This is a genomic window from Streptomyces sp. NPDC048612, from assembly GCF_043199295.1.
Lineage (GTDB): Bacteria > Actinomycetota > Actinomycetes > Streptomycetales > Streptomycetaceae > Streptomyces.
Window position 1 is genome coordinate 1 of record NZ_JBICVV010000028.1, and the last position, 57,671, is coordinate 57,671.

Consider the following 57,671-nt stretch of genomic DNA (forward strand, 5'->3'; position numbering starts at 1 on the left):
TTTCCGGACGTAAAGCGAAGCAGTCCGGAAACCCTGCCCCGGAGGCCCGTCACCGCACCCGACACCCACCCGCCCGCCGCAGGCGCAACGGCGAGGAACGTACAAGCATCACCCGCACCCACGCCCCGCGCAGCGGACCCGAAACGACGCGAGCCACCACGGCGGGAAAGCCGAAAACGTGGGAAGAAAGCCAAGCGCAGCCGAAACGTGGGGCGGCTACTTAAGGCGGCACGCCGCCCCCGCCCCCAGCAGCGCCACGACGGCCATCGTCGCGAAGACGGCCACGAACGCCGCGGGCTGCCCCGCCCCGCCGGCCGCCGCACTCGCATGGGTCGCGATCGAACCGCCGCCGAAGGCGACGAAGAGCACACCGCCGACCCCGACGAACGTCACGTTCCCGAGCGCGTCCGCCATCTGCAGGGACGCCGAGTTGCTGCCCGCCTCCTCGGGGCGGGACAGCTTCAGCAGGAGGACGCCGCCGCTGGAGATGTTCAGGCCCATGCCGAAGCCGCCGACCGTCCAGGCCGCCGCGACGACCGCGGCCGGCACGCCGTCGACGAGGGCGAGCGGCACGAGCGCGATGGCCACCGCCAGAAGCACCAGGCCCAGGCCCATCAGCCGTTCCCGGTACGGCTCCAGGCGCGGGCGGCTCTGCACGTACGAACCGAGTGCCCAGGTCAGGCCGCCGCCGGTGAGGGAGAGCCCGGCGAGGGTGGCGGACAGCCCGCGCTGGGTGACCAGCATCAGCGGGATGAAGCTCTCGGCGGCGACCAGGGCTCCGGCGGAGAGTCCGCGCAGCAGCACCACGGTCGGCAGGCCGCGGGCCGCCCGGAACGTGCCGCGGGGCAGCAGTCGTACGAGGGTGGGCGCCAGCAGCGCCAGTCCGGCGGCCGCGGGCAACAGCGCGGCCCAGGACGGATGCTGGCCCGCGTACTGGACCAGGCAGGCGCCGACCGCGACGGCCAGCGCGAGCAGGCAGCGTCGGCTGCCCAGCACCTGCCGTACGCCGCCCGGCGAGCCCGCCCGGTCGCGTGGCAGGGCGCGCAGCGCGGGCAGCATCACCGCGAGCGGCAGGAGTATCAGGGCGGGGATGGCGAGGAACACCCAGCGCCAGCCGAGGTGTTCGGTGACGGTCCCGGCGACCAGCGGGCCGACGATCACCGGCACCACCCAGGCCGCGGAGAACGACGCCATGATCGAGGGGCGCAGCCGCTCGGGGTAGGCGCGCCCGACGACCACGTAGAGCGAGACCACCACCAGCCCGCCGCCGACGCCCTGCACCCCGCGGCCGGCGATGAACATCCCCATGCTCCCGGCGGCACCCGCGACCAGCAGCCCGGCCCCGAAGGCCGCGATCCCGGTGAACAGCGGCCCGAGCGGCCCGCGCCGGTCGCTCCACTCCCCCGCGAGCGCCATCGCGAACAGACTCGCCGTGAAGAACGCGGAGAAGCCGAAGGCGTACAGCCCGATGCCGTCCAGGGCGCGGGCGGCGACCGGCATCGCGGTGTTCACGGCGCTCGCCTCGAAGGCGACGAGCGAGACGACGGAGATGATGCCCAGGGTGAGCGCGCGGTGGGCCCGGCCGAGGATGCCGCCGCCCGGCCCGCCGCTGTCGTCGGCGGGCCGGCCGGCGGCGGTGGTGGTCTCCGCGCCGGGCGGGGCACTGTCGTCGGTGCCGATGCCGTGGTCGTGGGGGCGGTCAGCGGTCATCGGGCCAGCGTAAGGGCCGTACGGCGGCGGTGCCCCTGGCGGAGGGCGGAGATCGGCCCGGTCGCCGGTCCTACGCCGTGGGACCGTCTGCGTCCCGGCACCTCGGGGCAAGCTGGTTGTATGCCGCACTTCCGTACGTACGACGATGCCGAGCTCCACTACCGCGTGCTCGGCCCGGCCGACTCCCCCCTGCCGCCCCTGGTGTGCCTGGCCGGCGGGCCCGGGCGGGACGCCGCGTATCTGGGCGACCTCGGCGGGCTGTCCGCCCACCGGCAGCTGATCCTCCCCGACAGCCGCGGCACCGGCGACTCCCCGGCCGCCGCCGACCCGTCCCGCTATGCCTTCCCGCAGCTCGCCGAGGACCTGGAGGCGCTGCGCCACCATCTGGGCCTGGAGCGGTTCGCGCTGCTCGCGCACGACGCGGGGGCCGCGGTCGCGCAGGCCTACGCGGCGGGCCATCCGCAGCGGCTGACCCGGCTGGTGCTGGTCTGCCCCGGCTCCCGTCTGCAGGGCGAACTCCCCGACGACGCCAAGGAGATCTTCGACGCGCGCCGTCACGAGGAGTGGTGGCCCCAGGCCTCGGAGGCGCTGCGCCGGCTGACCGAGGCGGCCGACCTGAGCGAGGTGCGGGACCTGCTGTTCGCCGCCGCACCGCTGGCCTACGGACACTGGGACGAGCCGCAGCAGGCCCATGCGGCCACGGAGGGCGCCCAGTTGGGACCGGTGCCACGGGCCGGGTTCTGGCAGGGCGTGGACGAGCAGCTGCGCCTGACCCTGCTGGCGGGGCTGCGGGAGCTGGCCTGCCCCGTACTGGTGGTGACCGGGGACCGGGACGCCGTGACCGGCATGCGGGCGGGCGAGCTGGTGGCCGAGTCCTTCCCGGACGCCCGCGTACACCCGCTCCCCGGCGTGGGCCACTACCCGTGGGTCGACGAACCGGACACCTTCGCCCCGCTGGTGGAGGGCTTCCTGCACACGGCCTGAGGCACCGGCCGGGACGCCCCCGCGACACCCGGCCACCGGAAGCGCCGCAGGTTCCCTGACGACCGCGACCGGTCCGCCATGAACCCCGTATTGCCCCGTGTTTCCCCGCGTTGCGTCCTCATGGCAACCCGCCCCGCACCCTTGCCGCACGCCCCGCCCCGCGGCCTACAGTCGGAACAGCACCACACACCCGGCCGTGTGCCCGAGTGGTTCAGGGGCTCGCCTGCAAAGCGAGTGACGCGGGTTCGAATCCCGCCACGGCCTCCAGGTACCGCAGGTTCCCGCGTCGTCATGCGAGGACGGCGGACGTGCTCCGGAGGCGGCCCCAACTCTGTGGGGACCGCCTCCGGGTGTGCTCGGTGTCTATGGGGCCCGCTTCTTCCGGTGCCCCCTGGGTGCCCTTACTGCTGCACCACCTGTGCCACCGCCGCCTGGGGGCGGATCGGGAGGCGGCCGATGGGGCGGCCGGTGGCGGCGCGGACGGCGGAGGCCACGGCGGCGGGGGCGGTGACCACCGGGACCGCGCTGGCGGGCTTGGCGCCGAAGGGGGCGATCACGTCGCGCTCCTCGACCAGCTTGACGATCCGGATCTCCGGGGCGTCCAGGGCGGTCGGCAGCGCGTAGCCGGTCAGGTCGGGGTGGCGGACCTGGCCGCGGGTGGTGCGGAGGTTCTCCATCAGGGCGGCGCCCATGCCCTGGGTGACCCCGGCCTCGATACGGGCCCGCAGCTGGCGGGGGTTGAGCACCCGGCCCACGTCCTGGGCGACGGTCATCTCCACCACCCGGACGGTGCCGAGTTCGATGTCGACGTCGGCCACGCAGCGGATCGCGCAGAAGGCGAGGCCGACGAACGCGTCGCCCTGGCCGTACTCGTCCAGCGGCTCGGTCGGGTGCGGCCGGCACTGGGCGGTGGCCCACAGCTCCTTGCCGTCCAGCGCCTCGGCGACGGTGGTGCTGAGCACCCCGTCGTACGAGGTGATCTTGCCGTCGTTGATCTGGAGCAGCTCGGTGGACATCCCGAACTTGTGGGCCAGCGGCTGGAGAAGCTGGGTGCGGACCATCTTGGCGGCCCGCTCGACGGCACCGCCGGAGACCCAGGTGTGCCGCCCGTGGCAGGCCGCTCCGGCCGGCGGCTGGTCGGTGTCGACGCCCGCGACGTGCACCTCCTCGACACCGAGCGTCTCCTGCACGATCTGCCGCGCCAGGGTGGAGAACCCCGAACCGGTCTCGACGGCGGCGCAGATGACGGTGGCGACCGAGCCGCTGACCTTGACGGTCGCGGTGGAGACCTCGTCGGTGCCCTCCGCGCCGAGCATGTGCACCATGCCCAGCCCGTAGCCGACACCGCGGCGCACCGCGCCCGGCTCCCCCGCGCCCTCGGGTCCGCCCGGCAGCAGCCACTCCGCTTCGGGCGCGTCCTTGGGCAGCTCGGGCAGCGGCGCCTCCTTGACGGCGTCCAGGAGTTCGGCGACCGGGGCGGGGCAGGTCACGGTCTGCCCGGTGGGCAGCAGGTCGCCGGTGGCCATGACGTTGCGCAGCCGCAGCTCGTCGGGCTCCAGGCCCAGCCGGGCGGCCAGCTTGTCCATTTGGCCCTCGTAGGCGGCGCAGACCTGCATCGCGCCCTCGCCGCGTACGTGGCCGGACGGCGGGTTGTTGGTGCGCACCGCCCAGCCGTCGACGACCGCGTGCGGGACGACGTACGGGCCGCAGGAGAACGAGACGGCGGCGGCGAGCGCGTCGGCCGAGGTGTCGGCGTAGGCGCCGGCGTCCATGAGGATCTGCGCCTCGACCTTCACCAGCTTGCCGTCGGCGTCCGCGTGGTGGCGGTAGCGCAGCAGCGTGGGGTGGCGGTGGGCGTGCGAGAGGAAGGACTCCTCGCGGGTGGCGGCGAGCTTGACGGGGCAGCCCGTACGCAGCGCCAGCAGGCCCAGCGAGAGCTGGATGCCGGGGTCCTCGCGGTCGGCGGTGGCACCGGGCACGCCGGTCACCACGACCTTGACCTGCTCCGGCGCGAGGCCGAAGGAGGCGGCGGCCAGGTCGCGGTCGGTGTGCGGGTCCGTGGAGGCGGTGTAGATCTCCACCCCGCCGTCGGGGCGCGGCACCGCGAGCCCGGCCTCGGCCCCGATGGGCGCCGGGTCCTGCCGGCCGATCCGGTAGAGCCCCTCGACCATCACCTCGCCGAGGGCCTCGGCGTCGCCGAAGCGGAGCGGGATGTGCCGGATGAGGTTGCCGTCCGGGTGCAACGGCTCGGCCTCGAAGGCCAGTTGGGGGTCGGTGACCGCGTCGAGGATCTCGTACTCGACGGCGATGGCGGCGGCGGCCAGCCGTGCCGCGTCGGGGTGCTCGGCGGCCACCGCGGCGATCGGCTCGCCGTGGTGGCGGACCTCGTCCTTGGCGAAGACCGGGCGGTCGGCGGTGCCCCGGCCGTGCCCCGCGTCACCGGGCACGTCCTCGTGGGTGACGACGACGCGCACGCCCGGCATCTCCGCCGCCTGCTTGGTGTCGATGGACAGGATGCGCGCGCGGGGGTGCGGCGAGCGCAGCACCGCGGCCCACAACAGCCCCTCGGCCCACAGGTCGGCGGCGTACGGGAAGGTGCCCTCGGTCTTCGCCGACGCGTCGGCGGGCGGCAGCGAGACGCCCAGGCCGTGCGGCGGCGGCTCGTCCGGGACCGGGACGCCCGCCGCGGGGGTCGCGGTGGCGGTGGCGGTGCCTGCGCCGTCGGACGTACCACTCATGCCGAAACCTCGCTTCGCCCTGCCCCGCCTTCGCTCAGCGCGCACCGCTCCCCGGTGCCCCGCCGGCCTCCGGCCGGGGTGACCCCCGTGCTGCGCTTGCTCATGCGGAGCCTCCCGTGTGCCGGTCCTGGTCGTGCGGGGCGTGGCCCGTCTCGTCGGCGGGGCCCGCCTGGTGGGGAATGCGGGCGGTGTCCGCGGGCGCCGCACCGTCCGGCGCGTCCGCGGGCGCGCCGGACGCCTCAGCGGTGTCCGCACGGCCCTTGACGACCTCGTCGACGGCGTCGAGCACGGCCCGGTAGCCGGAGCAGCGGCAGAGGTTGCCGCACAGCGCCTTGCGGGTCTCCAGCTCACTGGGGGCGTGGTTGCCCTCCAGGAGGTCGTGGACGGTCATCGCCATCCCCGGTACGCAGAAGCCGCACTGCACCGCACCGGAGGCCGCGAGCGCGCGCTGCACGTCGGAGGGCACGCCGTTCTCGGCGAGCCCCTCGACGGTGCGGACCTCGCTGCCCGCCGTGGTGGCCGCGGGCACCAGGCAGGACGCCACCAGCCGGCCGTCCACCTGGACGGAACAGGCCCCGCACTCGCCCTGCGAGCAGCCGTCCTTGGCGCCGGCCAGGCCGAGCCGTTCGCGCAGCACGTAGAGCAGCGACTCGCCGATCCAGGCGTCGGTGACCGGCCGGTCGATGCCGTTGACGCGCAGCACGTAGGAGGCGGCGGGGTGTTCGTCGTGGTCGTCGGCGCCGGCGTCGGCCGCCAGGTCGGAGGTGCGCGCGGCGGCGGCGAGCCCGTCGACGAGGCCGGTGGGGTCCTCGGCGGCCGCTTCGGCCGCGTCGGCTCCCGTGGGGTCCGCAGTGGCGGGGTGCGTGCCGTCGGGGGAACCGGCGGAGCCGGTGGTGTCGTTGGCGGGGTCGTGCGGTTCGGGGGACTCGGGCCCGGCCGTGGCGTCCGCGGGTCCGGCCGGGGCGGTGGTGTCCGCGGGCTCGCCGGCTGCGGGGTGCGTGCCGGGCTCGGTGCGTACGGGCTCCGCGGGGGCCGTGGGCTCCGCGGGGTCCGTGGGAGCGTCCGCCGTTCCGTCGGCCTCCGGGGCGGCGGGCGAGACGGGCGCCGGGTGTCCGGCCGCGTCGGCGTGCGTGAACACGCCGGAGTGCTCCTGCTGTTCGCCCTCGGCCGCCGGGACGGTCCAGCCGTGCCCGCCGGTCGCGTCCGCCGCCGCGCCGGGACGGTCCGCCGCCTCCGGCCGGTGCGGCACCTCGTCGTGCGGCGGCTGCGCCGTCTCCGTGGCCGGCGGCCACTGGGCGAGCGCGTCGGCGGGCAGCGACCAGTGGCCGGTCGCGTCGCCGGCGCCGGTGTCCCGGCCGCCCGTGGCGTAGGGGTCACCGGCCGACGGGCCGCCGTCTGCGGGCAGTTCGCCGCCCGGCCCGGCGTGGTGGCCCGGCAGACCGCTCTCGTGCGCGTACGGGGCGCCCGCGGGGCCGCCGAAGGGGTCATGGGCCGCGCCGCCGTGTGCGGCCTCCTGCGGCTCTCCTGGGTGCGTCGCGGGCGCGGCGGCGGCGCTCGGTCCGGCGGTGAAGTTCCAGTGCCCGGTGTGGGCGGCCCCGCCGGCGTCCGCCGGGTTCCCGGCGTCGCCGTACGCACCGGCGTCCTGGTAGCCGCCGTGGTACTCGGCGGTGACGTCGTGCCCCGTAAGACCCTGATGATCCGTAAGGCCCTGATACCCCGGATGGCCGGAATGGCCGGGGAGGCCCGGGTGGCCGCCCGTAAGTCCCGTATGGCCCGTCAGACCGTCCTCGCCGACCAGGTACTCGCCGGATTCCTCCAGGCCGTCGTCCGCCGCGGCGGGGACCGACCAGGACCCGGCGGCGCCCGCCTCCGGGCTGCCCGCCACGGGCCAGTCCACGGCGGCGCCGCCCCAGTGCCGGCCGGCCTCGGGCGCGCCGCCCTGGTAGCCGGCGGACGGGTCGTGGTGCGGCGTGTGCTCCGTCCGGGCCGGGTAGGCCGCGGCCGGGTCCGCGTAACCGCCCGGGGAGTCCGCGAACGGCATCGTCCACTGGGCGGTGGACGCCGGGTCGGCGCCCGGGTCGTCCATCGGGGTGGCGGGGTGCGAACTGAACGAGGACGGCGGGGTGTAGCCGTGGCCGGGCGCGGCGAGCGGCTCGGGGCCCGGGGTGTTGTACCGGGGCGACCCACCGCCGTAGGCCCCGGTGGTGAAGCCCTCCGGGAGCTGGACGAAGGCGGTCGCCTCCGACTCGTACTCGCCGCCCTGCGGCAGCGGCTGCCAGCCCTGCTCGGGGTGCGGCTGGTACGGGTGGCGGTTGTCTGCGTCGCTCATGCCGAGCCCTCGCTTCGCTCGGCCTCGCAGTCGCGAGGCGCGCACCTTTCGCTGACGATCCCCCGGCCCGCGGCCGGGAGGACCCGCACGCTGCGCTCGCTCATGAGAGCGCCCTCCCCAGTGCGCGGCGGGCCAGGGCTGCCACCGTACGGCGCAGATGCAGGGCGGCCGGCGGCAGGGTGGCCGGTTCCGAACCGTCCTCGGGCGGGGCCGGGTCCGGGATGCAGGCGGCGGCGACATAGTCGCCGAAGGCCGTCAGCGCCTCGGGAACCAGGCCGCGTTCGCCGTCCCAGTCGATGAGCGAGGCCACCCACTGCTCGGCCTCCAGGGGGCGCAGCGGCATGGCGGCGACCGCGCCCACCGCGCAGCGCACGCCGCGCCTGGCCGGGTCCAGGACGAGCGCGACCGAGGCGGTGGCGCGGCCGGGGCCGGTGCGGCCGGTCGCCTTGAGGAAGGTCTGCGGGGCGTGCAGCAGCGGCACCCGTACGAAGCCGACGAGTTCGCCGGGGCTCAGCATCTCCCGGCCGGCCAGCAGGTGGCTGACCGGGATCTCGCGGCGGCCGCCCCCGGGGCCGGCGATGATCACCGTGGCTTCGAGGGCGGCGAGCACCGGGAGGGTGTCGCCCGTGGGCGCGGAGGTCACGATGTTGCCGCCGAGGGTGCCGGCGTTGCGGACCTGCGGCGGGCCGGCCGCGCGGGCGGCGGCGGCGAGACCCGGGATCAGGGCGGCGAAGTCGGGGCGTCCCATACGGGCGAGGGTGAGGCCGGCGCCGAGCAGCGCATGGCCGTCCAGGTACTGCCAGCCGCGGATCTCGCTGATCCGGTTGAGACCCACCAGGGCTGCGGGTCTGAGGTGTCCGGCGTTGACCGCCGCCATGAGATCGGTGCCACCCGCGACGGGCACGGCGGCGGGCATGGCGGTGAGCGCCGCCACCGCCTCGTCGAGCGAGGCCGGCAACGTCACCGTGTGCGACGCGTGCGGTGCGTGCGTGGTCAAGCCAGCTGCCCCTTCCCCGGTGTCCCGGCAGTTCCGCTCCGCCGTACGGTACGTGCTCACGGCCCGGACGTGGCAACTCTGGCACATCTTCCCGGACCCTCGGCGCGAGGGTCCGCGAAGCGGCGCTCCGCCCCGGACGGACCGCCGTCCGTTTCGTCCGGCACTGCGGTGCGGAGGGGGAACCGCCGTACCGCACCACGGTCCCAGGGTCCGGCCGGGCGGGCGCCGTCCTTGCCCCCGGGCTCACACGTTTGGGGGCGCCCCGTCGATCGGGCGTCCGAGCACCCCGGGGCGTTTCTGCCACGGGAGGGGGCCGCCGGGCGGGCGGTAGCCGACGCCGAGGGCGTCGAGCCGGGTGTAGTGGACGGCCATCCGCCGGGTGAAGTCCTGGTAGTCGCGCTCGGCGGGGGCGGGCAGCCGGGACCAGGCGACCTCGGCGAAGGCGGCCAGCCGCGGAAAGACCTGGTAGTCGAGGCGCTGCTGACTGTCCATGACCTCGGTCCAGACGTTCGCCTGGGTGCCCAGGACGTGCGCGGCCTGCTCGGGCGTGAGCTCCGTCGGTACCGGCTCGAAGCGGTAGACGTCCTCCAGGGTCCGTACGAAGCCGATCGGCACCGGCTCGTCCGGGGAGGGGTGTTGACGGTGGTCGAGGTACACCTGCTGTTCGGGACACATGACGACGTCATGGCCGGATTTCGCGGCTGCGACACCGCCCGCGCGGCCGCGCCAGGAGGCGACGGCGGCGCCCTCGGCCAGGCCGCCCTCCAGGATCTCGTCCCAGCCGATCAGGCGGCGGCCGCGGGCGGTGAGCCAGCGGTCGAAGTGCCGGATGAACCAGCTCTGCAGCCCGTCCTCGCCGGCCAGGGACAGCTCGGCGATCCGCGCCTGCGCGGTGGCGGAGGCGCGCCACTGGTCCTTGGGGCACTCGTCGCCGCCGATGTGCACGAACGGCGAGGGGAAGAGCGCGAGGACCTCGTCGAGGACGTGCTCGTAGAACCGCAGGGTGTTGTCGGTGGGCGCCAGTACGTTGGGGCTGACGCCCCAGGTGTCCCAGACCTTCAGGGAGGTGGTGTCGACGACGTCGGTGTTGCCGAGTGCGGGGTACGCGGCGATGGCGGCCTGCGAGTGTCCGGGGATGTCGATCTCGGGGACGACGGTGATGTGCCGCTGGGCGGCGTAGGCGACGATCTCGCGGATGTCGTCCTGGGTGTAGTAGCCGCCGTGCGGGCGTTCGTCCCACAACGGTGAGGCCCGGTGCCCGAGTTTGGTGCGCTCCCGCCAGGCGCCGGTCCCGGTCAGCTTCGGGTAGCGCCTGATCTCGATCCGCCAGCCCTGGTCGTCGGTGAGGTGGAGGTGCAGGACGTTGAGCTTGTGGGCGGCGAGCAGGTCGAGGCAGCGCAGCACCCCGTCCTTGGGCAGGAAGTGCCGGGCGACGTCGAGCAGCATGCCGCGCCAGCCGAAGCGGGGCGCGTCCTCGACGGTCAGCGGCGGCAGGACCGGCTCATGCCCCGGTGCGAGCGGCGCCCGGCGGAAGGCCTGCGGGCCGAGGAGCTGCCGCAGCGTCTGCGCTCCCCAGAAGACGCCGGCCGGACCGCCGCCGGCGATCCGTACGCCCCGGCGGGCGTCGGCCGCCAGCCGGTAGCCCTCCGGGGGCAGGGCCGGGTCCAGGCCGAGGGCGAGGGTGTGCGCCGCCGGGCCGGGGCCGGGCGGCAGCGGCAGGCCGAAGGCCTCGCCGAGGGTGGCCCGCAGCCAGCGCGCGGTGCCCTCGGCGCCGGGCCCGGCCGCCAACGCGGTGTCCTGGCCCAGGCGTACGGTGCCGCGCCCCGGCCCGTCGATGCTCAGCGGCGCCGGGATCAGGCCGCCGCCCGGTGCCGTGGGGGTGGGGTCCGTGTCGGGCATGCCGTCCGTCCTTCACCGAGCCGAAGGCCCGGCCGGCCCAGGGGCGTTCCGGCCGGTACGCGTACACAGCGGAGCGGACCGGCGCGGGGCCGGCCGTCACGGGCGATGCTGCCACGGTCCCGCGCCGTACGGGCCGGAACGGCGGGCGGAGGACGGCGGGGCGCGGGGCGGGACGGGGCGCCCTGGTGGTGCGGGCGGAGCGGACCGGCCCACGGAGCGGGCGGGGGCGGGGCGCCGCGTACGGCGCAATTCCGGCGGAGAGGCGGGACGTTGTGCGCCGGGTACGCGGACGGGCCCGGGCCGCGAGGGACCCGGGCCCGTACCCGAGGCGGGGCGCCGTCACCGCGGGACGACGCCGGTGTCCTGCGGCTCTCCGGCTTCGGGGGGCGTTCAGGGGCTGAGCGTGGGCGGGCGCCGCTGAGCAACTGCGGCGCGACCGGCCGCCGTGCCCGTGCACCGGCGGACCGGCAGGCCGTCCCGGCGGGGGACGGCCCGTGGCGGCTGCCGGCGGCTACTTCTTGCCGCTGTCCTTGCCGCCCTTGTCCTTGTCGCCACCGGCGCCCATGGACTCGAAGATCTCCTTGCACATGGGGCAGACCGGGTACTTCTTCGGGTCGCGCCCCGGTACCCAGACCTTGCCGCACAGCGCCACGACGGGGGTGCCGTCGAGCGCGCTCGCCATGATCTTGTCTTTCTGGACATAGTGGGCGAAGCGCTCGTGGTCGCCGTCGCCGTGCGACACCTGCGGTGTCGGCTCTACGAGGGTCCCCGTACCTGCCCCGCGCTCGGGCTCAACAGTGCTCATAACAGCCAAGGGTACTCACGCGCGCGACAACCCGGGAGCCTCGGCCCACCGCCGGGTGAAGCACCGGAGCCACCGCCGCCACCCGGCGGCCGCCCCGGGCAGCACGCACGGCTCCGGGTCCGCCCCGCGCCCCCGCGACCGCTACGAGGCCACCGCCATCCCGTCCCGCTCCCCGGCCGTCAGCCCCAGCTCCGTGGCGAAGGCCAGGGCGGCGTCCGGCCGGACCTCGTACCAGGCGTCCGGGCCGCAGACCGTGTCGAGCAGAGTGGCGACGTCCTGCGCGCGGACCGTGCGGGACTCGGCGGCGGCGAGGAAGGCGCGCACCGCGCCCACGGCGTCGACCTCGGTCTCCGTGAGCGCCACGAGGTCCTCGGCGATCTTCCTGATGGCGTCGTCACCGGGCGCCACCCAGCTCATGGCCGTCTCCAGGCCGTCGTCCGGCATCTTCTCGGGGTACGGGGCGCGGCCCCAGGCACCGTCCTGCCACCAGTAGACGAAGCCGAAGAGATTGCCGTCGGCGTCCTCCCGGAGGTCCGCCCAGGGCAGCCACTCGGGACCGTCGGCGAGGAAGTCGATGCGGCGGCCTCCGCTGTGCGTGTGACTGCCGTCGGAGTCCTGCCCGCACAGCAGGGCCCGGCCGTCCTCGAACATCTTCAGCCGCCACCAGTAGCTGCCGCCGACGTTCCAGCACTGCAAGCCCTGGTCGCTCCAGGAGAATTCGTCGGCGTCGTCCACGGCGGCCGCCACTACCGCCAGCGTCGCGGCGCGCGCCCACAGGCGCTCCGGGTGGTCCAGATCCTCGGGCACGCTCGGCCTGTGCATGGCCTCTCCCCGTGTGTCCAGCACGGCCCCGCCGACGCGGCCGCGCACCGTCCCCTGTCATCCCGCACCTTAGCGACGGGGTCTGACAATTCCCCATGACGAAGCCGTCACAATAATCAAGTCGTCAACAAAATTTGGCCGAGGGTGTACCTGCCACCCAGAGCCGAAGGAATCAGTTCCAGCCAGTCTTCCCGGCGGCCTCAGCCAGACCGCACGGCACCTCCGGTCGCCCCGCGGCCGCGCGCCCCGGCAACCGTCAGTTCAGCGACGGATCGTCCGGATACGTGGCCACCATCGCCAGTTCGTTGCGCTGCCGCCGCAGCACCGCGCGCCACAGCTGCTCCGGGTCGGGCGAGGAGACGTCGCCGGGCTCCGACTCGACCACGTACCAGGCGCCCTCGACCAGCTCGTCCTCCAGCTGGCCCGGCCCCCAGCCCGCGTAGCCGGCGAAGATCCGCAGGCTGCCGAGCACCGCCGCGAGCAGTTCCGGCGGGGCCTCCAGGTCGACCAGTCCGATCGCCCCGTGCACCCTGCGCCAGCCCAGCGGTTCGTCACCCGACTGCACGCCCGCCCGGTCCGCGGCCGGTGCCCCGGCCGGCGTCGCGCCGTCGCCGTGGGAGAGGGCGCCGCTGTCCACCGACGGGATGCCGCCCTCGCCGGACATCCCGCCCGGCACCACGGCCACCCCGAGCGCCGAGTCCAGCGACACCGGCCCGCCCTGGAAGACCACCCCCGGCTCGCCGGTCAGAGCGGCCCAGGGCGCGAGGATGTCCGCGACGCCCACCGGGGTGGGACGGTTCAGGACCACGCCGAGGGAGCCCTCCTCGTCATGGTCGAGGAGCAGCACCACCGCGCGGTCGAAGTTCGGATCGGCGAGCGCGGGTGTCGCGACGAGCAGCCGCCCTGTGAGCGAGGACACCTCGGTCATGGCCACATGATCCCGCACTTCTGCCCGGAGCGGGGAGTCGACGCCGGGACCCGTGCGAGAGCAGGGCAGGGCGTACGGCGGCAGCACCGGCGCACGACCTCGGCGCCGGACCGCCCATTGCGGACAATCTCCGGCAATTACCCCAAAGGGCGATTACGAATCAAAGGCGGATCGTAGCGGAGCGTGTTGTGACAAAGCCATTACACGTTCAAAGCCTGCACGGGCCTACGGACACACCCGCCGCCGCCCTTACCATTTCAGCTTGGCCCCTGCCCGTCTCCAGGAACGCGAGATCCATGACCGTCTCTACTGACGACGTACTGCTTGTCCACGGCGGCACCCCGCTCGAGGGCGAGATCCGGGTTCGCGGCGCGAAGAACCTTGTGCCCAAGGCCATGGTCGCCGCCCTCCTCGGGAGCGGCCCCAGCCGACTGCGCAACGTGCCCGACATCCGCGACGTACGCGTGGTGCGCGGGCTGCTGCAGCTGCACGGTGTCACGGTGCGCCCCGGTGACGAGCCGGGTGAGCTGATCCTCGACCCGTCGCGCGTGGAGAGCGCCAACGTCGCGGACATCGACGCGCACGCGGGCTCCTCCCGCATCCCGATCCTGTTCTGCGGCCCGCTGCTGCACCGCCTCGGCCACGCCTTCATCCCGGGCCTGGGCGGCTGCGACATCGGCGGCCGGCCCGTGGACTTCCACTTCGACGTGCTGCGCCAGTTCGGCGCGACGATCGAGAAGCGCGCCGACGGGCAGTATCTGGAGGCCCCGCAGCGACTGCGCGGCACCAAGATCCGGCTGCCCTACCCGTCGGTCGGCTCGACCGAGCAGGTGCTGCTGACCGCCGTGCTGGCCGAGGGCGTCACCGAGCTGTCGAACGCCGCCGTGGAGCCGGAGATCGAGGACCTCATCTGCGTGCTGCAGAAGATGGGCGCGATCATCTCCATGGACACCGACCGGACCATCCGGATCACCGGTGTCGACAAGCTCGACGGCTACACCCACCGCGCCCTCCCGGACCGCCTGGAGGCGGCCTCCTGGGCGTCCGCGGCGCTGGCCACCGAGGGCAACATCTACGTCCGCGGCGCGCAGCAGCGGTCGATGATGACCTTCCTCAACACCTTCCGCAAGGTCGGCGGCGCCTTCCAGATCGAGGACGAGGGCATCCGCTTCTGGCACCCGGGCGGGCTGCTCAACGCCATCGCCCTGGAGACCGACGTCCACCCCGGCTTCCAGACCGACTGGCAGCAGCCGCTGGTCGTCGCGCTGACCCAGGCGTCGGGCCTGTCGATCGTGCACGAGACGGTCTACGAGTCCCGGCTCGGCTTCACCTCCGCGCTCAACCAGATGGGCGCGCACATCCAGCTCTACCGGGAGTGCCTGGGCGGCAGCGCCTGCCGCTTCGGGCAGCGCAACTTCCTGCACTCCGCGGTCGTCTCCGGACCGACCAAGCTGCAGGGCTCCGACCTGGTCATCCCCGACCTGCGCGGCGGCTTCTCGTACCTGATCGCGGCGCTGGCGGCCCAGGGCACCTCCCGGGTGCACGGCATCGACCTGATCAACCGCGGCTACGAGAACTTCATGGAGAAACTCGTGGAGCTCGGCGCCGACGTCGAACTGCCGAACGGCGCACTGCCCAACTGAGCACGGACGGACCGGCTTTACGGCTCCGGCCCCGGCGGCCCCCGCGGCTGCCGGGGCCGCGTGCCGACAACGGGCTTACGGGCACCGTGCGGTGGAGAACCCCACCACACAACTGAGGCGGACCGCATGGTGTCTGCGGCTGCCCGCTCCTACCGTTGCGGCATGTCGATCACACCCCTGCGAAGGGCCCGCCGGACGGCGGCCGCCCTGTCCGTCGCCCTCCTCACCACGCTCCTCCCCGCGGGCACCGCGGCGGCAGCCGCCGTCCCCGCCTCCCGTATGCAGCGGGACGCCGACGCGTTGCGGGACGCCGGCGTCACCGGTGTATCGGCCAGACGGGACACACCCCGCGGGTTACGCACCGTCCGCAGCGGAGTCGGCGCTCTCGGCACCGGACGGCCGGTGCCCGCCGACGGGTACCTGCGGATCGGCAGCACCACCAAGACCTTCGTCGCGACCGTCCTGCTCCAGCTCGCCGGGGAGGGACGGCTGTCGCTGACCGACACCGTGGACACCTGGCTGCCCGGCGTGGTCCGGGGCCACGGGAACGACGGCCGCCGGATCACCCTCGGCCAACTGCTCCGGCACACCAGCGGACTACCCGACTACATCAAGGACGTCGTCCCGGAAGCGGGCGCCGCCGGATACCGCCACCACCGCTGGACCGTCCACACCTCCGGGCAGCGCGTCGCCCTGGCCCTGCGCCACCCGCCGACCTCCCGCCCCGGTGCGCGCTGGGAGTACTCCAACACCAATTACGTCCTCGCCGGCATGGTGATCAGGGCGGTCACGGGCCACTCCTGGGAGCAGGAGGTCCACAGCCGCATTCTGCGTCCGCTGCGCCTGACCCACACCCGCACGCCCGGTAACCAGCCGTTCCTGCCGCGCCCGCACGCCCGCAACTACCAGCAGTTCGCGCCGGACGGGCCGATGACCGACACCACGGTCGCGTACCTCCCCTTCGACGGGGACGCCGACGGTTCGATGATCAGTACGGCGGCGGACACCGGACGGTTCTTCGGCGCGCTGCTGCGGGGGAAGCTGCTGGCCCCCGCCCAGCTCGCTCAGATGCAGCGGACGGTCGACGTCCCCGACGAGCACGGCGATCCCCCGGGTACCCGCGCCGGGCTCGGTCTCGTCTGGACGCCGCTGTCCTGCGGCGGCGGGTACTGGGGACACGGCGGCGCCGGGTTCGGCTATCTGTTCTGGCCCGCCGTGACCCCGGACGGGCGGACCACCCTCACCGTCTCCGCGCACAGCCGCCCCGGGGACCAGGACACCGCCAAGCGCCAGATACGGGGCGTCACCGACCTGACCGACCACGCCCTGTGCGACGGGCGGGACGACGGCCCCCGGTGACCGGAATGCCGCCCGCCGCTGCCGTCTCCCGCATGCGGGAGCGGGCCGGGCCTCGTGCCCGCCCCGTCGTACGGCCGTGACGGCCCCTCAGGCGGCCGCGGACCGGACCGGCTTCCCGATCCACCCCCGCCGGCCGCCCCGGGCGCTACGGGCCGCCTGGCGGACGCGGGCCCGGGGGCCCGGGAAGAGCACGCGAGAAAGCACGCGAAAGGCGGCCACCCCTGGGAGGGATGGCCGCCCTGTCTGCTGTGCTGAGGGTCTTACTTACCCTTGGCGGCTTCCTTGAGCTTGGAGCCCGCGGAGACCTTCACGCTGTAGCCGGCCGGGATCTGGATCGGGTCGCCGGTCTGCGGGTTGCGCGCGGTGCGAGCGGCACGGTGGGTGCGCTCGAAGGTGAGGAAGCCGGGGATGGTGACCTTCTCGTCGCCCTTGGCGACGACCTCGCCGGTCACCTCGGCGAGGGCGGCCAGAACGGCGTCGGCGTCCTTACGGGTCACCTCGGCGCGATCGGCCAGAGCGGCCACCAGCTCACTGCGGTTCATGTTTGTACTCCCGTGTTCTTCTTGCCAATGAGGCGTGAGATCGAAGCCGATGCTGCCAGGGTCCTCGGACAGTCCCCGGACCCGGGTCTGGTGCCAGACCCTCGCGCCCGATTACGCATCCTGCCCCCACCTGCGGCGGTAAAGCCAATCCGGCACCCAGGAGGGTCACACGAAAAGCGCCACTGACTTGCCCGTGGTGACGCTCCGTGTCATTGCCGCTCCGGGCCGGCCCCACAGGGCGGCGGTCGCTTACTGCCCGCCTACCCTATGGGGGCCTCAACGACGGCGTGTCCAGCGACGCGCCGTGCTCAGACCCCCGTGGTGGCCGTCACAGCCTGGTCACCGCTCTTCGCGGCCTCCCGGACCGCACCCGCCACCGCGCCCGCGACCTTCTCGTTGAAGACGCTGGGGATGATGTAGTTCGGGTTGACCTCGTCCTCCAGGACGACGTCCGCGAGGGCGCCGGCCGCGGCCAGCATCATCTCGGTGTTCACCGTACGGGAGTGGGCGTCCAGGAGCCCGCGGAAGACGCCGGGGAACACCAGGACGTTGTTGATCTGGTTGGGGAAGTCGGAGCGGCCGGTGGCCACGACGGCGGCGGTCTGCCGGGCGACGGCCGGGTCGACCTCCGGGTCGGGGTTGGCGAGGGCGAACACGATCGCGCCGTCGGCCATCCGCGCGACATCGTCGCCGTCCAGGACGTTGGGCGCGGAGACGCCGATGAAGACGTCCGCGCCGACCACGGCCTCCTTGAGGGTGCCGGTGACGCCCTCGGGGTTGGTGTTGTCGGCGATCCAGCGCAGCGGCGAGTCCGGGTCGGCGTCGACCAGGTCGGTGCGGCCGGCGTGCACCACACCGTGGATGTCGGCGACGACGGCGTGCCGGACACCGGCCGCGATCAGCAGCTTGAGGATGGCGGTACCGGCCGCGCCGGCGCCGGACATCACGACCCGGACCTCCTCGGTCTTCTTGCCGACGACACGCAGCGCGTTGGTGAGCGCGGCGAGCACCACGATGGCGGTGCCGTGCTGGTCGTCGTGGAAGACCGGGATGTCCAGGGCCTCGCGCAGCCGCGCCTCGATCTCGAAGCAGCGGGGGGCGGAGATGTCCTCCAGGTTGATGCCGGCGAAGCCGGGGGCGATGGCCTTGACGATCTCCACGATGGCGTCGGTGTCCTGGGTGTCCAGGCACAGCGGCCAGGCGTCGATGCCGGCGAAGCGCTTGAAGAGGGCCGCCTTGCCCTCCATGACGGGCAGGGCGGCCTTGGGGCCGATGTTGCCGAGGCCGAGGACGGCGGAGCCGTCGGTGACCACCGCGACGCTGTTGCGCTTGATGGTCAGGCGGCGGGCGTCCTCGGGGTTGTCGGCGATGGCCTGGCAGACGCGGGCGACGCCGGGCGTGTAGATCATCGAGAGGTCGTCACGGTTGCGGATGGGGTGTTTCGACGACATCTCGATCTTGCCGCCGAGGTGCATCAGGAACGTACGGTCGGAGACCTTGCCCAGCGAGACGCCCTCGATGGTGCGCAGCTGCTGGACGATCTCGTCGGCGTGGGCCGTGGAGGTCGCCGCGATGGTGACGTCGATGCGGAGCTTCTCGTGTCCGGACGCAGTGACGTCGAGGCCGGTCACCGAGCCTCCGTGGGACTCGACGGCCGTGGTGAGCTGGGAGACCGCGGTTCCGCTCGCGGGCACCTCCAGCCGGACCGTCATCGAGTAGGAGACGCTGGGCGCCGTTGCCATGGCCGACTTCCTCTGCTTTCACTGTGTCGCTGGATTGCCGTCCGATCGTCGCACCTACCGTGGAGTACGCGGTAGCCAGCCGGAATTGCGAACTTTTTGTTCGCGGACGCCGAGGCGACTTCGGAAAGTGAATTCCACCATACGAGAAGCTGCAGGCACAGAAAAGAGGTCCACGTCACCGGGGTGACGTGGACCTCTTCCACTTCTAGCGGCACCGACCCGCCATGCTCGCCTCGCGGCAAGTGGTCGCTCGTAGCGACGATGGTTGGGCCCGGGGGCTTGGATCGAGCCGGTGCCGTCACCCAGGCTAACAAACCCTCCCCGGAAGCGAATCCCGTCCCGCGGGCCGGATTTCAAGACCCCCCGTACGGCGGCGCGGCCGCCCGGCGCGGGCCGCCGTACGGGTGCCGGCGGGCGCTCAGTCCCGCAGCAGGTCGGGCACTCCGGCCGCGTCCGGCTCGTCCCGGGCGGCGGACAGCACGGTCAGCTGCTGGGTGGCCCGGGTCAGCGCCACGTACAGCACCCGCAGTCCGGCCGGGGACTCGTCGGCGATCTCGGCGGGTGACACCACCAGCGTCGCGTCGTACTCCAGGCCCTTGGCCTCCAGGGAGCCCAGCGCCACCACCCGGTCGCCGAGCGGGGCCAGCCAACGGCGGGCCTGCGCACGGCGGTTCATGGCCACCACTACGCCGACCGTGCCGTCCACCTCGCCCAGCAGCCGTTCGGCCTCGGCGACCGTGGCCCGCTCCAGGGCGCCGTCGCCGGCGGGCCGGGCCCCGCCGTCCCCGGCCCCGTCCGCGAGCGCGAAGCGGGGTTCCAGGCCCGTGGAGCGGACCGCCCTCGGGGACGGCATGCCGGGCATCGCCAGTGCCAGTACCCGGGCGGCCAGTTCGGCGATCTCCGCGGGGTTGCGGTAGTTCACGGTGAGCGTGAAGCGGCGGCGCGGGCGGGTGCCGAGCGCCTCGTCGCGGGCCTCGGCGGCCTCGTCGGGGTCGGACCAGGAGGACTGCGCGGGGTCGCCGACGACGGTCCAGGTCGCGTGCCGGCCGCGGCGGCCGACCATCCGCCACTGCATCGGCGTCAGGTCCTGGGCCTCGTCGACGATGACATGGGCGTAGTCGGTGCGCTCCTCCTCCAGCCGTTCGCGGCGGCCGCGGCCGCCGCCGTTGCGGTCGCTGTAGGTGGTCAGCTCCTCCAGGCCGGTCAGGTGGTCCAGCGGATCGGCCTCGCGCGGGCGGGCCGGGCGCATCGGGGCGCCGAGGACCGTCTGCAGCTCGTCCAGCAGGGCGACGTCGTGCACCGACAGCGGGCCGTGCCCGGCGGGGTCCAGCCGCTGGAGCGAGCGGGCCAGTTGGCGTACCTCGCGCGGGTTGAGGAGGCGGCGCGCCCAGCGGCCGAGCAGGCGCTCGTCGGCCATGGCGGCCAGCACCCCGCGCGGGGTCAGCTCCGGCCACCAGGCGTCCAGGAACTCCTGGAAGTCGGTCTCGGTGGTGATGTCCTCGTCGAAGCCCTGGCGCGCCTCGGCGGCGAGTTCGGGGTCGGTGTAGCGGCGGGCGACGCCCGACTTGGTCCACAGGGCGTCCAGGATCAGCCGGCGGGCCCGGGGGCGCAGCAGGTTGACCGGTGCGGTGCCGCCGAGCGCGGACTGCCGGATGGCGCGCAGCTCGTCGGCGTCCAGCTCGATCCGGCCACCGAAGGCGACGACCCGCAGGTGGGCGGGCCGGGCGGCGGGCGCGGTCCGGGTGCGTCTGCGGCGGCCGCCGTTGGCGGGGGCCTCCCGGCCGGTGCCGTCCCCGGCGGCTTCGAAGAGGCCGTCCAGGGACAGCTGGGCGTCGCCGTCGCCGTTCCCGTTCGCCGTGGTGGCGGTCCGGCCGGTGTGCTCGGTACCGGGCGCCGCCAGTTCCAGCGCGCCGCGGGCCGCCTTGCGCAGCAGCTTCTGCATCCGCGACGAGCCCTTGACGCGGGCCACCGCAGGAGTGTCGTAGGCCCCCCCGTCACCCGGCCGCCGCCCCTCATCGAGGCCCTCCGGGCCGCCCCCGCTCGATGCCTCGGCGCCGTCCACGAGCGAGCCGAGCGCGCGGATGGCGACCTGGCCCTCCTCGCCCAGCGACGGCAGGACGCCCTCGGTGTACGCGACCAGCAGCGGGGTCGGGGAGACGATCAGGATGCCGCCCGCGTAGCGGCGGCGGTCCTGGTAGAGGAGGTAGGCGGCGCGGTGCAGGGCGACCGCGGTCTTGCCCGTGCCGGGCCCGCCCTCGACCTCGGTGACGGAGGCGGCGGGCGCCCGGATCACCTTGTCCTGCTCGGCCTGGATGGAGGAGACGATGTCCCGCATGGTGTGGCTGCGGGCCCGGCCCAGCGCGGCCATCAGCGCGCCGTCACCGATCGCCGGCAGCTCCTCGCCGTCGAGCGTCGCGGTGACCTCCGGGCGCATCAGGTCGTCCTCGACGCCGAGGACCTTACGGCCCTTGGAGCGGATCACGCGGCGGCGGACGACGCGGCCGGGGGCGACCGGGGTGGCCCGGTAGAAGGGGGCGGCGGCCGGTGCCCGCCAGTCGATGACCAGCGGGGAGTAGTCCGCGTCGAGGACTCCGAGGCGCCCGATGTGCAGGGTCTCGGCGATCGTGGCGCGGTTGTTCTCGATCGTGCCGTCGGCGGGTTCGACGGAGGTGTAGGCGCCGTCCGGGCCCTTCTTGCCGTCCTTGCCGAGGAGCAGGTCGATCCGGCCGAAGAGGAAGTCCTCGTACTCGGAGTTCAGCCGGTGGAGATGGACGCCGGCCTGGAAGACCTGGGCGTCGCGCTCGGCGAGCGCGCCGGGCGTGCCGACCTGGCCGCGCTTGGCGGCGTCGTCCATCAGGAACTCCGCCTCGTGGATCTTCTCCTCAAGGCGCCGGTAGACACGGTCCAGATGCGTCTGCTCGCCCGCGATCTCGCGGTCGCGAACGGAATCGGAAGCGTGATCCGGTGCGTGCGTGGCGTTGTGCGCGGCCACCCAGGCCCCCTTCTGCTGTGCGTAGGGCAGCCGTCAACCGTACGCGAACCGGGCACGGTGCGCACCTGGTGAAAGGGACAAAGATGGGCGAGTTTGGTCGGATGTTGACTCAGACGGCTACGCCGGGTGAGTCCGGAGGGGGTATCCGGTGGCGTTCCCGCACCGGGGTGCCACGGGGTGCCCGTGTCCGGGGCGCCGGTCCGGGTGCCCCGGGGACTCAGGCCTTGACCGTGGCCAGCCGCTTGCCGTCCAGCGTGCTGACCTCGAAGTGGTCGATGTCGCCGCGGTTGAGGGCCGCGCCGCCCGCCGCGTAGAGGGGCTCGCGGTTCCACTTCGCGGGGCTGCCGGGGATGCCGTAGCCGCCCTCGGGGACCGCCCAGGTGGTGACGGTCTGCCGCTTGCCGTCCTTGCCGACGGCGACCAGGTCGCAGGTCAGCGGCCCCTTGACGTTGGCGAGTTCCATGACGATCTGGGTGCCCCAGGGCTTGGCGGACATGGACACACCCGCCGAGACCTTGGTGTCGGGGTCGACGGAGGTCACCTTCTCGCCCGCGGCGTACTGGGCCCGGACGGCGTTCGCCAGCGGCGGCGCGGGCGCCTTGCCCCCGTCCCCCTTGAGGGCAAAGGTGGCGAGCGGCCCGCCGACGATCAGCACGACGGCCGCGGCCACCAGGAACAGTCGCCGCCGGGTACGGCCACGGCGGGTGGCACGGACCTCGCCGAGCAGCCCGTCCAGCATCCGGGGGCCGGGGGTGGCCGTGATCGTCTGCGGGGTGGGGGCGGACTGCTTGAACTCGGCGAGCGCCGGCGTCATCGCCATCAGCTCCTCCAGTTCGGCAGCGCACCGGTCGCAGCCGACGAGATGCGCCTCGAACCGGTCCGCGTCGGCGGCGTCCAGGACGCCCAGCACATAGGCGCCGACGTCGCTGTGCCGGTCCGGCTGCGTGGGCGGGATCACTCCGTCACTCCTCGTTCCTCGAGCGAGAGCTTCAGGGAGCGCAGCGCGTAGAACACCCGGGACCGCACGGTTCCGGCCGGCACGCGCAGCACCTCCGCTGCCTCGTTGACCGTACGTTCCTTGAAGTACGTCTCGACGAGGGCCTCTCGGTGGGCCTGGCTCAGGTCGCTCAGCGCCTCCGAGATCGTCATCAGGCGCAGCGCCCGGTCGATCACATCGGCGGCGGGCATGGTCTCCAGCGGGGTCGCGTCGACCTCTTGGGGCCGGGCCTTGCGGCTGCGGTGTCCGTCGATCACGATCCGCCGTGCGACGGTCACCAGCCAGGGCCGGATCGAGCCGGTCGCCCGCTGGAGCTGGTCCGCGTTGCGCCAGGCACGCACCAGCGTCTCCTGCACCACGTCCTCGGCGCGATGCCGGTCGCCCGCCACCAGCCGCAGGACGAAGGCGAGTAGCGGGCCCGCGTGTTCGTCATAGAGGGCTCGCATGAGCTCCTCTTCAGGTGTCGTCCTGTCTGCCACGACGGCATCCTTACGCACTCCAACTCCCGGGTCGATAGCCCAGATCGCCCAAGATCGACGGGGACCCTGCCATGAATCGGACTTGCGGTGAGGAGTACGGACGGGCCGGGCGGGGCGTTCAGCGTCCGGCGGAATATTTCTCCGCGGTGGTGACGGGGTCCTCGGCGGCGCCCCGGAACTGCTCCCGGCGCACCGTCGTCCGCCGCCGGTGCCGTGCCACCCGCTCCCGGTTGCCGCACACTTCGCTGGAGCACCAACGGCGGCGCCGGCCCCGCGAGGTGTCCAGGTAGACCAGGGTGCAGCTCTCCCCCTCGCACTGCCGCAGCTGGCCGCGCGCGACCGGGTCGGTGAGCAGCCCGATCGCGTCCCGGGCCACCGCGGCCAGCAGCCCGGCACACTCGGGCGGGCCGGGCAGGGCGCGGACCAGGGTGCCGTCGGCGGCGCGGACGACGCGGGGCGCGGGCGGCTGCCCGGCGGCGGCCGCGGAGTTGAGCAGCGCGAGATCGGCCTCGGCGGCCCGCCCGCGCAGCTCGTCGTGCACCACCCGGAGCAGGAGGTCCCGCAGCCCGCGGAAGCCGCCGAGCCAGCGGCCGTCGACACCGTCCAGCGGGGTGCCGGGCGGCACCAGGCCCGCGCCGGTCAGCCAGGCCCGCAAGTGGTCCGGGCCGGTGAGGCGTTCGGCGGCGCCGTCGGCGGTGGCCGCCAGGTCCAGGCAGATCCGCCCGCAGTCGAACCGCAGGCCGCAAGGCGCCGCCATGTTCCTGTCACTCCTTAGGGGCCGGACGTGTGTGCTCCCAGAGTGCCCGGCCCGCGGTCCGGCCGGAACCCTCCGGAGGCGGCCGCTCCGCACACCCAGGCCACCTGAACACCCTGTGTAGACTCCGTGTGTATACAGCTCATGTATAGTCCCCGGCACGGCGCTCCGCGGGCCGCCCGCACCGGTCCGCCGCATGCTGGGGGCAGGCCCCTGTCCACCGGGCCGGCCCCGTACCTCAGCCCCTCCAGGACGAAGGTCTCCATGTCGCGCAAGTCACTGCTCACGAACCGCGCCGGCCTCCCCCACAAGGTCGGCTACGCGCTCCGCCACCCGGACCGGATCACCCCGTACGTCCGGCGGGCCGCCCGCGACACCTGGCTGCGCCTCCGGCACCCCGGCCACGTCGCGTACTACCGGGCGGTGATGGCCTCCGACGCCGCCCGCGACCCCGAGGCCGCGGTGGGCAGCCGCAGCCATGACCGCTGGCTGGCGCTGGGCGAGATGCAGTTCGACTACCTGACCGGGCACGGCCTCCAGCCCGGCCACCGGATGCTGGACATCGGCTGCGGCAACCTGCGCGCCGGCTGGCGCTTCATCGCCTATCTGGAGCCCGGCCACTACTACGGCATCGACATCTCACCGGACATCCTGATCTCCGCGAAGCGGACCCTGGCCACCTACGAACTCCAGGACAAGCTGCCGCACCTGACCCTCACCCAGGACCTGAAGCTGGACTTCCTGCCGTCCGCGCACTTCGACGTCGTCCACGCGCACAGCGTCTTCTCGCACTCACCGCTCGCCGTCATCGACGAGTGCCTCGCCCATGTCGGCCGGATTCTGGCCCCCGGCGGCTTCTTCGACTTCACCTTCGACCGCACCGAGGGCGCCGAACACCAGGTGCTGCGCGAGGACTTCTACTACCGCACCGAGACCCTGCTGCAACTGGCCCGCAAGCACGGCCTGGCGGCGCGCTTCATGGACGACTGGGAGAAGCTCCCGCACGGCCAGTCCAAGATCCGCGTCAGCAAACCGGAGTAGGCCGGAGCGGCCCGAGCGGCCCGAGCGGCCCGGGGCGGCGGAGCCCCGGCCTCCGGACCCGCCGCGCCCTGGCCGCGGGCCCGTACTCCCCCACTCCCCTACTCCCCGCCGTACTTGTCCGTCTCCGCATGCGGGTCCAACGACAGCCGGTAGCCGCGCTTGACGACCGTCTGGATCAGCTTGGGGGCGCCCAGCGCCACCCGCAGCCGGGCCATCGCGGTCTCCACCGCGTGCTCGTCCCGGCCCGCGCCGGGCAGCGCGCGCAGCAGGTCCGCACGGGAGACCACCCAGCCCGGACGCCGGGCCAGCGCACGCAGCAACCCCATCCCGGCCGGCGGCACCGGCCGCAGCACCCCGTCCAGCACGACCGCGTGCCCACGGATCTCCAGCCGCCGCCCGGCCACCGGCAACACCCGTGCCCGGCCCGGCAGTTCACGGCACAGCACCTGCACCAGCGGCCCGAGCCGGAAGCGCTCCGGCTGGAGCGTGGGCACGTCCTCCGCCTCCAGCGGCACCGCCGTCACCGGCCCCACGCACACCGGCAGCACCTCCTGCCGCAGCGCCGTCAGCACCTCGTCGCGGATACCGCGCTCCCCGGCCCGGCGCAGCAGCGAGGCGGCGGCGGGCGCGCTGGTGAAGGTCACCGCGTCCAGCCCGCGCCCGGTCACCGCGTCCAGCAGCCGGTCGACCGGCCCGATGTCCTCCGGCGGCATCCAGCGGTAGACGGGGACGCCGACGACCTCGGCGCCGTCCGCCCGCAGCGCCTCCACGAACCCCGGCAGCGGCTCCCCGTGCAGCTGGAGGGCCACCCGCCGCCCGGCGACGCCCTCCGCCAGCAGCCGGTCCAGCACCTCGGCCATCGACTCGGAGGCCGGTGACCACTTCTCGGTCAGCCCGGCGGCCCGGATCGCGCCGCGCACCTTCGGCCCGCGCGCCAGCAGCTCCACCCCGGCCAGCCGCTCCAGCAGCGCCTCACCCAGTCCCCAGCCCTCCGCCGCCTCGACCCAGCCGCGGAAGCCGATGGCAGTCGTGGCCACGACGATGTCCGGTGCGTGGTCGATCAGATCCCGGGTCACCGCGAGCAGTTCGGTGTCATCGGGCAGCGGCACGATCCGCAGGGCGGGGGCGTGCAGCACCTGCGCGCCGCGGCGTTCCAGCAGCGCGCCCAGCTCCTCCGCCCGCCGGGCCGCGGTCACCCCGACGGTGAACCCGTCCAGCGGCCGGACGGCCGGCGCCGGTCCCGGCTCGGCTCCCGCCGCCGGTGCCGTACGCTCCCGCTCGCCGTGCTCCTGCTGCTGCTCGTACATGGTCGTCCCGCTCCGCCCAGAGTGGTGTGGTGCCCTGTGCTGGAGCACCGCCGCGGCTCGGGCGGCACTCCGTGCCAAGAGGCCAGCGTGCCAACGGCACGTGACAGCTCCGGTCCTCCCATATTTCCCCGTCGTTACGCCGCTCCGCACGCCCACCCCCGTGCGCCCGGCCGCGCGGACCGGGACCGGGCGGGCCCCAACGGGCGCGAGGGCGGCTCACACCTCCGCGTACACGGGCCGCCGCCCCTCCTCCGCCGGTGCCGCCTCCCCCGCCCGCGCCGTCCGCCGCGCGCGGGCCGCAGGCCGGAGGTATACGGCCCAGGTCACCGCCCCGCACACCACGTAGCACCCGAGGAAGGACACAAACGCCGGGGTGCCCGACCCCGCCGTCAGGAACGACTGCCGGAACGCGAGGTTGATGACCAGCCCGCCGAGCGCGCCCACCGCCCCGATCAGCCCCATCGCCGCCCCCGACAGCCGCCGCCCGTAGGCCGCGGCCTCCTCCCCCGCCAGCCCGCGCCGCTCCGCCTGGGCCTGGAAGATCCCCGGGATCATCTTGTACGTGGAGCCGTTGCCGAGCCCCGACAGCACGAACAGCGCGATGAACCCGACGAGGAACACCGGCAGCGACCGCACCACCGACGCATAAACGACGACCCCGGTGGCCAGCCCCATCGCCGCGAAGTTGCCCAGGGTGATCCGGGCACCCCCGAACCGGTCCGCCAGCCGCCCGCCGACCGGCCGGATCAGCGACCCCAGCAGCGGCCCGGCGAAGGTCAGCGACGCCGCCTGCAGCGGGGTGCGCGCGAACTGGTTCTGCAGCACCAGCCCGAAGGCGAAGCTGTAGCCGATGAACGACCCGAAGGTGCCGAGGTAGAGCAGCGACATCACCCAGGTGTGCGGCTCCCTGGCGGCGGCGAGGGCCGCCCCGGTGTCGTTCGTCACCGGCGCGAGGTTGTCCATGAACAGCGCCGCGCACACCGCCGCGACCACGATCAGCGGCACATAGACGGCCAGCACGATCCGCGGATGCGCGGCCCCCGCGGTGCCGATCACCAGCAGCCCCAGCAGCTGGATCACCGGCACCCCGATGTTCCCGCCCCCGGCGTTCATCCCCAGCGCCCACCCCTTCTTCCGCAGCGGATAGAAGGAGTTGATGTTGGTCATCGACGAGGCGAAGTTCCCGCCGCCGACCCCCGCCAGCGCCGCGACCAGCAAGAACGTGCTGTACGAGGTCCCCGGCTCCATCACCACCGCCGCCACCGCGGTCGGCACCAGCAGCGTCACCGCGCTGATCACCGTCCAGTTGCGCCCGCCGAACCGCGCCACCGCGAAGGTGTACGGCACCCGCAGCACCCCGCCCACCAGCGTCGGCACCGCCACCAGGAAGAACTTCTCGGCCGGCGCGATCCCGTACTCCGGCCCCATGAACAGCACCATCACCGACCACAGGCTCCACACGGAGAACCCGATGTGCTCGGACAGCACGGAGAACACCAGGTTCCGCCGCGCGATCCGCTCCCCCGTCTCCCGCCAGAACCCCTCGTCCTCCGGGTCCCAGCGCTCGATCCACCGGCCGCCCCTCCGCTCCGTGCTCTCACTACGGGTCTCTGCTGCCGCGGCCGTCATCGCGCCTCCCAGGGGTCGGGTCCTGCACACCGACGCTAGGGAGAGCGGGTTTCCGTACCGTGCCGCCCGGTGACGCGTACGAAACCTTGCGCTCACCGGGCACAGCGGGTGCGGGTGAGGCCGCACGGCCGCACGTGCGGAGGCGATCCGCGCATTCCCCCGGCGACGGTCGCACTGCGTAACTATGCTGCCGCGCCATGCGGGCCCGTACTCCCGGTGAGTACGGGTCCACGCACGGTCACGGACGTCCGGTCAGGGGGAGTGGAAGGCCATGCAGCAGCCAAAGAAGCCCAAGAAGCGGCACTCCGCAGCGATGGAAGTCATCGGTGCACAACTCGCGATGTACCGCCTCAAAGCCGGGTTCACCCAGCACAGCCTCAGCGAACGGACCACCGCCTCCGAAGAGACCATCGCCTCCGTCGAGCAGGGAAGGCGCGCCCTGATGCCGCACCTGGCCTTGGAGTTCGATCAACTCCTGAACACCGGTGGCGCGTTGGCGATGGGGGTGACGAAGCTGCCGCCGAAGGACAAGTACCCGATCTGGGCGGAGGAGTTCATCGACTATGAGAAGGAGGCCCTTTCGCTCTCCTGGTACGAGCAGGGAGTCCTCCCGGGCCTGCTCCAGACCGAGCGCTACGCACGCGCCACGTTCCGCAGCAAGATTCCGCATGTCGACGAGGCGACCGTGGAGCGGCGGGTTACGGCACGACTAGAACGCCAGCAGATTCTGCACAAAGACGATCCCGTCATCGCCAGCTTCATCTTTTCGGAGGCCGTCGTGGTGAGCAAACTCGGGGGCCGGGAGGTCATGCGGGATCAGATTTCCCACCTGCGCACCTGCGCTGAACTCGACGGGGTCTCACTTCAGATCCTGCCGCTGAGCCGTGAGCATCACGCCGGTCTCAACGGTCCGTTCGTACTGCTGGAAACCCTGGATCACCAGCACCTGGCCTACACAGAGGCACAACGCAGCAGCGTGCTGATTTCGGACCCGGAGGAGGTCAGCATCCTCGCTCAGAAGTATGGAATGCTGCGAATGCAGGCCCTGGACGCAGAGGAAAGCATGGGCCTGCTGGACCGGCTGCTAGGAGAGCGATGACCCACCTGACATGGTTCAAGTCGAGCTACAGCGGCGACGAGGGCGGCGCCTGCATCGAGGTAGCCGCCCACCCCGCCACCATCCACGTCCGTGACTCCAAGGACCCCGAGGGCCCGCACCTCGACTTCGCGCCGGGGGCCTGGGCGGCGTTCACCTCGTTCGCGGCACGTACCACCACCGCCGCCGCCCCAACCGCCCCGTAACAGCCCTACTCGGCCGCTTCCCGGGGCGCGCCCATCCAGATCGTGTCGGCGCAGATGTTCATCCGCAGCCGCTTGCCCCTCTCGTCCCGGGCCACGACCGCGTGTCCGGAGTCGTCGTGCGGTGCGGACACCACGGCGGTGTCGTTCATGACGGCCACCGGCTCGTTCAGCGAGGAGCCTCGGGGGCAGTCCCGGTAGCGCAGACCGGCCGTGACCTTGCCGCCGCGCGGCAGGTCTATCGGGAGGGCCCGGCCGTGCCCGCGGGCGTCGGACTGCGGCCCCTTCCCGAGGTGGACCGCGAAGGCCGGGAAACCGCGGAACACACAGGGGTCGGTGCCCTTGTTGACGACGGACAGCCGGGCGTCGCGGTGCTCGGCGCGCGGCTGCTTCTTGAGGACGGTGACCTTCCAGCGCAGGCCCTTGGTGGTGCAGTTGGCGTGCAGTGCCGCCATCCGCGGTGAGCCGCAGCCGGTCAGGGCCAGGCCCGCGGTGACGGTCAAGGTCAGCGCGGCAGCCCCCGCCGCGAGAAGTGAACGCCGTCGCACGGCCGATCCCCCAGTTCGTTGCACAGACGATTCCCTGCCGTTAAGGAAAGTTTTCGCGGGCTTCCGGTTGCCTGTGGATGATCAATTTCTGCGACGGTCCGCGCGGCGGCGGGTCGTCACCCGTGGACGCCCATCACCCGCGCGTCCGCCTCCGGGAGCCACCACGCGTCCGCGGGCGGCGCCAGCCAGGCGTGCCGTTCGCTCAGGTCCCGTGCGGCCGTCCGCAAGGCATCCAGCCCCGGATGCCGCAGCCCGCGCCGCCACACCAGGGACACCGGCGACAACGGTACGGGGTCCACGAGCGGCCGCAGCACCATCCCCGGCACCTCCATGAACTCCACGCTCGCCAGCACCGACCAGCCCCGCTTGCGCACCACCCGGACGAACTCCTGCGAGCCCTCGATCTCCGGGAACGGCGCGGCGGTCGCGATCCCGCGCCCCGCGAAGAGCCGTTCGGCCAGGTCCGTCCACTCCACGGTCTGCGGATTGCCGGCCGCCGCATAGAGCGTCTCGCCCGCCAGCTCCGCCAACGGGACGGCGGGCCGGGTGGCCAGCGGATGACCGTCGCGCAGCAGGACCGCCATCGGCTCCAGCCGCACCGGCTGATGGTCGAGACCGTCCCGTACGGCGGGCGGCAGCGCCGCGATCCGGCCGAAGGAGACATCGAGCCGTCCGGCCGCCATCTCGGCCGCCGCGCCCGTCAGCCCGCTGTGGAAGCGGGCGACCAGCTCACAGCTGTCCGGCACCCGGTCCCTGGCCGCCTCCAGCACCCCGTGGGCGGTGCCGATCGGCACGCTCACGTCGACCAGCAGCGGCCGCTCCGGGGCGGTCCGGAACGCGGCGGCCAGTTCGTCCTGCGCGGTCAACACCCGCCGCGCGTACGGCAGCAGCCGCTCCCCGTCGGCCGTCAGCACGACCCGGCGGGTGCTCCGGACGAACAGCGGGGCGCCCAACTCCCGCTCCAGCCGCCGGATGTCGCGGCTCAGCGCCTGCTGGGCGACGTACAGCCGGGCGGCGGCCCGGGTGAAGTGCAGCTCCTCGGCGACGGCGGTGAACGCCCGCAGCAGTCGCGGATCGATGTCGTACGGCACCGGCCCATCCTGGCAGGACCGGTGCGGCCGACCACCCTCACCCCATTGACAACACAGCCGCGTGAATGGGCGCTGACCAGGTGTTGGACGGGTGCGGGGAGGCGCGACGACCGTAGAGGGCATGATCCTCTTCCTCGCCGCCCGCCCGGTCACGTCCCCCACTCTCGGCTCCGCTCGACCGGGGGGACCCCCATCGCCCGTACGCCCGGCCCCGCGCCGCCGCCGCGCCCGGCGCCGCCCGCTCGCGCCCTACCGGCGGATCTTCGCCGCCCCCGGCGCCCGCGCCTTCACGGCCGCCAACCTCCTGGCCCGGCTGCCCATGGGGATGCTCAGTGTCAGCGCGGTCCTGATGATCGCCGGGTCGCGCGGCTCCTACGCACTCGCCGGGGCGGTCACCGCGACCGGACTGGCGGCGACGGCACTGGTGGGCCCGTGGACCGCCCGGCTGATCGACCGCCACGGGCAGTCCCGCATCGCGGTCCCGGCCACCGCGCTCGCCGCCCTCGGTTCGCTCGCGCTGCTGCTCTGCGTCCACTACGGCGCACCCGACTGGACCCTCTTCGCCGCGTACGCCGCCACCGCGACCACCCCCAACACCGGCGGGATGTCCCGCGCCCGCTGGGCACACCTCTTCCGCGACGACCCGGCCGCCCGGCACACCGCCAACTCCTTCGAACAGGCCGCCGACGAGCTGTGTTTCCTGCTCGGACCGGTGCTCGCCACGCTGCTGTGCACCGGCCTCTTCCCGGAGGCGGGCACGGCGGTGGGCGCGGCACTGCTGCTGACCGGGGTGCTGCTCTTCACGGCCCAGCGCCGCACCGAGCCCCCCGTCGCCGCCCGCACCACGGCCCACGCCGCCACCCGCTCCCCGCTGCGCCGCCCCGGCGTCCCGCCGCTGCTGCTCACCTTCCTCTGCACCGGCGCGGTCTTCGGCTCCCTGGAGGTGGTCACCCTCGCCTACGCCGACGCCCACGGCCTCCGCTCCGCCGGGGGCGCCCTGCTGGCCCTCCAGGCGGCCGGGTCCGGCGCGGCCGGGCTGCTCCACGGCCTGCTGCGGCCGGCGGACAGCCCCGGCCGCCGCTTCCTGGCCTGCACCGCGGTGATGGCGGCCCTGATGCTGCTCCCGCCGCTCGCCGCCGCGACGGGCGGCCCGGCGGCCCTGGCCGGCGCGCTCCTCCTCGCCGGCATGGCGACCGCGCCGACCATGGTCACCGGCATGGGCCTCGTCCAGTCACGGACACCGCACGATCAGCTGAACGAGGGCATGACACTCGCCGTGACCGCGCTGCTCGGCGGCATCGCGGCCGGATCGGCAAGCGGGGGCTGGGCGGTCGAGCACCTGTCGGCCGCCGGGGGCGCGGCCTACGGGGCGCCCGTGGCGGCGGCCGCCCTCGCCCTGGCCATCACCCTGCTCACCAGCCTCCGGGCTCTGCCCACACGCCGCCGGCGGCCGCTGCCGTGAAACGACTCAGGCCCCGCACGTCCTCGGGACGTACAGGGCCTGGGCCTCACATGGGATGAGTGGAGATGGCGGGAATCGAACCCGCGTCCAACGGTGCGGAATCAGGGCTTCTCCGAGTGCAGTTCGCTGCGATTTTCTCGGCCCCGGAGATCACGCGAACAAGTCTCCGACGGGCCCAGCCACTGTTTGATTTCCTTCTACACCCCGTGACCGGGTCTAGAAGTTTAGTCCCCTAGCTGATGCCAGGTTCCGGGTCGGGAACAGCCCCGGGCTGACACTTCGCAAGTCGCTACTTAGGCAGCGAGGGCGAAGGAATCGCGCTTGGTGTTGGCGATTATTGGTTGCGACATATGGTTAACGAGATCATTGCCGCTTCCTCGACTCGCTTCCCCTGCTTCGACATCCGCTGTCGAAACCGATCATCCCCATGTTGATTTATCAAGGTGGTGCCTGCGCCCCTCGTGGGGTGCGCAGCCATCGTACGGGAACAACGCCCGCCGTTGCCAGCGTATTCCCGCAAGGCCCGGCCGGGCCGGGCCCCGTCGGGGCAGATCAGGCCCGCTGCCGCCGCCGGGCCGCCGAGATCGCCCGGTCCGTCTCACGGCGGTCCTGCTGCTCGCGGAGCGTCTGCCGCTTGTCGTACTCCTTCTTGCCCTTGGCCAGCGCGATCTCCACCTTGGCCCGGCCGTCCTTGAAATAGAGGGCCAGCGGCACGATGGTGTGGCCCGACTCCTGGCTCTTGGACTCCAGCTTGTCGATCTCGGCCCGGTGCATCAGCAGCTTCCGCTTGCGCCGCGCACTGTGGTTCGTCCAGGTGCCCTGGGCGTATTCCGGAATATGTACGTTGTGCAGCCAGGCCTCGTTGTTGTCGATCTGGACGAAACCGTCCACCAGCGACGCCCGGCCCTGCCGCAGCGACTTCACCTCGGTGCCGGACAGCACCAGACCACACTCGTAGGTGTCCAGAATGTGGTAGTCGTGCCGCGCCTTCTTGTGCTGCGCCACGAGCTTGCGCCCGGAATCCTTGTCCTTGCCCTTGTCCTTAGCCATAGTGCGGCCATTTTCGCACTAAGACCCGCCCCCGAGGCCACTCAATACCGTGCGGGCCCGCTTCTCCGCCCCGCGCTCCACGACCAGGTCGGGGGTGAGGCCGGAGTCGTCCACGGTCCGGCCGGAGGGGGTGCGGTAGTGGCCGACGGTCAGCTCGGCGACCGAGCCGTCCGGCAGCTCGCTGGGCATCTGCACCGCGCCCTTGCCGAACGTCGGGGAACCCACCACGACCGCCCGGCCCCGGTCCTGGAGGGCGCCGGCCAGCAGCTCGGCGGCGCTCATCGTGCCCCCGTCGACGAGGACGACCAGCGGGACACGGGTGTTCCCGCCGCGCTCCGCGTACAGGGCACGCTGGCTGCCGCGTACGTCGTACGTCGCGACCAGGCCGCCGTCCAGGAAGGCGGAGGCGGTGGCGACCGCCTCGGTGACCAGGCCGCCGGTGTTGCCCCGCAGGTCCAGCAGCATGCCGTGGTGCGGGGAGGCCCGGCGCACCGCGCGGCGGACCTCGTCCCCGGTGCCCTTGGTGAACGCGGAGATCCTGACGCGGGCCGGGCCGTGGGCACCGGACGGCCGGTCGACGACGACATTGCGGGATCTGAGCCGGGTGCGGTGCAGGGTCTCGGTCCAGCGGCGGTCGCCGCGCTGGAGGTCCAGGGTCACCGGGCTGCCGGCCGCGGCCGCGCCACGGGAGCCGTCGGCGGCGGCACCGCGCAGCCGGGCGACGACCTCGGTGACCGGGACGTGCCGGGTGGGGTGGCCGTCGACGGCGCGCAGCCGGTCGCCCACCGCGACCCCGGCCCGCGCGGCGGGGCCGCCGGGCTGGACCCGGGACACCTCGGTCCGGCCGCCGGCCGCCTGCCGTACCCAGAGCCCGACGCCGACGTAGCCGCCGCCCAACTGCTCCTGGAAGTCCTCGTACTGGCCCGGCGTGTAGATCGCCGACCAGCGGTCGCCGCTGCGGCTGACGACCTCGGCGGCCGCCTGCGCACCGGACTTGCCGTCCTCGACGGCTTCGGAGGCGGCCCGCTCGACGGCGGCGCGGTCCGCGAGGGCGGACTGCCGGGCCTTCGCTCCGGCGGACGTACGGTCCGGGGCGGCGTGCCCCGGACCGCCCTCCGCCGCATCGCTCCAGGTGCCGGTCACCACGCCGGCGGCGAGCACGCTGGTGAGGAACAACGTCAGGGCCGCCCCGCGGCGAATGCGGCGGGGCCGGTCGTACGAACACGGGCCCGACATGCCGGTGAGTCTAGGGGACAAAAGGGCGCCGTACGGCGAGTTGACCGTACGGCGCCCCTTGGCAAAGCTCACACCTTGAGGTACTTGCGCAACGCGAAGAACGCGGCGAGCGCGGGCATCAGCAGCCCGATCAGAAGGACCAGCGGAAGCACCGCCGCCACCGAGTCCCAGCCGATGAAGTTGACCACCTGGATCTTCTTCGCCAGCCAGTTGTTGATGAGGGCGTACTTGCCGCCGACCAGCAGCACACAGGCGAAGGCCGCGCCCAGCAGCCCCGCGATGGCGGCCTCCAGGATGAACGGCATCTGGATGTAGAAGCTGGACGCTCCCACCAGCCGCATGATCCCGGTCTCCCGGCGCCTGCTGAACGCCGACACCCGTACGGTGTTGACGATCAGCATCAGCGCAACGACCAGCATCAGCGCCATCACGACTATCGCGGCGATGTTCATGCCGTTGAGGAGGTTGAACAGGGGCTCGACGGTGTCCCGTTGGTCCTGTACCTCCATGACGCCGGGCCGCTCGGAGAACGCCGACTTGATCACGGTGTACTTCGTCGGGTCCTTGAGCTTGACGCGGAAGGACTCCGGAAGCTGGTCGGGCGTGACCAGCCCGGCCACCGGGGTGTCGCCGAACTGCTCCTTGTAGTGCTTGTACGCCTGGTCGCTGGACTCGTACACCACCGGCTTCTGGACGATCGGCAGCCGGTCCAGCTCCGCCTTGATGTCGTCCTTCTGCTGCTGGGTGGCCGCGCCCTTGGCGCAGTTGGCGCCGGTGTCGGCGTCGTTCTTGTTGCAGAAGAAGATGGAGACGTTGACCTTGTCGTACCAGTAGCCCTTCATGGTGCTGACCTGGTCGCGCATCAGCAGCGAGGCGCCGAACAGACCGAGCGAGAGGGCTACGGAGACGATGACGGCGAACGTCATCGTGAGGTTTCGGCGGAGACCGACGCCGATCTCCGACAGGACGAACTGGGCGCGCATGGCGTCCTTTCAGTACTGGGGGCCGTACACGCTTAGTGCTGGTAGCCGTACACGCCGCGCGACTGGTCGCGTACGAGCCGGCCCTTCTCTAGTTCCATGACCCGCTTGCGCATCTGGTCGACGATCTGCTGGTCGTGGGTGGCCATGACCACCGTCGTACCGGTCCGGTTGATCCGGTCCAGCAGCTTCATGATGCCGACCGAGGTCTGCGGGTCGAGGTTGCCGGTGGGCTCGTCCGCGATGAGCAGCATCGGGCGGTTGACGAACGCCCGCGCGATGGCGACGCGCTGCTGCTCACCACCGGAGAGCTCACCCGGCATACGGTCCTCTTTGCCGCCGAGGCCGACGAGTTCGAGGACCTCGGGAACCGTCTTGCGGATCTGGCCGCGCGGCTTGCCGATGACCTCCAGGGCGAAGGCGACGTTCTCCCCCACGGTCTTGTTGGGGAGTAGCCGGAAGTCCTGGAAGACCGTCCCCACCTGGCGCCGCATCTGCGGGACCTTCCAGTTGGAGAGCTTGCCGAGGTCCTTGCCCAGAACGTGCACGTGGCCATGGCTGGCCCGCTCCTCCCGCAGCAGCAGCCGCAGGAAGGTGGACTTGCCGGAGCCCGAGGAGCCCACCAGGAAGACGAACTCGCCGCGCTCGATCTCGAGGGAGACATCCCTGAGTGCAGGACGGTTCTGCTTCGGGTAGGTCTTGGAGACGTTGTCGAATCGGATCACTGATGCACCACGGTCGACCTGGATAGGGGTACGGGTTGCCGAGTTGCGGCTCCCGTCGGTGTGCGTGACCATACGCGAACCTCGCAGGGCGGTGCAGTCCCGTGGGGGGTTGGTCCGTTTATTCACGGGACCTACGGGACAAAAAGCGCACAATCCCGCGGGGCGCGCCGTTCCGGCGAGGAGCTGGCACAGTGGAGGAGGGAACCAATGTGCCTTCCGGCGCGTTGGTGCTGTGGAGAAGGAGGTCGCATGACGTACGACCGACTGGTGTGCGCCAACTGCGCGGCCCCTGTGAGCGAGGGCCGCTGCCCCGTGTGCCGGGCCAGCAGGGAACGGCTCCAGCAGCAAGCGGGCGGTATGTTCGCCCAGCTCAGCCCAGCGATTCTGGTGGCGCTGATGATCGTTCTGCTCGCGGTGGGCGTACTGCTCCACCAGACCGTCTGAGACCGGTCACGAGGCTTGCCCGGCGCCCGGAGCGCGGACGCCGAGGGGCCCGGGACGCAGTGGCGTCCCGGGCCCCTTTTACCGCTTCAGCGCCTGGCGTCAGGCGGCCGCGGCGCCGCCCTTGTTGATCAGACGGGGCAGCATACGGAAGCCCACACCGCCCGCGATCATCGTGGCCGCACCGATGAGCAGGAAGGTGGTGCCGGAGGAACCGGTCTCCGCCAGCTCGCCGCCCTTGGCCTGCTGCTTCGCCTGGCCGGGGGTGTCAGCGATCTGCTCCTTGCCCTGACCGGGCTGCTCGACCGGCTCGGAGCCCTCGTTGTCGGGGCCGGTGCCGGTGTCGCCGATGGAGCTGCCACCGTCGCTGGTGCCGCCGGAGTTGCCGGTGCCGCCGGAGTTCTGGTCACCGGTGGTGCCGGTGCCGCCGGTGTTGCCGGTGCCGCCGTCGGTGCCGGTGCCACCGTCAGTGCCGGTACCACCGTCAGTGCCAGTGCCACCGTCAGTGCCGGTACCACCGTCAGTGCCGGTACCACCGTCAGTGCCGGTACCACCGTCAGTGCCGGTACCACCGTCAGTGCCGGTACCACCGTCGGTGCCAGTGCCACCGTCAGCGGTGCCGCCGTCGGTCGTGCCACCGTCGTCGGTGCCGGCGATGCCGCCGGAGCTGTCCTCGCCGCCGATGCCGCCGGAGCTGTCCTCGCCGCCGATCTCGCCGCCGGTGCTGTCGTCGCCGCCGACCTGGCCGACGGTCTCGCCGCCGTCGGTGGCGCCGATGGTGTCGCCACCGGACTCGCCACCGGAGTCGCCGCCGCCGATGACCCCGCCGAGAATGCCGCCGATGATGCCGCCGTCCTGGCCCGGGTTCTCACCCGGGCTGGCCGCGGAAGCCGCGCCGGCCGCGGTGAGCGACGCACCGGCCGCGATCACCGCGCCGGCCGCAATGCGCGCTACGCGCAGCCGCGTCTTCTTCGTCATGTACTGCTACCCCCAGTAGCTGAACTCGTCATTGGAGCACCGTTGCACGGGGCGGCGGGCCGATGGGGGTGCACGAGTTCCGGCTCCGCACCATGGGCGGGCCGCTCGATTCCCCCGTTCACACACGCGCCCCAGACATACGCATGCCGCGCTCAGCCTTCCCAGTTCGGTGACTATCGTCAAGGTCGATTAAAGGCTGGATGCCCGAATTACCAAGCGTTGGGCGGTACATGGACATACGACTGTGACCAAACCCCCACAGCAAAAACAACTGCCTCCACGAGGGAGGCAGTTGTTTCACGTACGGAAGGGGTGTCCCCGTTACTTCTCCTGCTGCTTGCGCCAGCGGATTCCGGCTTCCAGGAAGCCGTCGATGTCGCCGTCCAGAACGGCGCTGGGGTTTCCGACCTCGAATTCGGTCCGCAGGTCCTTGACCATCTGATAGGGGTGCAGGACGTACGAACGCATCTGATTGCCCCAGGAATTGCCGCCGTCGCCCTTGAGCGCGTCCATCTTCGCCTGCTCCTCCTGGCGGCGGCGCTCAAGGAGCTTGGCCTGGAGGACGTTCATCGCGGTCGCCTTGTTCTGGATCTGCGAGCGCTCGTTCTGGCAGGAGACCACGATGCCGGTGGGGATGTGCGTCAGCCGGACCGCGGAGTCGGTGGTGTTGACGCCCTGGCCGCCGGGGCCGGAGGAGCGGTAGACATCCACCCGCAGCTCGGACTCGTCGATCTCGATGTGGTCGGTCTTCTCGACGACGGGCAGCACCTCGACACCGGCGAACGACGTCTGGCGGCGGCCCTGGTTGTCGAACGGCGAGATACGCACCAGGCGGTGCGTGCCCTGCTCGACGGAGAGCGTGCCGTAGGCGTACGGCACCTGCACGGAGAAGGTGGTCGACTTGATGCCGGCCTCTTCCGCGTACGAGGTCTCGTAGAGCTCGGTCTTGTAGCCGTGCCGCTCGGCCCAGCGCAGGTACATCCGCTGCAGCTTCTCGGCGAAGTCGGCGGCGTCCACGCCACCGGCCTCGGCACGGATGTTGACGACCGCCTCACGGGAGTCGTACTCGCCGGACAGGAGGGTGCGGACCTCCAGCTCGTCGACCGCCTTGCGGACGGCGGTCAGCTCGGTCTCGGCCTCGGCGCGCGCGTCCTCGTCGCCCTCGGCCTCGGCCAGCTCGAAGAGCACCTCGACGTCGTCGACCCGGCTGCGCAGGTCTTCCGCCTTGCGCAGCTGGCCCTGAAGGTAGGACAGCCGACTGGTGATCTTCTGTGCGTTCTCCGGGTCGTCCCACAGGGACGGCGCCGCGGCCTGCTCCTCGAGCACGGCGACATCGGCCCTCATCTTGTCGAGGTCCAGGACGGCCTCGATCGACCCCATGGTCGAGGAGAGGGACTTCAGCTCTTCGGATACATCGACGACTGCCACGCACCCAGCCTAACGGCTACCGCCGCCGACGTGACCCGGCCCCGGCGGGCCGGACCCGCCGGGCGCCGCACCCGCCGGGTCCACGGCCGCCGGGGCTCCGGCCCGCGTGCGCCCGGGGCGCGTCACGGAGTGTCGGGTTCCGACTGGTGCACGCCCGGTGTGCCGTCGCCCGGCTCGTCCTCGCCCGAGGCCAGCCAGCCGCCCAGACCGGCCGCCACGAGCGCGGCGGCGGCCGCCGCGCTCAGCCTGATCCGGCGGCGGCGCACCGTCTCCTGGGACGCGCGGTGCCGGGCCGAGCCCGCCCGGCGCTCACCGGCGGCGCGCGGGGTGCGGGCGGTGCCGTGGGCGCCGCCCGCCAGCTCGTCCGGGCCCGGGACGCGCATGCTGGTGTGCGTCTCCCGGTTGGAGTCCGGGACCGCGCCCTGGACCAGGGGGACCGCGCCGCGCGGCGGGGTGGCCTCGGCCGGCGCCGCCGACGGGTGGAACGCCTCCTCGTGGGCCCCGGCGGCCTCCTGCTCGCCCTCCGGCTCGTCGTCGTCCGGCTCGTCGATGTCCAGCGGCGGCATGCCCACCAGACCGGGCAGCAGCTCCCGCAGCCGGGCGGCCAGCTCCGGGGCCCGCAGCCGGGACGCCGGGGCCTTGGCCAGGCACTGGAGCAGCAGCTGCCACAGCTCGTCGGGGATGCCCGGCAGCGGCGCCACGCTCTCGGTCACATGCCGGCGCAGCACCGCCCCGGGGTGCCCGCCCCCGAAGGGCGTGAACCCGGCGAGCAGCTCGTACAGGACGGTCGCCAGCGCGTACACGTCCACGGAGGCGCGCGGCGGCAGCCCCTCGATGATCTCCGGGGCGAGGTAGTCGGGGGTGCCGATGACCTTGGTCGCCTTGGTGCGGCGCGGGGAGTCGACGAGCCGGGCGATACCGAAGTCGGTGAGCAGCGCGGGGTGCGCGCCACCGGGGCCGAGCGGGCCCTGCATGTCCAGCAGCACGTTCTCGGGCTTCACGTCGCGGTGCACGATGCGGGCGGCGTGCGCGGCGGCGAGCCCGTCGGCCACGTCGGCGACGATCGCGACGGCGGCCTCCGGGGCCAGCCGGCGCTCGCGCTCCAGACGGGTGCGCAGGTCGGTGCCCCGTACCAGCTCCATGACGAGCGCCAGGTCGTTGCCGTCGACGACCAGGTCACGGACACCGACCACACGGGGGTGGTCCAGGCCCAGCAGGGCGGCCCGCTCCTGGACGAAGCGGCCGACGAGCTCCTGGTCGGACGCCAGCTCCTCACGCAACAGCTTGATGGCCACGGCCCCTTCGGGACCCTCGCCCAGCCATACCGTGCCGGCACTGCCGCGTCCCAGGATCTGGTGGGCGGTGTACCGGCTGCCGATCTTCCGTGCCAAGACTGCTCCGACGTGTCGGGCCCCCGAGCGTCCTGCGGGGGCTGAGGTTGGCGTCAAAGCTACGCGGATGCCAGGGGGTTCAATGCCCCGGACGGTGGCAACCTTCACTTCTGTGAGCGAAATTCTCCGCCTGAAGTCGACAAATCCACTGGGTGAGTCCTAGGGGCGTGTCCCGCGGATGACGGCAGACAGGGCAGCGGCCACCCGCGGGCCCATGGGGGGCGCGGGTGGCCGCTGTCAGTTACGGGCGAGCGGGGTCAGTTGCCGAGTTTCCGCACGACACTCGCCACGTAGTCGTAGGCCTCCCCGATCTGCGCGAAGAAGCCCTTCGTCGTGCCGATCCACTCCTGGAGCGGGGTCAGCTCCCAGATCAGCCAGGCCGCCACGAACAGGAGTATCAGCGTGAACAGGCAGCCCTTCAGACAGCCCAGGCCCGGGATCTTCATCGGGTTGGCGCTGCGCTGACGGGGCTCGCGCCGGGGCCGGGGCTCCGGGGCGGGCGGCCGCTGCGGCTCGTAACGCTGCGGCGGCGGCTCCTGGCGCCGCCGGGGCGCCTGCGGCTGCTGCTGTTGCGGCTGCTGCTGGGCGTACGGCACCGGAGCGGGCTGCTGGCGGTACTGAGCCTGCTGCGGGCGCTGCGGCGGCTGCTGGGGGGCGGCCTGCCGCTGCGGACGGCGGCGCAGCGGGTCCTCGCTGGGGTCCAGGTACTGCACCTGGGTCTGCTCGTTGCGGTCGCGGGCGGCCCGCAGCTGGGACTCCCACGGGTGCGGCCCGTCGGGCCCCTGCGGTCCGCCGGCCGGTGCACCCATGGGCATCGGCGGCATGGCCCGCGTCGGATCGCCCTGCCCGGCCCCGCCGCCCTGGCCACCGGAGCCACCCGGTCCGGCCGGGCCGCCCGTGGACGGCAGCACGCTGGTCGCCGCCGCCGGGTCGTACGAACCGGCGCCCGACGGGAGCACCTGGGTGGGATCGGCGTCGCCGCCGCCCTGGCCGCCGTCGGCGCCGGTCCCGGGGACCGTGGCGGGCGCGGGGTCGGGGGCGAGCAGCGCGGCGACACCGAGCGCGGCCTCGGCCTCCTCGGGGCGGGCGTGCACCCCGATACCGGCCGCGACGGTGCGCAGCGCACGGGCGAGGTTCTCGGCGCTGGGCCGCTCCTCGGGCCGCTTGCGCAGACAGCGCTCTATCACCGTCCACAACGGCTCGGGCAGCGTGGCCGGACGCTGCGGCTCCTCGCTGAGGTGCCGGTGCAGCACCTCCAGCGCGGTCGAGCCGGCGAACGGGGGACGGCCGGTGACCAGCTCGTACAGCAGGATGCCGGCGCCGTAGATGTCCACGGCGGAGGTCTGCGGGCGGCCCTCGGCGGACTCCGGCGCCACATAGGCGGGGGTCCCGACGAACTCGTGGGTGCGGGTCAGACCCGGGGAGTCGGCGAGGCGGGCGATGCCGAAGTCGGTCAGCATCGGGTGCATCTCGCTGCTGCCGTCCGAGCCGGCCAGCAGGACGTTCGCGGGCTTGAGGTCGCGGTGGACCACACCGTCGGCGTGGCTGGCGGCCAGCGCGTCGGCGATCTGCGCCGTCAGCAGCGCGGCGGCCACCGGGCTGAACGGCCCGCTGTCCCGCAGATAGCGGTGCAGGTCGGGGCCGTCGACCAGGTCCATGACCAGGGCGAGCAGATCGCCCTCGACGACGAGGTCGCGGGTACGGACGATGTTCGGGTGGGTGAGCCGCAGCAGGACGGAGCGCTCCCGCAGGAAGCGCATCACCACGTCCGCGTCGTGCGCCAGCTCCTCCTTGAGGACCTTGATCGCGACCGTCTCACCGGGCTCTCCTGCCACGGCGGCCTCGGCGCCCGCCGTCTCCCGCTGGCGGGCACGCCAGACGGTGCCCGTGGCACCGCGTCCCAGCGGCTCCTCGAGCAGGTACTTGCTGCCTACCGGCCGCACGTCATGCGCTCCCTGGTCGTGATGGTTCCCTGGCCCGGCCCGCCCGGTCAGCTGATCGACTCGGCGCGGTCCGTCCGACCCACTGTAGTGCCGTCGCACAAGCTTTTCGGTTCCGGCGGCCCAGTGCGGGCTTGTGGGAAAGACGCGGGTTCGGGACGGATGGTTGCCTGCCCCGCCGGGACGGTGCGGGGCCGCGCCCGCGCGCTCCCGCCGGAGGCCTTCCGAGCTGACCACGGCGGTCGAAATCCGGCCGGGCACGGCACGCAAGCAGGCACTTTTTCGCCCTTAGAAGACCAATCAAGATCACGGAACGGCGGTCGGCGGGCGCGGTGTCAGTGGCAGGTGCGAGGATGCACCCAGCACGATGCGGTGGGGGCGCGCGGTCCTTGTCGCGGCGTGCACTTGGGACTTGTACGTGCCGACGTGCCCGGGTGCGGTGGGGGAGCGAGCGGGCCCCGCCGATCCCGGCAGAAGGGACCGTTGACGGCGATGCAGATCCGGCTGACCGTCCTCGGGCCGCGCAGCGGCCACCCCACACGGGCCTGCGATGTGCTGGTGACGGCCCCTGCCGGGACCGCGCTGGCGGCGGTGGCCGGCTCGCTCGCCGCCTCCGTGGCCGGCACCGGCGCGGACGTCGGCGGCACGGGCGGCAGCGCCCCCGTCGTCCTGTACGCCGGGACCGAGCGCCTCGACCCGCAGCGCGCGGCGATCGGCGAGCCCCCGCTGATCGACGGCGCGGTGCTCTCCCTCCAGAACCCCGGCCCCGCCCCGGCACACGGCCTGCCGCACGGCTCCGCGCGGCTCCGCGTCGTCTCCGGCCCCGACGCCGGCGGCGTGCACCTGCTGCACGGCGGCCAGATCCGCATCGGCCGCTCCGCCGACGCCGACGTCCCCCTCGACGACCCCGATGTCTCCCGGCTGCACTGCACCGTGACCGTCGGACCGGACGGCTCGGTGTCCGTCGCCGACCTGCGCTCCACCAACGGCACCGTCCTGGACGGCACCGACCTCGACGAACGGCCCGCTCCCCTGCCGCCCGGCACCCTGCTGCGCATCGGCGAGTCCGCCCTGCGCCTCCAGTCCGCGCCCGGTGCCCCGGACCCCGCCCTGCCGACCACACCGGACGGCGAGGGCCATCTGCGGATCACCCCGGGAGCGGCGGCCCCGGCAGGACGCGCGCAGGAGCACGGGGGCAACGGGACGGCGGGCCCGCACGGTGCCACCGCCGCCGTCGGCGGCGCCTACACAGGAGCCGGGACCTACCCCGGCCCCGGGGCGTACGACCGGCTGGGCGGCGCTCCCGCGGCGGCTCCCCCGTCCGCACGGGTGGCGACCGCGCCCGGCCGCCGGGACACCCCCCTGCGCGGCACCCCGGCCGGATACGGCGCGGCCGCCCCGGACGGCGCCCCGCGCCCGTCCGGCCCCCCGTACCCGGACACCTCCACCGGCCCTGTCTACGACCGCACCCCCGACGGCCCGGCCCCGTCCGCCGGCTGGGGACCCGGCGTACGGGAACCGGCCGGCGGACACCCGGACGCCGGGCAGCAGCGGACACACGGCGGGCAGCAGGCGCTGGCACCGGCCGACGAGGCGCCCCGTAAGGGCGGACGGCGGGGCGGCATCGGGGCCTGGGCGCGGCGGCTGGCCGGCGGCCGGCCCGCCGTGGAACAGCCGGACGCGTTCCGCCCGGCGGAGTACGCACCCGCCGGTGATCCCCTGACCGCCTACGCGGACGCCCCCGGCGACGTCCCGGACACGGAGGCGCCCGCGGGGCCCGCCGCCGAGGAACGCTGGCCGGACGCCGCCGCCGTCCTGCTCACCGCACTGGGCCCAGGGCCCCGGCTCTGGGAGCGCGGCCCGGACCACCCCGACGCGCTGACCGTCCGGCTGGGCACCGCCGCCCGCGGCGGCGGCCGGACCGCGCTGCCGGTCACCGTCGAGCTGCGCCGGGCGGGCTCCCTCGGCCTCGCCGGACCGCGGGCCCGGCTGACCGGACTGGCCCGCTGCGCCCTCGCCCAGCTCGCCGCCCTGCACTCCCCCGGCACCCTCGACATCGTGCTGATCAGCGCGGACCGGGCCCGCCCCGCCGAGGAGCGGGTGGCGGACTGGTCCTGGCTCGGCTGGCTGCCGCAGGTCCGCCCGGACCGCGGCCAGGACTGCCGGCTGCTGCTCGCCTACGACACGGACCAGGCCCTGGCCCGTACCTCCGAGCTGGTGCGCCGGCTCGACGACTCTGCCCTCGGCCCCGGCTGGGCGGACGCCGAGCGGGCGGAGATCGCCGCCGCCGCGGCCCGCCACCAGGGCCCGTACACCCTCGTGATCGTGGACGGCGACCCCGGCGGCTCCGCGCTCCGCGAGACCACCGCCCGGCTGGCCACGGCCGGCGCGGCGGCCGGCATCCATCTGCTGTGCCTGGCCGAGACCCCGGCCTCCTCCCCCGCCTTCCCGCTGGCCGCGACCTACGAAGCGGCCCGGAAGGCGTCACCCGCCTTCGGGGAGTGCGGGGCCGTCGCCGTGCTCAGCGGTGACGTCGCCACGGCGCTGCGCGTCGTCCAGCCCGGCTCGGGGCCCCACGGCACGGTCGCGACGGTGGACGCGGTCTCCGGCGCCTGGGCCGAACGGTTCGCGCGGGCGCTGGCGCCGCTGCGGGAGACCGACGCGGCGGCCCGGGCCGGCGGCGCCCTGGCGCGGGTGGCCGTCCCGCTGCCCGAAGCGGCGCGGCTGCTGGACGAGTTGGGGCTGGCCCGCGCCACCCCGGCGTCCCTGATGGCCCGTTGGGCCGCCGCCCTGGACACCGGCCGACCCGGCGCAGCGGCGGTGCTGGGCGCCGGACCGCACGGCCCGTTGTGCGCCGACCTCGCCGCCGACGGCTCACACCTCCTCGTCGAGGGCGCCGCGGCCACCGGCAAGACCGAGCTGCTGCGTTCGCTGGCCGCCTCGCTCGCCGCCGCCGACCGCCCGGACCTGCTGTCGCTGGTGCTGGTGGACGGCGGCGGCAGCGAGCGCGGCGAGGGCCTGCGGGTGTGCACCGACCTGCCGCACGTCACGACACACCTCGCCGCCTCGGACCCGGTACGGATGCGGGAGTTCGCCCAGGCACTGTCCTCGGAACTGAAGCGCCGCGCGGAGATACTCGCCGGCACCCCGTTCGCCGAGTGGCGCGGCAAACACCTCCCGGCGCCGCGGATCGCCGCACCACGGCGCTCGACCGAGGGTTACGGAGAGCAGGAACCAATCACTCTCCGTAATCGTTGCCGTAACAAGGAGGAGGAAGGCGGCACACCGGCAGACCCGTCAACGACCGGCACCCTCCGCCTGCGCGCCCGCGGCGGAGCACCCGCCGAGGACGGGGCGAGCCCCCAGGAACCCGCGGTCCCGATGCCCCGGCTGTTCGTGCTGGTCGACGACTTCGACGCGCTGGTCGCCCCCGCCCTGGGCAGCACGGGCCGCCCCGCCGCCGGGTCCGTGGTGCGCGCCCTGGAGTCGGTGGCCCGGGACGGGGCCGCGCTCGGAGTGCACCTGATAGCCGCAACCGGCCATCCGGACCGCACGGCGGAGACCGCCACCAGCGAACAGGCCGGTCTGCGCGTCCAGTTGGGCGCCACCGCCGATCCGTCCGAGCCGGCCCCCGCGGGCCGCGGGCGGCTGTACCGCGCGGCGGACGGCTCCTCGACCCCGTTCCAGGCGGGCCGGGTCACGGGGCGGATACCCCGGACGTCCACCCTCCGGCCGACGGTCGTCCCGCTGGAGTGGCAGCGGATGGGCGACCCGCCCGCCCGGCGCCCACTGCGCGAACTGGGCAACGGCCCGACCGACCTGGCCCTGCTCGCCAGCGCCCTGCAGCGGGCCGCGCAGTCCTCGGGGGCGGCGGCGGGGGCGTCGTTGCTGTGAGGGTGTGGGGCGTGGGCTGCTGTGGGGGCGCGGCATGCCCCCCTTCGCCGCATGCTCGTAGGCGCCACCCATAACAGCCGCGTCACGAAAGGGCGGTTGGCGGGGAAGGCGGTATTGCGGAGCCTGTGGTCAGGGCGTAGGACTGTCGCACACCGCAGGACACCGACCGCCGGATGACACTGCACGGCGCATGACGCCGGCGGCGCGCCGTAGCCGTATGGGCGACGCCGCACAGTGCACCGCACCACGGAGCAGCGCAGCGCCATTGCAGCACCGCATTGCAGCGGCATCACTACCCGGCGTGGAACGAACGGCGCGAGGCCAAGGGCACGGCGCGGCACGGGCGACGCCGCATCACGCCGACGGCGCGACACCAAGGGCACGGCGCATGACGCCGGCGGCTCGGCACAGCGGCACGGCGCGGCTTGGGCGTCCCGGCGCCGCATCGCGGCAGCCGCAGCCAGCCGCACGGCACGGCACGGGCCGTATCGCGGCAGCCACGCCGCACGGCACGACAACCGCACCGTATGGGCACGACCAACCGCACCGTATGGGCACGACAACCACGCCGCATGGCGCGCATGGCACGGCGGCGAGGGGCCCGTGGCGCGGTGGGGACCGGTAGGGCAGGCGGCAGGGACAGGGGGCTTTGGAGATGCGCAGACGACTCGGCCGTATGGGGCGCAGGGGTGGACGCGCGGCGGGCTCGGTGGCGGTGGGGGTGGCGCTCGCTCTGGCGCTGGCCGCGTGTGGTGGCGGCAGTGGTGGTGCGAAGGGCGGAGGGAGCGGTAAGGGGGGCAGTACCGCCCCCACGGTGCGGCTGCCCTCGCTCAAGGGGGAGAAGCTTCAGGTCACGGCCGTGTGGACGGGGCCCGAGCGGGAGAACTTCGTGAAGGTGCTGGACGAGTTCGAGAAGCGCACCGGCGCCACGGTCGACTTCGTGCCCAGCGGGGACGACATGGCCGGTTTCGTCGGCTCCAAGATCGCCGGTGGCGGGCCGCCGGACGTCGCGATGCTGCAACAGGTGGGCGTGCTCCACGAGTTCGCGGCGAAGGGCTGGCTGAAGCCGCTCGGGGCGGGGGCCAGGGCGCAGCTGGCCAAGAACTACGCGAAGGGCTGGCGGGATCTCGGCGCCCACAAGGGCACCCCGTACGGCGTCTACTTCAAGGCCAGCAACAAGTCGCTGGTCTGGTACAACGCCCGGGCGTTCGACGACGCCGGGGTGCGGGAGCCGAAGAGCTGGCGGGACTTCCTGAAGGCGGCGCGGACGCTGTCCGAGTCGGGTGTCGAGCCGGTCTCGGTGGGCGGTGCGGACGGCTGGACGCTGACCGACTGGTTCGAGAACGTCTATCTCTCGCAGGCGGGCCCGGCGAAGTACGACCAGCTGGCGCAGCACAGGATCAAGTGGACCGATCCCACGGTCAGGCGGGCGTTGACCACGCTGGGGCAGCTCTTCGGCCGTGCGGAGCTGCTCGCGGGCGGGAACTCCGGTGCGTTGCAGACGGATTTCCCGACGTCGGTGACGCAGACGTTCAGCGGCGGTGACGCCCCGAAGGCGGCGATGGTCTCGTCGGCGGACTTCGCGGCCGCCAATATCGCCCAGACCAAGGCCAGGGTGGGTACGGACGCCAAGGTGTTCCCGTTCCCGGCGGTGGGGGCCAGGTCGCCGGTGGTGACCGGGGGCGATGTGGCGGTGGCGCTCAAGGACGGCAGGGCGGCGCAGGCGTTGCTGGCGTTCCTGGCGTCGACGGATGCCGCGAAGATCTGGGCGCAGGCCGGCGGGTTCCTGTCGCCGAACAAGGAGCTGGACCGGGCGGCGTACGCGGACGGGGTGCTGCGGGAGATCGCCGGGGCGCTGGTGGCGGCGGGTGACGACTTCCGTTTCGACATGTCCGACCAGGCGCCCGCCTCGTTCGGTGGCAAGCCGGGCCAGGGCGAGTGGAAGGACCTGCAGGACTTCCTGAAGCGCCCGAAGGATGTCGCGGGGGCGCAGGCGCAGCTGGAGAAGGACGCCGCCGCGTCGTTCGGGCGCTGACGGCGACGCCGACGGCAACGGCGGCGGGGACCGGGACTGGGACCAGGGGGCGTCACGATGAGCGGCGTACGGGTCGGCAGGAGCGGCGGGAGTGCGGGCGGGCGGCGTGGCGGGGGCGGCGGTAGGGGGCGCCCGCGGATGCCGGCCCGTCCTCGGGCGCCGGGGCGCGGCCGGGCAGGGGGCGGCCGTCGCTGGATGGCCGCGGTGTTCCTGTTGCCGGCGCTGGTGCTGCTCGGTGCGCTGGTCGGCTATCCAGTGGTGTTCTCCGTGGGCCGCAGTCTGTTCGACGCGTCCGGGGACGGCTTCGTGGGGCTGGACAACTACGGTGCGCTCTTCTCCGACGAGGGCATCCGTACGGCGCTGCGGAACAACGTCGTCTGGGTGGTGGTGGCGCCGACGGTCTCGACCGTGCTGGGGCTGATCTTCGCGGTGCTGACCGAGCGGGTGCGCTGGGGTACCGCGTTCAAGCTGGTCGTGTTCATGCCGATGGCGATCTCGATGCTGGCTGCCGGGATCATCTTCCGGCTGGTGTACGACCAGGCCCCGGAGCGCGGGGTGGCGAACGCGGTGTGGGTCGGGGTGCACGACACCTTCGCCGGTCCGGCGCCGTTCCCCGGTGCCAGGCCGCGGCCGCGGGCGGATCTGAAGGCGTCCGGGGGCGGCGGGTTCACCACCGGCTCGGCGGTCCGGGCGGGGTCGCCGGTGCTGTTGCCGCTGGTCGCGGTCCAGCCGGGCGATCTGCGCGGGGCGCGGCCGGCCGCCGCCGCCCGGCCGCGGCCGGACCGGGTCACCGGCACGGTGTGGCTGGACTTCTCCCGGGGCGGCGGGGGCCGGCCGGGTGTGATCGACGGCGGCGAGCGGGCGCTGGCCGGTCTGCGGGTCGAAGCGGTCCGGGGCGGCCGGGTGGTCGCGTCGGCCACGACGGCGGCCGACGGCGGCTTCTCGCTGCCCGCGGAGGGGGCGGACGGGGCGCGGCTGCGGTTGCCCGCGGCCAACTTCGCCGAGGCGTACCGCGGTGTCGACTGGCTCGGTCCGGCGCTGGTCACTCCGGCGGTCATCGGCTCCTATGTGTGGATGTGGGCCGGTTTCGCGATGGTGCTGATCGCGGCGGGGCTGGCGGCGGTGCCGCGGGAGCTGCTGGAGGCGGCGCGGGTGGACGGCGCGGGCGAGTGGCAGGTGTTCCGCCGGATCACGGTGCCGCTGCTGGCTCCGGTGCTGGTGGTGGTGCTGGTCACGCTCATGATCAATGTGCTGAAGATCTTCGATCTGGTGTACATCATCGCGCCGGGCTCCAGCCTGCGGTCCGCGAACGTGCTGGCGCTGCAGCTCTTCCAGTCGTCGTTCGGCACGGATGTCGACGAGGGGCTGGGGAGTGCGATCGCCGTGTTCCTGCTGCTGCTGGTGCTGCCGGTGATGTACGTGAATCTCCGGCGCCTACGGAGGGAGCGTCGCCGATGACGACGGTGGACGGTGCCGTACGGGGCGGGCGCGGCGGCGCGGCCGGTGGCGTGCGGGCGCGGCGGCGGCTCGTGGCGCGGGTCGCGGCGCGGACCGGTGGCGGTGCGGTGCGGGTCTTTCTGGTGCTGGTGGCGCTGTTCTGGCTGATGCCGTCGGTGGGGCTGTTGCTGTCGTCGTTGCGCAGCCCTGAGCGGATCGCCGGGTCGGGGTGGTGGCAGGTCTTCCGGCGGCCGGCGGAGATCACCTGGGACAACTACAGCCAGCTGCTGTCGGACGACAAGGTGATGGGGTCGCTGCTGACCACGGCGGCGATCACGGTGCCGGCGACGGTGCTGGTGGTGGTGATCGGCTCGCTGGCGGGTTATGCGTTCGCCTGGATGGAGTTTCCCGGGCGGGACGGCTGGTTCCTGGTGGTGGTGGGGCTGCTGGTGGTGCCGGTGCAGGTGGCGCTGATTCCGGTGGCCAAGCTGTTCGGCGCGGTGGGGCTGTTCGAGACGACGGCCGGGGTGGTGCTGTTCCACACGGCGTTCGGGCTGCCGTTCGCGGTGTTCCTGCTGCGGAACTTCTTCGCCGAGATCCCGCGGGAGCTGCTGGAGGCGGCGCGGCTGGACGGGGCGGGTGAGCTGCGGCTGTTCACCCGGGTGGTGCTGCCGCTGGGCGGTCCGGCGATCGCCTCGCTGGCGATCTTCCAGTTCCTGTGGGTGTGGAACGACATGCTGGTCGCGCTGATCTTCGCGGACAGCGGTAGTCCGCCGGTCACCGTCGCCCTCCAGCAGGAGGTGCGGCAGTTCGGCAACAACATCGATGTGCTGGCGCCCGGCGCGTTTCTGTCGATGGTGGTGCCGCTGATCGTCTTCTTTGCGTTCCAGCGCCGGTTCGTGTCGGGGGTGATGGCCGGCGCGGTGAAGTGATCTGCACGCGGGGCCCGGTCCGGCCGGGGTCCGCGCCATCTCCCGTTCACTTTGCTGCGCCTACGATGCCGTCACCGCCGTGCGGCGCACGGTGCGACGGGGCCGTGTCTTGGCGGCGGCCCGCGCGGTGCCGCCCTGTCCCATGGACGGAGGCGTGGTGCCCCGGTCCTGCCGGGCGCCTCTGCGCGGCGGCCGCGGCGCCGGGCGCGCGCCCACAGCCGCGGAGACGCACAACAGCAGACAGCGACGCAGCACACACATCACACGGCACGGCCGTTCACGGTTTTTTCCGTGCATCCACGGCAGCGGCGCCGGCACATACCGCTTCTTCCCCCACGCACGTGTCGTCCCCTGCCCACGTTCCCGACCGTCTGGAGACGGACCGCACATGACTGCCCCCCTCGCAGACCACAGTGCCGATCAACTCCCTCGACCCACCCGGCTGTCCGAGGTGAAGGGCTGGTTCTTCACCGCGGACCAGCTGCTCTTCGACTGGTTCCTGCGCCATCAGCAAGGCCGCGCGGAGCCGGGTGACCTGCTCGAACTGGGCGCGTACATGGGCAAGAGCGCGATCTTCCTCGGGGCGCGGCGGCGGGCCGGTGAGCGTTTCACGGTCTGTGACCTCTTCGACTCGCCCGCCGGGGACGCCTCGAACTCGCAGGAGATGAGGAAGTCCTACGCGACCCTGACGCGCCGGGCCTTCGAGGCGAACTACCTTGCCTTTCATGAGGAGTTGCCGACCATCGTGCAGGGGCTCAGCTCGCTCGTCGGTGACCATGTCGAGGAGGGCTCGGTGCGTTTCGCGCATATCGACGCCTCGCATCTGTACGCGCATGTGCACGGCGACATCGTGGCGGTGCGCAGGCTGCTGACGGATCACGGTGTGGTGGTGCTGGACGACTACCGTGCCGAGCACTGTCCGGGGGTGGCCGCCGCGACCTGGCAGGCCGTCACGAACGAGGGGCTGCGCCCGGTGTGTGTCACCGGCACCAAGTTCTACGGGACGTGGGGTGATCCGGGGCCGCTGCAGCGGGCGCTGGTCGACTGGATCACGGCGCGCGGTGACATCTGGCACGAGGTGCAGGAGGTCAATGGCGCGCCGCTGGTCCGGCTGAGTGCCAAGGGGGCGGCGGAGCCCGCCCATCCGGTGTCCCGGCACCGGCCGGCGGGGGGCCGCTCCCCGCAGCGGTCGGCGGCGCGGGGCCCGGCGGGGCGTCCGGGGCCGCGCCCGTCGCTCCCGGCCCGTACGGCGCTGCGCCGGGTGGCGCTGGAGGTGCTGCCGCCGGTGGTCACCCGGGCCGTCAGGACTGCCCGGAAGCGCGCCGGTACCCGCTGACCGCGCCGCGCGCAGGGGCCGGGTGCGGGGCGGAGCCGCCCCGGCCCCGCGTACCGGCCCGCCCTACCGCGGTACCTGTCCGACCAGGACGAACACGTTGCGGCGCAGCAGTATCCCGGCCGGGCGGGGCAGTGGGTGGGAGTAGGTGCGCCGGACGGCGAGGCCGGCGGATTCGGCGAAGGCGCGCAGCAGCGGGAAGTCGGTGAAGCGCACGGGGGTGGGGCCGGCCCGGTGTCCGGCTTCCTGGGCGGTGATCAGCAGGACGCCGCCGCCGGGCCGCACGTAGGGCACGTAGGCGCGCAGCAGTCCTTCGACCTGTTCGTCGTCGAGGTGTTCCAGGACGTGTGCGGTGAGCAGGGCGTCGAAGGCGCCGGGCCGGGCGTGCGGGCTCGCGAGGAAGGCGTCGGCCGTGTAGGCGGTCAGTCCGCGTTCCCGGCAGCGGGCCACGGACTGCGGGTCGTGGTCCACGCCGACGCTGCCGGGGGCGCAGCCGGCGAGGGTGTCGCCGGTGTCGCAGCCGATCTCCAGTACCCGCCCGCTGCCGATCCGCCGGAGCTGGCGGCGGAACGGGGCGCGGGCGGGCAGCAGCCGTGCCGGTCCGCCGCGCCGGTGCTCGGCGGGCAGCCGGGCGGTGGAGGCGGACGGGGCGGTGCCCGCGGCGGAGGCGGGCCGAGCGGTCCGGACGTCGCCGCCGGGCGGCCCGGCGTCGGGGCTGTCGGTGGCGGCGGAGCTGTCGGTTCGGCCGGGCATCGGACGCGGTCACCTTCCCTGGGGGACACGGCGCGCGGGGCGCCGTGGGGCTGTGGAACGGGTCTACGGCATCGGGCGCGGCCCGGCGCTACGGCGCGCCGACTTCGCGCACCGAGCGTAATGACGTGACCACGCTCTGTCGATGAGGGGTCTCACCCTTTCAGCGCAGATCCGGTGACCGTGCCGCCGTGGGCGAGTTGAACGGACCGGTCTTGTGCATCGCCAGTCCGGAAAGGCTTGGTCCGCGTATGAAGCCACGGCTCACCGTCGTCGTCCCGGTCCATCGCACCGAGGGGTCCGAGCGGAATGTGGAGGAGTGCCTGGAGTCGGTCGCGGCCCAGACGCTGACCGGTCTGGACGTGGTGCTGGTGGACGGCCCGCCGGGCGCGGGCGGCGCCGGTCCGGCCGCGGTGGTCGCCCGGCGCTTCGCGGCGCGCGACCCGCGGTTCCGGATCGTCCACCACACCGGGGACGGCCCGGACCCGGGCTGTGGCGCGGTCCGCAACACCGGTGCCCGGCACGCCTATCCGCACACCGGCTATCTCGCGTTCCTGGACGCCGACGAGGATGTGCTGCTGCCGCGCGCGTACGAGGATCTCGTCGGGCTGCTGGACCGGTCCGGGTCGGATCTCGCGACCGGGAACGTGTACCGGCTGGGCGCGGGCGGCCGCAGCCAGTCCGCGCACCATCCGGCGGACCGCGAGACCGTGCTGCGGACCCGGGTCGGCGAGGATCTGTCCCTGCTGTCCGACCATGTCGCCCGGAACAAGGTCTTCCGCCGCTCCTTCTGGGACCGGCACGCCTTCGCGTTCCCCGAGGGCGAGTGGTGCCATGACGCGGCGGTGACGCTGCCGGCGTTCTTCCTGGCCGACGCGGTCGATGTGCTGCACGAGCACGTCTGTTACCGGCGGCTGCCGGAGGGGCCCGGCCGGCACCGGCGGCTCGACGCCCGGGGGGTGCGGGACCGGTTCGCGGCGGTCGCGGGCATCCGGCGCTTCCTCGACGACCCGGCGCGCGACGGGCTGCGCGGTCACCGGCGCGACTACGACCGGGCGCAGCTCACCGAGGGGCTGCTGGATCTGGTGGAGGCGCTGCCGGGGGCGGCCCCGGAGTGCCGGACCGCGTTCCTGGACTGTGCCCGGGACTTCCTGTCGGGGGCCGATCCGGCGCTGTTCCCTGCGCTGCCCGTGGAGCTGCGGATGCGCTGGTATCTGATCCGTGCCGGGCGGCTGGCGGATCTGCTGGCGCTGCTCACCCACGAGGCGCGCAACCCGGCGGGGTTCACCGTGGCGGGGCCGCCGCTGCGCAAGCGGGCGGTGCTGCCGCTGACGCCACCGCTGGAGCTGCCGCCGGGTGTGACCCGGCTGGCGGGGGCGGACTTCCCGGTCATGGCCCGGGTGACGGACGCGGTGTGGCGGGACGGCGTGCTGGTGCTGCGCGGCTATGCCTATCTGCGGAATCTGGACGCCGCGGCCCGGCACCGCTACCTCAGGACGGCGGTGCTGTCGTGCGGGCGGCGCCGTGTGCTGCTGCCGCTGCGTACCGTCCCGGTGCCGGCGGCGACCGTGGAGTCCGGTCAGGAGCTGCACTGTTACGACTGGTCGGGCTTCGAGCTGCGGGTCGATCCGGCGCGGCTGCGGCGGGGCGGGCGCTGGGAGGAGGGCGACTGGTCAGTGGGGGTGCTGCTGGCGTCGGCCGGGGTGGTGCGGGCGGGCGCACTGTCGGCCGCCGACACCGGTTCGGGTGCGGCGCCGCGGGCCCATGAGGTGGCCGGGGGCGGCGCGGCGGACGGGGTGCGGATCACGCCCTGGTACGCGGGCGGGCGGCTGCGGCTGTCGGTGGGGCGCGGGGTGCGGCGGCTGGCCGGCCACGGGGCCGCGGCGGCCGGGGACCTGGAGCTGACCGTCACGGCGCCGGGCCCGCGGCCGGACGCGCTGCGGCTGACCCATCAGGGGACCGGCACGGTGGTGTCGTTCCCGGTGGAGACGGCGCCGCCGGGGGCGGACGGCGAGGGGCCCGGTGCGCCGCCGTCCGCGCACACCTTCCGTGTGCGGCTCGACGCGCTGGCCGCCGCCCGTCCCGCGCGGGACGGCGCGCCGCGGGCGGTGCCGCCCGCGCACACCGACAGCTGGGCGGCGGAGCTGGTGCTGCCGGGCGGCGGCGGCCCGGTCGTCTGCGACCCGGAGCTGACGCCGGTGCCGTATCCGCTGCCGCACGGCCGGGAGTTGGTGGTGGCCGCGTCCCCGGCCGGGCATCTGGTGCTGCACGACCGCGTGCCGCAGCCGTATCTGGACCGGCTGGCGTGGCGCGCGGACGGCACGCTGCTGCTGTCCGGCGGGCTGCCGGCCGCCGCGCCGCACCACACGGAGCTGGTCCTCAAGCACCGGACGCACGCCGCCGAGCTGGCCTTCCCCACCACCCATGACGAGGGCCGGTTCCACGGCACCCTGCCGCTGGGCGCGCTGCCCTCGCCGGCCGGGCCGGTGCCGCTGCGTGAGGGCCGCTGGACGCTGCATCTGCGGGAACGGGGCGCGCCCGGCTCGCCGTTGGACGCCCCGGTGCGCTGTGCGCCGTCCGCGCTGGACGGGCTGCCGGCGTCCCGTACGGTCCGCGGCAAGCCGTTCGCCCTGGACCGGCACCGGCAGGACGAGGCGCTCGTGGTGGCGGGGCCGGCGCTGCCCGCCACCGACCGGGGCCCCTACCGCCGCCGGATGCTGCGCGAGCAGCACTATCCGCTGCACCGCTCCCGCCCGCTGCGCGACACCGTCCTCTACAGCAGTTTCGGCGGCCGGGCGTACGGGGATTCGCCGCGTGCGGTGCACGAGGAGCTGGTCCGCCGGGGCATGGAGGTGGAGCACCTGTGGGCGGTGCGTGACGCGCAGACCGCGGTGCCGGACACGGCCCGTGCGGTGCTGGTGGGCAGCGCGGAGTGGCACGGGGCGCTGGCGCACAGCCGGTGGGTGGTCACCAACACGCATCTGCCGCGGTGGTTCACCCGCCGGGGCGGGCAGCGGATCATCCAGACCTGGCACGGGACGCCGCTCAAGCGGATCGGCGCGGATCTGGCGGGCACGCTGTGCGCGGGGCTGGCGCATCTGGCGCCGCGGCCGCGGGTGAGCCGGCAGTGGAGCGTGCTGCTGTCGCCGAACGCGCACAGCACCCCGGTGCTGCGCTCGGCGCTGGGCTACTCCGGGCGGCTGGTGGAGACCGGACTGCCGCGTACGGACGCCCTGTTCGCGCCGGACCGTGCGGGGGCCGCGGCGGCGGTGCGGGAGCGGCTGGGCATCGAGCCGGGGCGGCGGGTGGTGCTGTACGCGCCGACGCCGCGGGACGATCTGGCCTACGACGCGGGGCACCACCGGCTGCATCTGCCGCTGGATCTGGAGCTGGCGCGGCGGGAGCTGGCCGAGGACCATGTGCTGCTGGTGCGGGGGCATCCGCTGGTGGCGGACCGGCTGCCGGCGCACCATGCGCCGTTCGCGCGCGACGTGTCGGCCCATCCGGACGCCACCGAGCTGCTGCTGGCGGCGGATGTGCTGGTCACCGACTACTCGTCGCTGGCCGTCGACTTCGCCAACACGGGCCGGCCGATGCTCTTCCTGACGCCCGATCTGGCGCACTACCGCGACACGCTGCGGGGCTTCACGCTCGACTTCGAGGCCCGGGTGCCGGGGCCGCTGCTCGGTTCGACGGGTGAACTGGTCGACGCGCTGGGGGACTTGCCGGCGATCGCCGCGGCGGGCGCGGACGCGTACGCGGATTTCCGGGAGGCGTTCTGCCACCGGGACGACGGCGGTGCGGCGGGCCGGGTCGCGGATCTGATGGAGCGGTGAGCGGGGCCGGTCCGCCGCAAGATGGTGGTGTGCGGATCGGCATCCCGCGGCGTTCGCGTCGTTACAGCATGTGCGGGCGCCCTCACGGGCCCGGCACACCCCAAGCCCGGCTCCCGCCCGGCAATAAGACGGCAAGTGGGCGGAAAAGCGGAGCGGCGGGTGCAACCGCGCGACGGATTTCGCCCTCTGAATCATCGGAAATGGGTTCGGAATTCCCTCTCGCGCCAAGAGATGCTGTCGACACGAAATGTAGATTTCAGTGACTGTGAAAGAAGCCCTTGAGCCGCTGCCGGGGCCCACCATCACGCCATCCGCGCAGGTCAGCATCGTGGTCATCGCTTTCAACGATGTCGGCCACGTCGGCGACGCGGTGCGTTCCGCACTGGCGCAGGGGAGCCCCGGCGAAACGGTCACCGAAGTGATCGCGGTGAACGACGCCTCCACCGACGGCACCGGCGCCGCATTGGATGCCCTGGCCCGTACCGAACCGCGGCTCCGGGTCCTGCACCGTGACGAGAACAGCGGGGGCTGCGGCACACCCCGCAATGACGGGCTGCGCGCCGCCACCGGGCGGTTCGTGATGTTCCTCGACAGTGACGACGTGCTGCCGCCGGGCGCGGCCCGTGCACTGCTGGCGGCGGCGCTGGAGCACGACGCGCCGGTCGTGGCCGGGGCGTGTGTGCGCCGGGAGCTGCCCGCGCACCGCGATGTGCCCTGGCAGCCGGCGCTCTACCGGGAGCCGGCGGTGCACGTTTCGCCGGAGGCCAGCCCACAGCTGGTGCGGGACACGCTGTGCGTCAACAAGCTTTATGAGCGGGATTTCCTCGACAAGCACGCCATCGCGTTCCCCGAGGGCCGCTTCACCTATGAGGATTTCGTTTTCACCGCGCGGGTGCTGGCCGCTGGGCCGCGGATCGTGACCCTTCCCGACCGGGTGTATGTGTGGCACGTGCGCCGTTCGGCCGCCCGGCAGTCGATTTCGCTGGACCGCAAGGACGTCGCCAACTGGCAGGCGCGGATCGCGGCGCACCGGGCCAGTGTGCGGATCTTCCAGGAGGCCGGGCAGCCGGCGCTGGCGCACGCCGCGCGGACCAAGTTCCTCGACCACGATCTGCGGATGTACGTCCGTGAGCTGCATACCCGTGGCGCCGACTACCGGGCCGAGTGGTGGCGGCTGACCCGGGAGTA

General features: G+C 73.6%; 42 protein-coding genes, 1 tRNA gene and 1 other RNA gene (1 of these 44 running past the window's edge). 16 read left to right on the forward strand and 28 right to left on the reverse strand.

Annotation, left to right across the window (positions count from 1 at the left end; all coding sequences use genetic code 11):
- Nucleotides 1-216 precede the first annotated feature (216 nt).
- Entirely contained in the window at nt 217-1,710 is a 1,494-nt protein-coding gene (locus tag ACGFN2_RS31145) for an MFS transporter (RefSeq protein WP_393365970.1), read from the reverse strand.
- A gap of 120 nt (nt 1,711-1,830) precedes the next feature.
- On the opposite strand from ACGFN2_RS31145, the gene ACGFN2_RS31150 reads away from it, so the two are divergent.
- Together ACGFN2_RS31150 and ACGFN2_RS31155 are read left to right on the forward strand one after the other, a co-directional pair.
- Entirely contained in the window at nt 1,831-2,694 is an 864-nt protein-coding gene (locus ACGFN2_RS31150; RefSeq protein WP_393365972.1) for an alpha/beta fold hydrolase, read from the forward strand.
- A gap of 192 nt (nt 2,695-2,886) precedes the next feature.
- Nucleotides 2,887-2,961: transfer RNA gene (locus ACGFN2_RS31155), tRNA-Cys, on the forward strand.
- Between the two features lie 134 nt (nt 2,962-3,095).
- Here ACGFN2_RS31155 and ACGFN2_RS31160 read toward each other — a convergent pair.
- From ACGFN2_RS31160 to ACGFN2_RS31190, 7 genes are all read right to left on the reverse strand, one after another.
- Complete coding sequence (locus ACGFN2_RS31160; protein WP_362608601.1) at nt 3,096-5,432, reverse strand: xanthine dehydrogenase family protein molybdopterin-binding subunit; 2,337 nt, start codon at nt 5,430-5,432, stop codon at nt 3,096-3,098.
- A gap of 100 nt (nt 5,433-5,532) precedes the next feature.
- Nucleotides 5,533-7,761 (reverse strand): 2Fe-2S iron-sulfur cluster-binding protein, encoded by a 2,229-nt coding sequence (locus ACGFN2_RS31165; RefSeq protein ID WP_393365975.1) that lies wholly within the window; start codon nt 7,759-7,761, stop codon nt 5,533-5,535.
- Between the two features lie 100 nt (nt 7,762-7,861).
- Nucleotides 7,862-8,758: an FAD binding domain-containing protein gene (locus ACGFN2_RS31170; protein WP_362608604.1), complete on the reverse strand. Its 897-nt coding sequence runs from the start codon at nt 8,756-8,758 to the stop codon at nt 7,862-7,864.
- 243 nt (nt 8,759-9,001) lie between these two features.
- A complete protein-coding gene (locus ACGFN2_RS31175) occupies nt 9,002-10,657 on the reverse strand; it encodes a beta-N-acetylhexosaminidase (protein ID WP_393365977.1) in 1,656 nt (551 codons plus the stop codon).
- A 511-nt stretch (nt 10,658-11,168) separates the two neighbouring features.
- Nucleotides 11,169-11,462, reverse strand: a complete 294-nt coding sequence (locus tag ACGFN2_RS31180) for a DUF3039 domain-containing protein (RefSeq protein WP_393365979.1) — start codon at nt 11,460-11,462, stop codon at nt 11,169-11,171.
- Nucleotides 11,463-11,603: 141 nt separating this feature from the next.
- Nucleotides 11,604-12,284, reverse strand: a complete 681-nt coding sequence (locus tag ACGFN2_RS31185; RefSeq protein WP_362608607.1) for a hypothetical protein — start codon at nt 12,282-12,284, stop codon at nt 11,604-11,606.
- 256 nt (nt 12,285-12,540) lie between these two features.
- Nucleotides 12,541-13,212 carry a YqgE/AlgH family protein gene (locus ACGFN2_RS31190; protein ID WP_362608608.1) on the reverse strand — a complete coding sequence of 224 codons (672 nt, stop codon included), beginning with the start codon at nt 13,210-13,212 and terminating at the stop codon, nt 12,541-12,543.
- Between the two features lie 296 nt (nt 13,213-13,508).
- On the opposite strand from ACGFN2_RS31190, the gene murA reads away from it, so the two are divergent.
- Nucleotides 13,509-14,855 (forward strand): UDP-N-acetylglucosamine 1-carboxyvinyltransferase, encoded by a 1,347-nt coding sequence (gene murA, locus ACGFN2_RS31195; protein ID WP_362608610.1) that lies wholly within the window; start codon nt 13,509-13,511, stop codon nt 14,853-14,855.
- Between the two features lie 162 nt (nt 14,856-15,017).
- On the forward strand, nt 15,018-16,214 hold the full coding sequence (locus ACGFN2_RS31200) for a serine hydrolase domain-containing protein (RefSeq protein WP_393365982.1): 1,197 nt from the start codon (nt 15,018-15,020) through the stop codon (nt 16,212-16,214).
- A 260-nt stretch (nt 16,215-16,474) separates the two neighbouring features.
- On the opposite strand, the gene ACGFN2_RS31205 is transcribed toward ACGFN2_RS31200, so the two are convergent.
- From ACGFN2_RS31205 to ACGFN2_RS31230, 6 genes are all read right to left on the reverse strand, one after another.
- Entirely contained in the window at nt 16,475-16,756 is a 282-nt protein-coding gene (locus ACGFN2_RS31205) for an HU family DNA-binding protein (RefSeq protein ID WP_006605312.1), read from the reverse strand.
- 308 nt (nt 16,757-17,064) lie between these two features.
- The gene (locus ACGFN2_RS31210; RefSeq protein ID WP_393365984.1) at nt 17,065-18,498 is read right to left on the reverse strand and encodes an NAD-dependent malic enzyme; all 1,434 of its coding nucleotides are present in this window, start codon (nt 18,496-18,498) and stop codon (nt 17,065-17,067) included.
- Nucleotides 18,499-18,916: 418 nt separating this feature from the next.
- Nucleotides 18,917-21,490 (reverse strand): HelD family protein, encoded by a 2,574-nt coding sequence (locus tag ACGFN2_RS31215; protein ID WP_393365986.1) that lies wholly within the window; start codon nt 21,488-21,490, stop codon nt 18,917-18,919.
- A gap of 217 nt (nt 21,491-21,707) precedes the next feature.
- A complete protein-coding gene (locus tag ACGFN2_RS31220) occupies nt 21,708-22,448 on the reverse strand; it encodes a zf-HC2 domain-containing protein (RefSeq protein WP_362608617.1) in 741 nt (246 codons plus the stop codon).
- Nucleotides 22,445-22,984, reverse strand: a complete 540-nt coding sequence (locus tag ACGFN2_RS31225; RefSeq protein ID WP_362608618.1) for a sigma-70 family RNA polymerase sigma factor — start codon at nt 22,982-22,984, stop codon at nt 22,445-22,447. The genes ACGFN2_RS31220 and ACGFN2_RS31225 overlap by 4 nt, the downstream gene beginning before the upstream one ends.
- Nucleotides 22,985-23,084: 100 nt before the next feature.
- Nucleotides 23,085-23,723, reverse strand: coding sequence for a CGNR zinc finger domain-containing protein (locus ACGFN2_RS31230; protein WP_393365989.1), 639 nt, complete (start codon nt 23,721-23,723; stop codon nt 23,085-23,087).
- A gap of 261 nt (nt 23,724-23,984) precedes the next feature.
- On the opposite strand from ACGFN2_RS31230, the gene ACGFN2_RS31235 reads away from it, so the two are divergent.
- Complete coding sequence (locus ACGFN2_RS31235; RefSeq protein ID WP_393365991.1) at nt 23,985-24,761, forward strand: class I SAM-dependent methyltransferase; 777 nt, start codon at nt 23,985-23,987, stop codon at nt 24,759-24,761.
- Nucleotides 24,762-24,859: 98 nt separating this feature from the next.
- On the opposite strand, the gene ACGFN2_RS31240 is transcribed toward ACGFN2_RS31235, so the two are convergent.
- Together ACGFN2_RS31240 and ACGFN2_RS31245 are read right to left on the reverse strand one after the other, a co-directional pair.
- Nucleotides 24,860-26,068 (reverse strand): uroporphyrinogen-III synthase, encoded by a 1,209-nt coding sequence (locus ACGFN2_RS31240; RefSeq protein ID WP_362608624.1) that lies wholly within the window; start codon nt 26,066-26,068, stop codon nt 24,860-24,862.
- Between the two features lie 216 nt (nt 26,069-26,284).
- Nucleotides 26,285-27,697, reverse strand: a complete 1,413-nt coding sequence (locus ACGFN2_RS31245; protein WP_393365994.1) for a nitrate/nitrite transporter — start codon at nt 27,695-27,697, stop codon at nt 26,285-26,287.
- Nucleotides 27,698-27,968: 271 nt separating this feature from the next.
- On the opposite strand from ACGFN2_RS31245, the gene ACGFN2_RS31250 reads away from it, so the two are divergent.
- Both ACGFN2_RS31250 and ACGFN2_RS31255 read left to right on the forward strand, forming a co-directional pair.
- On the forward strand, nt 27,969-28,796 hold the full coding sequence (locus ACGFN2_RS31250; RefSeq protein ID WP_393365996.1) for a Scr1 family TA system antitoxin-like transcriptional regulator: 828 nt from the start codon (nt 27,969-27,971) through the stop codon (nt 28,794-28,796).
- The gene (locus ACGFN2_RS31255; RefSeq protein WP_393365998.1) at nt 28,793-28,999 is read left to right on the forward strand and encodes a DUF397 domain-containing protein; all 207 of its coding nucleotides are present in this window, start codon (nt 28,793-28,795) and stop codon (nt 28,997-28,999) included. The genes ACGFN2_RS31250 and ACGFN2_RS31255 overlap by 4 nt, the downstream gene beginning before the upstream one ends.
- Before the next feature lie 5 nt (nt 29,000-29,004).
- On the opposite strand, the gene ACGFN2_RS31260 is transcribed toward ACGFN2_RS31255, so the two are convergent.
- Nucleotides 29,005-29,544 (reverse strand): DUF4232 domain-containing protein, encoded by a 540-nt coding sequence (locus ACGFN2_RS31260; RefSeq protein ID WP_393366000.1) that lies wholly within the window; start codon nt 29,542-29,544, stop codon nt 29,005-29,007.
- A gap of 116 nt (nt 29,545-29,660) precedes the next feature.
- Nucleotides 29,661-30,635, reverse strand: coding sequence for a LysR family transcriptional regulator (locus ACGFN2_RS31265; protein ID WP_393366002.1), 975 nt, complete (start codon nt 30,633-30,635; stop codon nt 29,661-29,663).
- Nucleotides 30,636-30,756: 121 nt separating this feature from the next.
- Between ACGFN2_RS31265 and ACGFN2_RS31270 the strand changes: the two genes are divergently transcribed.
- Nucleotides 30,757-32,097 carry an MFS transporter gene (locus ACGFN2_RS31270; protein ID WP_393366004.1) on the forward strand — a complete coding sequence of 447 codons (1,341 nt, stop codon included), beginning with the start codon at nt 30,757-30,759 and terminating at the stop codon, nt 32,095-32,097.
- Nucleotides 32,098-32,154: 57 nt separating this feature from the next.
- On the opposite strand, the gene ssrA is transcribed toward ACGFN2_RS31270, so the two are convergent.
- From ssrA to ftsE, 5 genes are all read right to left on the reverse strand, one after another.
- Nucleotides 32,155-32,524, reverse strand: a transfer-messenger RNA (tmRNA) gene (gene ssrA / locus ACGFN2_RS31275).
- 125 nt (nt 32,525-32,649) lie between these two features.
- Nucleotides 32,650-33,147 carry an SsrA-binding protein SmpB gene (smpB, locus tag ACGFN2_RS31280; RefSeq protein ID WP_362608636.1) on the reverse strand — a complete coding sequence of 166 codons (498 nt, stop codon included), beginning with the start codon at nt 33,145-33,147 and terminating at the stop codon, nt 32,650-32,652.
- 18 nt (nt 33,148-33,165) lie between these two features.
- Nucleotides 33,166-34,383 (reverse strand): S41 family peptidase, encoded by a 1,218-nt coding sequence (locus tag ACGFN2_RS31285; RefSeq protein ID WP_393366006.1) that lies wholly within the window; start codon nt 34,381-34,383, stop codon nt 33,166-33,168.
- A gap of 68 nt (nt 34,384-34,451) precedes the next feature.
- Nucleotides 34,452-35,366, reverse strand: coding sequence for a permease-like cell division protein FtsX (gene ftsX, locus ACGFN2_RS31290; protein WP_362608639.1), 915 nt, complete (start codon nt 35,364-35,366; stop codon nt 34,452-34,454).
- A gap of 32 nt (nt 35,367-35,398) precedes the next feature.
- Nucleotides 35,399-36,088 carry a cell division ATP-binding protein FtsE gene (ftsE, locus tag ACGFN2_RS31295; protein WP_018091242.1) on the reverse strand — a complete coding sequence of 230 codons (690 nt, stop codon included), beginning with the start codon at nt 36,086-36,088 and terminating at the stop codon, nt 35,399-35,401.
- A 249-nt stretch (nt 36,089-36,337) separates the two neighbouring features.
- On the opposite strand from ftsE, the gene ACGFN2_RS31300 reads away from it, so the two are divergent.
- Nucleotides 36,338-36,532, forward strand: coding sequence for a hypothetical protein (locus ACGFN2_RS31300; RefSeq protein ID WP_362608641.1), 195 nt, complete (start codon nt 36,338-36,340; stop codon nt 36,530-36,532).
- Nucleotides 36,533-36,631: 99 nt separating this feature from the next.
- Here the strand turns inward: ACGFN2_RS31300 and ACGFN2_RS31305 are convergent, their stop codons facing one another.
- The 4 genes from ACGFN2_RS31305 to ACGFN2_RS31320 all read right to left on the reverse strand — a co-directional run bounded on the left by ACGFN2_RS31305 (nt 36,632) and on the right by ACGFN2_RS31320 (nt 42,269).
- Nucleotides 36,632-37,507, reverse strand: coding sequence for an LPXTG cell wall anchor domain-containing protein (locus ACGFN2_RS31305; RefSeq protein WP_362608642.1), 876 nt, complete (start codon nt 37,505-37,507; stop codon nt 36,632-36,634).
- Nucleotides 37,508-37,828: 321 nt separating this feature from the next.
- The gene (gene prfB, locus ACGFN2_RS31310; protein ID WP_362608644.1) at nt 37,829-38,935 is read right to left on the reverse strand and encodes a peptide chain release factor 2; all 1,107 of its coding nucleotides are present in this window, start codon (nt 38,933-38,935) and stop codon (nt 37,829-37,831) included.
- 122 nt (nt 38,936-39,057) lie between these two features.
- Entirely contained in the window at nt 39,058-40,326 is a 1,269-nt protein-coding gene (locus ACGFN2_RS31315; RefSeq protein ID WP_362608645.1) for a serine/threonine-protein kinase, read from the reverse strand.
- A gap of 257 nt (nt 40,327-40,583) precedes the next feature.
- The gene (locus tag ACGFN2_RS31320) at nt 40,584-42,269 is read right to left on the reverse strand and encodes a serine/threonine-protein kinase (protein ID WP_393366010.1); all 1,686 of its coding nucleotides are present in this window, start codon (nt 42,267-42,269) and stop codon (nt 40,584-40,586) included.
- Nucleotides 42,270-42,758: 489 nt separating this feature from the next.
- Here ACGFN2_RS31320 and ACGFN2_RS31325 point away from each other — a divergent pair, with 489 nt between their 5' ends.
- The 5 genes from ACGFN2_RS31325 to ACGFN2_RS31345 all read left to right on the forward strand — a co-directional run bounded on the left by ACGFN2_RS31325 (nt 42,759) and on the right by ACGFN2_RS31345 (nt 51,900).
- A complete protein-coding gene (locus tag ACGFN2_RS31325) occupies nt 42,759-46,160 on the forward strand; it encodes an FtsK/SpoIIIE domain-containing protein (RefSeq protein ID WP_393366063.1) in 3,402 nt (1,133 codons plus the stop codon).
- A 676-nt stretch (nt 46,161-46,836) separates the two neighbouring features.
- Complete coding sequence (locus tag ACGFN2_RS31330) at nt 46,837-48,195, forward strand: ABC transporter substrate-binding protein (protein ID WP_393366065.1); 1,359 nt, start codon at nt 46,837-46,839, stop codon at nt 48,193-48,195.
- Nucleotides 48,196-48,333: 138 nt separating this feature from the next.
- Entirely contained in the window at nt 48,334-49,653 is a 1,320-nt protein-coding gene (locus ACGFN2_RS31335; protein WP_393366012.1) for a carbohydrate ABC transporter permease, read from the forward strand.
- Nucleotides 49,650-50,564, forward strand: a complete 915-nt coding sequence (locus ACGFN2_RS31340; RefSeq protein WP_393366014.1) for a carbohydrate ABC transporter permease — start codon at nt 49,650-49,652, stop codon at nt 50,562-50,564. The genes ACGFN2_RS31335 and ACGFN2_RS31340 overlap by 4 nt, the downstream gene beginning before the upstream one ends.
- Nucleotides 50,565-50,952: 388 nt before the next feature.
- A complete protein-coding gene (locus tag ACGFN2_RS31345; RefSeq protein WP_393366016.1) occupies nt 50,953-51,900 on the forward strand; it encodes a class I SAM-dependent methyltransferase in 948 nt (315 codons plus the stop codon).
- Between the two features lie 63 nt (nt 51,901-51,963).
- On the opposite strand, the gene ACGFN2_RS31350 is transcribed toward ACGFN2_RS31345, so the two are convergent.
- Nucleotides 51,964-52,650 carry a class I SAM-dependent methyltransferase gene (locus ACGFN2_RS31350; RefSeq protein WP_362608655.1) on the reverse strand — a complete coding sequence of 229 codons (687 nt, stop codon included), beginning with the start codon at nt 52,648-52,650 and terminating at the stop codon, nt 51,964-51,966.
- Nucleotides 52,651-52,898: 248 nt separating this feature from the next.
- Between ACGFN2_RS31350 and ACGFN2_RS31355 the strand changes: the two genes are divergently transcribed.
- Entirely contained in the window at nt 52,899-56,483 is a 3,585-nt protein-coding gene (locus ACGFN2_RS31355; protein WP_393366019.1) for a CDP-glycerol glycerophosphotransferase family protein, read from the forward strand.
- Between the two features lie 265 nt (nt 56,484-56,748).
- Nucleotides 56,749-57,671 carry the 5' portion of a glycosyltransferase family 2 protein gene (locus ACGFN2_RS31360; RefSeq protein ID WP_393366067.1) on the forward strand. 730 nt of this gene lie beyond the right edge of the window, so the window shows 923 of its 1,653 coding nt (coding positions 1-923); its start codon is at nt 56,749-56,751; its stop codon lies off the right edge, out of view.

Coding starts and splice junctions, on each gene's coding strand:
- ACGFN2_RS31300 (WP_362608641.1), top strand. CDS start 36,338: ATGACGTACGACCGACTGGTGTGCGCCAACTGCGCGGCCCCTGTGAGC.
- ACGFN2_RS31160 (WP_362608601.1), bottom strand. CDS start 5,432: ATGAGTGGTACGTCCGACGGCGCAGGCACCGCCACCGCCACCGCGACC.
- ACGFN2_RS31350 (WP_362608655.1), bottom strand. CDS start 52,650: ATGCCCGGCCGAACCGACAGCTCCGCCGCCACCGACAGCCCCGACGCC.
- ACGFN2_RS31235 (WP_393365991.1), top strand. CDS start 23,985: ATGTCGCGCAAGTCACTGCTCACGAACCGCGCCGGCCTCCCCCACAAG.
- ACGFN2_RS31245 (WP_393365994.1), bottom strand. CDS start 27,697: ATGACGGCCGCGGCAGCAGAGACCCGTAGTGAGAGCACGGAGCGGAGG.
- ACGFN2_RS31230 (WP_393365989.1), bottom strand. CDS start 23,723: ATGGCGGCGCCTTGCGGCCTGCGGTTCGACTGCGGGCGGATCTGCCTG.
- ACGFN2_RS31335 (WP_393366012.1), top strand. CDS start 48,334: ATGCCGGCCCGTCCTCGGGCGCCGGGGCGCGGCCGGGCAGGGGGCGGC.
- ACGFN2_RS31305 (WP_362608642.1), bottom strand. CDS start 37,507: ATGACGAAGAAGACGCGGCTGCGCGTAGCGCGCATTGCGGCCGGCGCG.
- ACGFN2_RS31355 (WP_393366019.1), top strand. CDS start 52,899: ATGAAGCCACGGCTCACCGTCGTCGTCCCGGTCCATCGCACCGAGGGG.
- ACGFN2_RS31180 (WP_393365979.1), bottom strand. CDS start 11,462: ATGAGCACTGTTGAGCCCGAGCGCGGGGCAGGTACGGGGACCCTCGTA.
- ACGFN2_RS31175 (WP_393365977.1), bottom strand. CDS start 10,657: ATGCCCGACACGGACCCCACCCCCACGGCACCGGGCGGCGGCCTGATC.
- ftsX (WP_362608639.1), bottom strand. CDS start 35,366: ATGCGCGCCCAGTTCGTCCTGTCGGAGATCGGCGTCGGTCTCCGCCGA.
- ACGFN2_RS31325 (WP_393366063.1), top strand. CDS start 42,759: ATGCAGATCCGGCTGACCGTCCTCGGGCCGCGCAGCGGCCACCCCACA.
- ACGFN2_RS31165 (WP_393365975.1), bottom strand. CDS start 7,761: ATGAGCGACGCAGACAACCGCCACCCGTACCAGCCGCACCCCGAGCAG.
- ACGFN2_RS31240 (WP_362608624.1), bottom strand. CDS start 26,068: ATGTACGAGCAGCAGCAGGAGCACGGCGAGCGGGAGCGTACGGCACCG.
- ACGFN2_RS31330 (WP_393366065.1), top strand. CDS start 46,837: ATGGGGCGCAGGGGTGGACGCGCGGCGGGCTCGGTGGCGGTGGGGGTG.
- ACGFN2_RS31255 (WP_393365998.1), top strand. CDS start 28,793: ATGACCCACCTGACATGGTTCAAGTCGAGCTACAGCGGCGACGAGGGC.
- ACGFN2_RS31340 (WP_393366014.1), top strand. CDS start 49,650: ATGACGACGGTGGACGGTGCCGTACGGGGCGGGCGCGGCGGCGCGGCC.
- ACGFN2_RS31200 (WP_393365982.1), top strand. CDS start 15,018: ATGTCGATCACACCCCTGCGAAGGGCCCGCCGGACGGCGGCCGCCCTG.
- ACGFN2_RS31270 (WP_393366004.1), top strand. CDS start 30,757: ATGATCCTCTTCCTCGCCGCCCGCCCGGTCACGTCCCCCACTCTCGGC.
- ACGFN2_RS31345 (WP_393366016.1), top strand. CDS start 50,953: ATGACTGCCCCCCTCGCAGACCACAGTGCCGATCAACTCCCTCGACCC.
- ACGFN2_RS31250 (WP_393365996.1), top strand. CDS start 27,969: ATGCAGCAGCCAAAGAAGCCCAAGAAGCGGCACTCCGCAGCGATGGAA.
- ACGFN2_RS31145 (WP_393365970.1), bottom strand. CDS start 1,710: ATGACCGCTGACCGCCCCCACGACCACGGCATCGGCACCGACGACAGT.
- ACGFN2_RS31210 (WP_393365984.1), bottom strand. CDS start 18,498: ATGGCAACGGCGCCCAGCGTCTCCTACTCGATGACGGTCCGGCTGGAG.
- murA (WP_362608610.1), top strand. CDS start 13,509: ATGACCGTCTCTACTGACGACGTACTGCTTGTCCACGGCGGCACCCCG.
- ACGFN2_RS31205 (WP_006605312.1), bottom strand. CDS start 16,756: ATGAACCGCAGTGAGCTGGTGGCCGCTCTGGCCGATCGCGCCGAGGTG.
- ACGFN2_RS31190 (WP_362608608.1), bottom strand. CDS start 13,212: ATGACCGAGGTGTCCTCGCTCACAGGGCGGCTGCTCGTCGCGACACCC.
- ACGFN2_RS31285 (WP_393366006.1), bottom strand. CDS start 34,383: ATGTCGGGCCCGTGTTCGTACGACCGGCCCCGCCGCATTCGCCGCGGG.
- smpB (WP_362608636.1), bottom strand. CDS start 33,147: ATGGCTAAGGACAAGGGCAAGGACAAGGATTCCGGGCGCAAGCTCGTG.
- ACGFN2_RS31185 (WP_362608607.1), bottom strand. CDS start 12,284: ATGCACAGGCCGAGCGTGCCCGAGGATCTGGACCACCCGGAGCGCCTG.
- ACGFN2_RS31150 (WP_393365972.1), top strand. CDS start 1,831: ATGCCGCACTTCCGTACGTACGACGATGCCGAGCTCCACTACCGCGTG.